The sequence below is a fragment of the Streptomyces sp. WZ-12 genome (assembly GCF_028898845.1).
GTDB lineage: Bacteria > Actinomycetota > Actinomycetes > Streptomycetales > Streptomycetaceae > Streptomyces.
The window spans coordinates 4,346,845-4,402,720 of record NZ_CP118574.1 but is presented as its reverse complement, the minus strand read 5'-3'; the positions used below and the strand labels follow the sequence as shown (position 1 = coordinate 4,402,720).

Sequence of the window (55,876 nt, the reverse complement as noted above, 5' to 3'; positions counted from 1 at the left end):
CGCCGTCCCAGGCGACGGTCTGCGAGGGGTCGAGCCCGATGCGCGCGAAGCCCTCCACGTGGGCCGCGTCGACGGAGAGGTTGGCACGGGTGGTCAGCGCCCACAGCAGGTCCTCGGGCGAGGACGGATCGACGTCCTCGTCGACGAAGACCAGCAGCTTGACGAACGGATGGCGCTCGAAGATCTCCTTGGCCAGGCCGGGCAGTTGCCCGTCGACGGCCGCGGAGTCCTTGCGGACCTGCACCACCAGCAGGAACATCCCGCCGCCCGCGGGCGCGTAGTGCGCGTCGAGGAGCAGCGCGCCGCCGACGCCCGACAGGGCCACGGCCAGTTCGCCGGCCAGCCCGAGGATCAGCGACTGCTCGCGACCGGGGCCGATCACGGCCTGGAAGACGGGGTCCTCACGGGTCGTGACGGCGGTGACCGTGATGACGGGCAGGTCGGCGGCGCCCCGGCCGTCGTTGCCGAGCACCTCGGGCAGCGAGCCCGCCAACTCCCGCCCGGGCAGCGCCTCATCGGCCGTGGTGTCGTCCAGATAGCCCTCCAGGACGATCTCCGAGGCCGCGAAGGCGGAGACCGGCTGGGTGACCGCGGGCGCGAGGACCAGCGGCGCCCCGGCCAGTGCGCCGGCGAGCTGCACCTTGTCCGTGCCGGGCGGGAGGAAGGCGGAGCCGACGGCGGAGGCGAGCATGGCCGCCGGGGGCGCGCCGATGTTGATCGTCACCGGCAGCCGCTCGCCGCGTTCCCGCGCGTCCTGGTGCATGGCCCGCAGCCGCCGGCTCGGCAGCATCCAGATGACCACGTGCCGCTCGTCCCGAATGAGCATGCGGTGCACGGCGGTTGCGGTCCGCCCGGTGGCCGGATCGTGCGCGTGGAGCAGGCCGGTGGTGAGGTACGGACCGGCGTCGCGGGGCGTGGTGTGCAGGGCCGGCAGCGCGCCGAGGCCCACCCGGTCGCCGGTCGTGCGGTGCGCGAAGGGCGAGGAGTCGAGGTGCACGGGGGGCCGGAACGCCTCGGTCAGCGCGGCGGCGGTGCCGGCGTTGGCGCGCCGGGGCAGCCCCGGCAGCCAGCGGCGCAGCCGCTCGGCGTCCCCGTACGCGCCGACCGCGACCGGGACCGAACCGCCCGCGACGCGGGTGTAGACGGCGATGTCCTCGCTCCGGCCGGAGGGGGTGGCGGGCGCCCCCGCGTAGTGGGCGGCGTAGTGCGCCCCGATGGTCGTGGGGTCGTGCGGCTCGTCGTGCTCGTGGTAGGCCCCGGGCTCGTGCCCGCGGGCCTCCCGCAGCGCGGCGCGCAGCGAGAGGCCGGGCAGTTCGTCCGTCATCGGCCGGTCCCGGCCGGGGCGTTGCGGTGCGCGGCGATCTCGCGCTGGGCGGCGTCCGCGTCGTACCACCACGGGTCCAGGGACGGTGGCCGGTTGAAGCCCTCGGCGATGGCGGAGGCGAGCGAGGGCGCGTGCTGGGCGGCGTCGAAGAGGGCCACGACGTGGTCGGGGGCGGGCGGCAGCAGCCCGTTGGTCCAGCGGACCACGTGCCGGGCGTACTCCCAGAACTTCTCGAACGTCGCGTTCATCCAGTCCGCGTCGAAGCGGTCGGCGCCGCGGGCGAGGATCTCCCGCAGGTAGACGTCGGCGCTCTTCGCCGCGTTGTTGGAACCCTGCCCGGTCACCGGGTCGTTGAGGACGACGACGTCGGCCAGGCCGAGCACGGACCGGCCCGAGGGCAGGGTGGCCACCGGCCTGCGGACGGTCGGCGGGATGCGCCCGGCGAGGACGCCGCCCGCGTCGGTGAGGCGCGCCTCGGCGGCCCGCTCGCCCTCCCAGGGCAGGTGTTTGTCGAGCAACTCCTTGGTGAGCGCGAGGTGTTCCTCGGGGGACGAGACGTTCCCGAAGGCGTCGAGCGGCCCGCCGGGCACCGCGTTGAGGAAGATGCAGTCGCAGGGGCCGCTCTTGGTGAGCGCGGGAACGATGAAGTACTCGCCGAGGCCGGGCATCAGGTTGGCGCCGCAGGAGACGAAGGTGTCGCGGGGCCGCAGGCCGTGCACGTAGGAGACGGCGGCGACGCGCTGCGGGCCGTCGAAGGCCGAGCGCTTGGCGTCCCGCTCGAAGAGCTTGCCGAGCTCGCCCTTGCCCGCCGCGACGACGACGAGGTCGTGCGAGGCGGCGAGCGACTCCAGGTCCGCAACGCCCGCCTCGGCGATCCGCAGCGCGCCGCCGGCCGCCTCGAACTCCCGCAGCCAGGCGGCGATCTTGACCCGCTGGTCCACGGACTGGGCGGGTGCGGCCAGCCGCGCCTCGAAGTCGATGTGCTTCGCCGCGTCGAGGGCGATGGTGAACGAGAGCCCCTCGATGGTGGGGGCCTCGTCCTGCCAGCGGTCCAGGCCGAGGTCGCGCTCGATCGCCATCGAGTCGCCGAACATGATCTGGGTCGACATGACCCGACCGTCGAGCACCTGCTGCGGCGTGCGGTTCGACACCAGCGTGACGTCGTAGCCCTGTTGGCGCAGACCGAGCGCGAGTTGGACACCCGCCTGTCCGGCGCCGACGATGGCGATCGACCTCATGGCATGCTCCTTCTGCGAGACGTACGGAAAAGGGGAGAGGCGAAAAAAGGGGGAGAGTGGGGCCCGCCCCCGGCACGAGGGGGCGGGCCGGCCGCCTCAGGCGGAGGGGTGGGAGGCGGGCTCGGCCTCCGGCTCGGAGGAGCCGTCGAGGACGGGTTCGTCCTTGGGCTCCTCGGAGGTGAGGTGGAGGCCGATCACGCCACCGATGATCGCGAGGAAGCAGATCACCTTGCCGAGCGTGATCTGCTCGCCGTACAGCACCGCCGCGAGGAGGACGGAGCCGACGGCACCGATGCCGGTCCAGACCGTGTAGCCGATGCCGACGTCGATGGACTTCAGGGCGAGGCTGAGGAGGTAGACACCGCCGCCGCCCGCGACGATGGTGATGATCGACGGGACCAGCTTGGTGAAGCCGCCGTTGGCGCCGGAGCTGAGGGCGAAGACCACCTCGATCGCCGCGGCGATCAGGAGCAGCGTCCAGGCGGCCGCGGCGCTCTGCTTCTTGGGGGCCGGCTGCTGGGGAGCGCTCATCGTCACACCCCCGACAGGGTCTTGAGGCCGACGACGCCGCCGATGATGGCGAGGAAGCAGACCACCTTGGCCGGGGTGATCTTCTCCTTGAAGATCAGCGCTCCGAAGACCACCGTGCCGACCGCTCCGATGCCGGTCCAGATCGGATAGCCGACCCCCACGTCCAGGGTCTTGAGTGCCAGGCTGATGAAGTAGATGCCGCCGACGACGCCGACCACGGTGATCAGCGACTCCTTGAGCTTGGTGAAGCCCTGGGAGGCGCTCGCGCCGAGCGCGAAGATGATCTCGAAGACGACGGCGAGGGCTAAGTAGAACCAGGCCATGGTGGTGAAGGTGTTCCTCTCAGACGGTTGACGCTCGGGCTGGTGCCTCGTCGGCCAACGACCCGCTGCCCGCGACCACTTCGTGGTCGGTGAACATGCCGGGATGCTTGGCGCGCATCCGCTCCAGCAGCAGGTCGAAGGGGACGTCTGCGTAAGCGCCGTAGTCCTTCAGGAATTCCATCCGGGCGCCGTCGCGTCCGTCGTACGGGTGGTAGAGGCTGTCCGACGTGCCGTCGAACTCCAGCGGTGCCATGCCGTACAGGCGGCACAGCAGCTTGTTGAAGACCGGGGTCACCCGCAGCCACCGGCCGCCGAGGTGGACGGAGACCAGACCGTGGTGGAAGACCTCCCCGCCGACCATCTTCTTCAGCCGCTCCGAGGCCAGGTGGTTGCGGACATCGGCGTACACCAGACGGCTGGGGATGCCGACGGCGCGCACGGCGGCGGCGTACAGGATGGACTTGTGGACGCAGAAGCCCACTCCGGCGCGGGCGATGGAGCTGGCGCGCAGCGCCTCGCGGGAGAGCTTGGTGCCGTAGACCTCGTAGTTCAGGCCGTCGCGCACCGCGTAGTAGAGGCGCACCGCCCGCTCGGTCTCGGTGTCGGCGTCGCCGACGGCCTTGGCGACGAACTCCCGTACGGCGTCGGTCTCGTGGTCGAGGAACTCCGTGGGGCGACGGAGTTCCGCCAGGTTCTCCTCATGGCTCATGGCGGCGTGTCCCCTCTCAAAGGCCCATCATGGCTGCGATGCGGGTGCGCTGGATGTCGCTGGTGCCCGAGTAGATCGTCCCGGCCAGCGCATTGCGTACGTCCTGTTCGAGGCCGTACTCGGTCATGTATCCGTAACCGCCGAAGGTCTGCACGGCCGCGATGGCCGTGGACAGATTGCCCTCCGAGGCCAGGAGTTTGGCGGTGGCGACGTCGACGGTGGCGTCCTCGCCCGCGGCCACCTTCAGCGCCGCCTCGTACAGGGCGCGCCGGGCCGTCTCGACGGTGATCCGCATGTCGACGACGCGGTTCGCCACGGACTGGAAGGAGCCGATGCTCTTGCCGAACTGCTGGCGGGACTTGGCGTATTCGAGGACCCGCTCAAGGCGGTGCTGCATCTCTCCCACGTTGACGATGAAGGAGCACAGCACCTCCCACTTCATCACGTGGTCGAAGACGAGGAAGCCCGAGCCGGTCCGGCCGATGACGTTCTCCAGGGGGACCCGGCAGTCGTCGAAGAACAGCTCCGTCAGCGTCGAGGTGCGCAACCCCATCTTGGACATCGGCTTGCCGACGGTCAGGCCGGGGGTGTCGCGCTCGACCAGCACGGCGGTGACCCCGAAGGGGCTGCCCTGCGCCCCGGTGGAGACGTAGACGACGAAGACGTCGGCCACCGCCCCGTTCGAGACGAAGGACTTGTTGCCGTTCAGGACGAGGTGGCCGTCCTCCACCCGCCCGGTGGTGCGCATGTTGAGCATGTCCGAGCCGGCCTCCGGCTCGGAGATGGCATGCGCCCCGATGACGTCGCCCGCGCACACCGCGGGCAGGAAGCGCCGCTTGAGGGCGTCGGACCCGAAGCGCTGGAGGGGGACGCCGGTGCTGACCATGTGGGTGGTGACGGAGAAGGACAGGCCGCCGTCGCGGCAGGAGTAGCCCAGGCCCTCCAGGACGTACAGGGTGGTCAGCAGGGACTGGCCGAGCCCGCCCCACTTCTCGTCGGTGGGCAACCGCAGCAGGTCGGAGTCCTGGACGAGCTTCCACAGCTCACGGGAGAACTCGCCACGGGCGTCCCGCTCCAGGTGGCCTTCGCTGAGCCGCGCACCCAACGGGAGCACTGCCTCCCGCAGTTCGCGCTGATCATCGGTCCACTGGATCACAGCTCACCACTTCCAAGGTCTCGTCGTACGAGGGGGTATGCAGGAGGGGACGCGAGCCCCTCCCGGGGCGGGCCGGGGGCCGGTCCGCCCCGGGAGGACGGCCGTCAGTAGCAGGAGAAGCCGCTCTCGTCGAGGCTGTGGACCTCGTCGCCGTTCAGCGGGGGGTTGAAGACGCTGATCAGGTGGAGGTCCTCGTCGGGGTCGGCTATGAGGAAGTGGGCGTCGTGCTCGTTGAGCGCGTAGAGCACGCCGGGCTCCAGCCTGACCGTCGTCGAGCCGTCCGCGCTGGCCACCTCGCCCCTGCCGCCGACGCAGTAGCAGGCTTCCAGGTGATTGCGGTACTGCAGGCGGGACTTGGTGCCGGCCCGGACGAGGGTGTCGGCAACCGTGAAACCCATTTCGTCGGACTTCACCACGAGGCGGTGGCTGAGGCCATTGCCCCAATCGACGACCTGGACGTCGGACTTCACTCGGGCGAACATGGGATTACTCCTTTTCTAGGCCGACCGAACCCCCATGGCGAAGTCGCCGGGAATTCGTGGGTAGTTGGTTCAGTGAGCGGAGACCGCACCGCTCGTCGCCGACTCGATGAACTTCTGCATGGTGTTCACCGAGCGGAAGTTGTCCGGCGCGAGCTCCACCTGCTCGATGGGGATGCCGAACCGTTCGGTGAGCCAGGAGATGACCCGGACCAACTGGAGGCTGTCGATGACCCCGGTCTCCAACAGATCAAGATCGGCGTCGAGTTGGTCGGCGGTCACATCGGGCAGGAATTCCTTGATGAGAAACCGCTTGATCTCAGGTACGTTGTCCACTTTCTTGGCCTTGTCCCTTCATCCTCAAGCTCTTGACCGCGGCCCGATCGACCTTTCCGGTCAGGCCCTTGGGTAGGTCTTCGTCGACAATGCGGATGTCGGCGGGGATGGACGTTCTGAGCAGCCTGGTGGCGCAGTGCTGACGCAGCGCCAGACTGTGCAGGCCGGTGTCGGGGGCGCGCCGTACCAACGCGTGCAGCGTGTGGCCCGCCACCTCGTCGGGCAGGGCGACGACCACCGCCTCGGCCACGTCCGGGTGTTCCGAGATGACCTGCTCGACCTCCTGGACGTTGATCCGCACCCCGCGCACCTTGACCTGGAAGTCGGCCCGCCCGGCCAGCGACAGCGTCCCGTCCGCCGCCCGGACGACGACGTCGCCGCTGCGGAAGTAGGTGCGCGGCCCGTCGGCGTCCGCTCTGCGGACGAAGCGGTCCCGCCCGAGCGCCGGGTCGAGGTAGCCACCCGTCTGGAAGGGCGTGTGCACCAACAACTCGCCGCGCCCTGGGCCTTCGAGCTCCCGCCCGTCCTCCCCGATGAGCAGGGCGCGCACCCCGGGCAGGGGGCGCCCCAGGGGGAGCGGCACCGCGACGTCCCAGCGCTCCAGTTGGCCGGGGGCGGCGTCGAAGACGAGGCTGTCGTTGGTCTCGGTGCAGCCGTAGACGTTGTGCAGCGCCGCCTTGGGGAAGAGCCGGGGCAGGGCGGCGGCCAGCTTCGCCGGCATGGCGTCGCCGGTGAAGATGACGTGCCGGGGCCCTTCGAGCGGGCCCGCGCCCGGGTCCGCGTCGTGCAGCAGCCGGTAGAACATGGGCACCGCCTGCACGACCTCCGCCCCGCTCCGTTCGACCAGCGCGCGCAGGTGGCGCCCGTCGGTGGCGTGGTCCCGCTCGACCATGACGACGCAGCCGCCGGCCACCAGCGTGGTCCAGACGTCGAGCAGGCACAGGTCGAAGTTGAGCGGGGCGTAGTTCAGCACACGGGTGCCGGGGCCGATCCCGAAGTGCTCGGACGCCCAGGCGAAGAACGGCGCGAGCCGGTCCGTCGCCAGCGGCACGACCTTCGGCATGCCGGTGGAGCCCGAGGTGGTCAGGAGCAGGCCCGTCCCCTCCGGGACGGCGGGCGCGTCCGGATGCGCCTCGACGGTCTCCACCGTCACGTCGGCGTCGGGCCCGCCGGGCGAGAGGAGGTGACGGATGCCGGCCGCGGCGACGAGTTCGTGGAGCGTCTGCGCGCCGAGCTCCGCCGACGGCAGCAGGACCGGCCGCCGCTCCAACAGGCAGGCCAGGATCAGGGCGACGACCTCGGGCGACTTGTGTGCCCGCACGCACACGGGGGTGCCTGGCGCCGGGCCGTAGTGGGTCAGCCACGCGCGGAACCCGTCGGCGAGGCCGGTCAGTTCCCGGTACGACACCGTCCGCTCCCCGTACAGCAGGGCCGGGGTGCCGGGCCGAGAGCGCGCGTGTTCGTCGAGGGCGGAGAACGCTGGTGAGGGCATGGTGATATCCGTTGTCCCGTCAACTGGTCCGTGTGGTACCGGAGTTAGTGCGCCGGCACGCCCGCTACGGGGGCCGTGGACCGGATCTCGCGGTAGTCGCCGTCGAAGTAGAGCAGCGGCTTCCCGTCGCCGCCCGCCGCGGCCGCCACCCGCCCGATGATGATCGCGTGGTCACCGCCGCCCACCACGTTCTCCAGGCGGCAGTCGAAGTAGCTCAGGCACCCGGAGATCACCGGGGCGCCGGTCACCGCCTTCTCGGTCCCCACGGAGGGGAACGCGCCGAGCGCGCGGCCGTTGCCGCGGGTGGAGAAGTGCCGGGACACCTGCTGTTGGTCATGACGCAGCACGCTGACCGCGAAGACCTCGGCCTTCAGGATCGCGGCGACCAGCGGACTCAGCCGGCCGATCGACACCGACACCATCAGCGGGTCGAGGGACAGCGAGCCGAAGGCGGAAACTGTCTTGCCGTACACCTCGCAACCATTCCGCGTGGTCACCACGGTAACGCCGGAGGCGAACTTGCCTGCCGCGGCGCGAAAATCGCTCTCCTGGCATTCGGGAATGTCATCTCGCCCGCTGGCCAGTAATGCATCCATAATTCGCCGACACCGCCCTTTGCCATATAGTCGCCCGCCGTCGACGCGGACCCTGCGGGTCGTTGCCGGCGGTTCGGGCGCTGCTGCTTGGGTGCGTTTCGACTGTACGGTTGCGGACAATTCCGAGCCACTACTCGTTCAAGTGAGGGAGTCCACTACTCACTTGGGTAGACGGGTGGTGGGAGCGTTTCGGGACGGTGCCGCCCGGCATCGGCAACCGGGATGCGGCGCGCGACCCAAACGTCCGGCGGTCACGTCCACAACTCGCCCCCACCTAACTCCAGTTGGCCGCCCGTCACGAACACCGCTCCCGTCGCGCCATAGGAACCCCCTATACCCCCTGCTGACATTTCGTCTTTGCTCCGCGTCCTTTCCCGGACCTACCGTGAAACGGCTCGATGAGGCGCGCACCGCCCTTCCCCCGAAGGCCCGGCTCCGTGCGCGTCGCCCCTTATGGAGTCGAGCAGGCGCTCATGCGATCGAAAGGACCAGTGACCTCACCATGACCACAAACGAGAACGGCTCGGGAACGCGGGAACTCGCGGGAAAGCGGGCCCTGGTCACGGGCGGCACCCGTGGAATCGGCGCGGCCGTCGTCCGCCAACTCCTGGACGCGGGCGCCCAGGTGCTCACGAGCGCCCGGTCGGCGACGAGCACGGCGCCGGAGGGGGCCGCCTTCGTGGCGGCCGACGTGCGGACGCGGGCCGGCGCACAGGAGCTCGCCGCGGCCGCGCAGGACGTGCTCGGCGGGGTGGACGTCCTGGTCCACAACGCGGGAGGGGCGCAACCGCACGAGAGCGCCGCGGCCATCCCGGACGAGGAGTGGCAGGACGCGCTGGACCTGAACTTCCTGGCGTCGGTGCGGCTGGACTCGCTGCTGGCTCCGGGGATGCGGGAACGGCGTTCGGGGCTGATCGTGCACGTCTCCTCGGCCGCGGTCCGCACCCCTATGGGACAGTTCCTGCACTACACCACGGCGAAGGCCGCGCTGGAGAACTACAGCCGGGGACTGGCCATGGAACTGGCCCCGTTCGGAATCCGGGTCAACACCGTGACTCCCGGCCGGGTCGCCACCCCCGGCGGCGAGGCGACGCGGGAGCAGTGGGCGCGCCTGAACGCGGCGCCGGGCCAGACCAACGCCCACGACACCCCGCCGTTGGGGCGCGAGGGCCAACCCGACGACATCGCCCACGCGGTGCTGTTCCTCGCGTCCGACCGCGCGGGCTGGCTGACCGGGAGCAATCTCGTCGTGGACGGCGGCGAATTCCCCCGGGGCTGACGACGCCCGCATCCCCCAACACCGGCTGCGGGCAGGGGAATTCGCCGACGCCGACGCCCCCGCCCACCTCCCGTCCGCCCCGCCCTCAACGCACCGGTGAGGAGAGCGCGGATTCGGCCCAGGTCTCCTGACGCAGGAGTGCGAGCAGGGCCGTCTCCGCCGGGCCCGCCGCCTGCCGGAGCACGGCGATGACGGGCTGGGAGACGGCCGGGAACACCGGGCGCACGAGGTGCTCGTAGCCGTGCGGCACCGCGGAGGCCGGGACCAGCGTCACCCCCAGCCCGTGGGCGGCCCAGCGCACGGCCGTCGCCGTCTGGGACACCCGGGCGGCCGTGGTCGGGGTCAGCTCGTGGCCCCGCAACACCTCCAACAGCACGCCGTCGAGCGCGCTGTCGCGGTCGAACCGCACCCACGGCTCGCCGGCCAGCTCGCGCAGCGCGACCCGGTCCGCGGCGAGCTGCGGGTGCCCGGCGCCCAGCACCACGACGAACTCCTCGTCGCCGAGGTGGTGGGCGTCGGCGGGGCTCCGCTTGCACGCCGCCATCAGCGCGAGGTCCAGCACGCCCCGGCGGCACAGCCGCTCCAACTCGGCGGAGCTCGGCTCCTCGAAGACGGTGACCTCCAGCCGCGGGAAGCGACGGCGCAGCGCGCCCAGCGCGCCGGGCAACTGCCGCGTGCCGAAGCCCATCTGCACCGCGACCACCACCTCACCCACCAGCTCTTCGGCACCGGCCCGCGCCGTCGCCCTCGCCCGCCGCGCCGCGCTCACCGCGGCCTCCGCGTCCCGCAGGAACGCGCGGCCGACCGCGGTGGGCACCAGCCCGGTCGGCGTGCGGGCGAACAGCTCCACGCCGAGCTCCCGCTCCAGGCCGCGGATCTGCTGCGACACCGACGGCTGAGCGACGCGCAGCCGCTCCGCGGCCGCCGTCACCGACCCCTCCTCGGCAACGGCCAGCGCGTACTCGAACTGACGAAGACTCATCGACTCCCGTCCCCTCCCCACGGCGGCTGCGGCCCCCATGGCCCTCGCCGTCATGGCGGGCAACCCGATTCCGCCGACGGAGATTCCCCCGCCACACCAGGGCGATGCCGGCACCGCCACCCAAGTGCACCGCGCCTCCGCCGAGTTGCCCCAAGGCTTGGCTCTGTTGGAGCCGCTTCTTTTCCCCACAGTGAACGCCGCTGCCATCGCAGGACCGGTGGGCTTCCGGGGGTGGGAGGGAGTGATCTCATCCGTAGTGGACTACGGGAGTCACTTTCGTGGTCAGTCCCCTGAGGGGAGCGGCGACGACGGATCTTGTCGCCGACAGCGTGAACGCCAGCTTCCGGCTTGGTCGCAGGGCCCCTGTGGCCAGTGTTCTCCCGGTCCGGCCGTGCCCGGATAGACCGCCCTGGGCGACAGCGCGCGACGAGGAGGCAGAGGGGTAACCTGAGCCCACCAACCTCAGCCCGCCGAGCGTGATCAGGGAGGTACGCGGTGACCGCCGAGATGGTTGCGCCAGCGTGGATGCACACGCAGATCACCGCGGAGCAGTACGACTCCTGGTCGGAGGAGCAGTGCGCGGGCATCGAGATCGTGGACGGGATGGTCGTTGTGAGCCCCAGCGCGTCCAAGCGCCACAATCGCCTCGCCCGGGTGATGGTGAACGGCCTGGACGCCGCTGCCGGGGCGGACTGGAACGCCGACACGGACTTCGACGTCCGCCTGCAGGACGTACCGCTCACCAACCGTCGCCCCGACGTCGTCGTCTACCGTGCGGACACCATCGACCTCACACCGACCCGGCCGGAGCACGTGCTGCTCGTCGTCGAGGTGGTCTCGCCGGGATCCGAGACCACTGACCGGGTCGTGAAGGTGGACCAGTACGCCAGGGCCGGGATTCCTTTCTACTGGAGGGTCGAGCAGGCGCCCACCGGCGTTCCGCTCGTCTACACCTACCTGCTCGACCCGGCTGCCAAGACCTATCGCGATGGTGAGGTGTTCACCGGCACGGTCAAGGCCGTGGCGCCCTTCACCGTGGAGATCGATCTCTGCGCCCTCTGACCCGCGCTGTGTAGGAGGCGGGCGGAACACGCCCATAGCCGGGACAACCTCCTGCCGTCGTCGGTGACGCGGGAGTTGCCGCGCATCGGGTCGCAGAGCCACAAGACCGGGGAGTCTGTGGCGGCAATCCTCGATCGGCCTCGCAGGACGGCCGGTTCGGGCCGTACCGCAGGTGTCATCGGAGCCTGCCGCCACCGGCGGCCGCGTCCGCTCAGGTGCGCGGTAGGGCGATCCCTCCGTATGCGGCGCCAACTTCCTTGGCTTTCAAGGGAGATGGGGAGGAGGCGCAGTCGCCGTGCGGACCGCGTCCACACGCACAACACCCCCTTGACCTGCGTTTCCGCGGATCAAGGGGGTGTCTCTGGCGGTAGCGGAGGGATTTGAACCCTCGGTGACTTGCGCCACACTCGCTTTCGAGGCGAGCTCCTTCGGCCGCTCGGACACGCTACCGAGAGAGAGCTTAGCCCAAAGGGGCCCGTCTGCCGAAATCGACTCGTGGGTCGGTGGTCCGCCGCGGAACCGACGGGCCCGACGGCGGTCAGCGGTCGCGGAAGAAGGCGGTGAGGAGGGCGGCGCAGTCGTCCTCCAGGACGCCGGCGATGACCTCGGGGCGGTGGTTGAGGCGGCGGTCGCGGACCACGTCCCACAGGGAGCCGACGGCGCCGGCCTTGGCATCGCGGGCGCCGTAGACGACCCGGTCGACGCGGGAGAGGACGATCGCGCCGGCGCACATCGTGCACGGTTCGAGGGTGACCAGGAGCGTGCAGCCGGTCAGCCGCCACTCCCCGATGACCTTGGCCGCGGCCCGCAGGGCGAGGACCTCGGCGTGCGCGGTGGGGTCGCCGGTGGCCTCGCGCTCGTTGTGGCCGGTGCCCAGGACCGTGCCGTCGGCGGACAGCACGACGGCGCCCACCGGGACGTCGCCGGTCCCGGGGGCGCGGGCGGCCTCCGCCAGCGCCCGGCGCATCGGCCCGGTCCAGGGATCGCGCAGCGGGTCGGGCGTGGCGGCGGGTGGGGTGGCGGAGGGCGGCACGGTCATGTCCCCAGTGTCGGGGACGGTGGGGTGGGGTGGTGCCGGGCCCGGTGGAGCGTGGGCCCGGCGGGGGCGGTACTCCCCGGCGGTGGCCGGGGAATCAGCGGACGGCCTCCAGGAGTTCGGAGCAGCCCAGGGCGTCGGCGATCTCGCTGAGGGCGTCGCCTTCGAGGGTGCGCAGCTCCCGTTCGCCGACGCCGATGTCCTCCAGGAGCTTGGCGTCGCCGAGCGGTCCCGCGGCGACCGCGGGGGTCTCCTCGGCCGCAGCCTCGGAGTCCTCCGCCGGATCCGGTTCACCGTCCTCGGTGCCGTCCAGGTCGAGCAGGTCGAGGTCGTCCGCGTCGTCGGCGTCGCGGCCGAGGAGTTCGTCGGTCAGCATCGAGCCGTACGAGCTCCTGGCGGCCGCCGCGGCGTTGGACACATAGACCCTCGGGTCGTCCTCGCCATCGATCCGGATGACGCCGAACCAGGCGTCCTCCTGCTCGATGAGGACCACCACCGTGTCGTCTTCGACCGCTGCCTCTCGGGCCAGGTCGGCCAGATCGGTCAGCGTTTCCACATCGTCGAGCTCTGTATCGCTCGCTTCCCACCCGTCTTCGGTGCGCGCGAGCAGTGCGGCGAAGTACACCGTGACTCTCCCTGGTCAGAGGCGTGCCGGGCCGGGCGGGGCGGCGCTGCACGCCGCTACTCCCCGCCCCTTTCGGAATCGTGGCAGAAACAACGCGTCCGCGCGCCGTCTTCGACACGGCGTCGTGCGGACGTTGTGAGAGATGTCGCTCACGTGCCGGAGTGTGAGCGGTGCACGGCGGGCGCCGGGCTCCCGTGGCTCGGTTACTGTCGATGTCATGCGGATCCACGTCGTCGACCACCCGCTGGTGGCGCACAAACTCACCACTCTGCGCGACAAGCGCACCGACTCCCCGACTTTCCGGCGGCTCGCCGACGAGCTGGTCACCCTGCTCGCCTACGAGGCCACCCGTGATGTGCGCACCGAGCAGGTCGACATCGAGACGCCGGTCACGGCGACCACCGGCGTGCGGCTCTCCCACCCGCGCCCCCTGGTCGTGCCGATCCTGCGGGCCGGGCTGGGCATGCTGGACGGCATGGTCCGGCTGCTGCCCACCGCCGAGGTCGGCTTCATGGGCATGGTCCGCAACGAGGAGACCTACGAGGCCCACACCTACGCGACGCGGATGCCCGACGACCTGTCGGGGCGCCAGGTGTACGTCGTCGACCCGATGTTGGCCACCGGCGGCACCCTGGTCGCGGCGATCAGGGAACTGATCAAGCGCGGGGCGGACGACGTCACCGCGATCTGCCTGCTGGCCGCGCCCGAGGGCGTCGAGGTCATGGAGCGCGAGCTGGCCGGGACGCCGGTGACGGTGGTCACCGCCGCCGTCGACGACCACCTGAACGCGGACCGGTACATCGTGCCGGGCCTGGGCGACGCCGGTGACCGGATGTACGGCACGTCGTGCGGGGCTGCCGGGGGAGGGTCAGCACCTGGCGACGGCCGGTTGCCGGGTCGGGCCGGCCAGTTGGGCCTGGGCCTTGGCGGCCTGCTGCGGGGTGGCCAGGTCCTTGAAGGCGTCGCCGATGACCAGGTCGAGGTCGGCGCCCGTGCGGCCGTCGGTCTTGAGCTGCGCGCCGGCGAGTTGGGTGGCCAGCACCTTCAGCGGTCCGCTGGCGGCGGCCTTGGAGCCGAGCAGTATGCCGGCGCCGGGCACCTTCTTGTCGTAGTCGGCTGGGGCGTTGCCCACCTTGCCGATCTGGAAGCCGCGCTTGTGGAGTTCGTCGGCGGTGCGCTTGGCGAGGCCGGGGCGCGGGGTGGCGTTGTAGACGTTGACGGTCAGGGTCGCCGGGGCGGGCGGCTTCGCGGCGGTCGGTGCGGTGGTGCTGTGGGCCGTCGGGCCGACGTGCGTGCATGGTCTCTTGCCCTGCGCGGCCTGGGCGGTGCTGCCCGGTCCGCCGAAGACGTCGATGAGCTGCAGGGTTCCCCAGCCGATCAGCCCGAGGGCGCAGGCGCCGGCCATGATGCCGAGAACGATGCGGCGACGGTGGCGGGGGCGGCGCATCCGTGGATACCTGCCGCCCGTGATGCGGTACTTACCGCCCATGCCTGGAGGCGTCAGCATGCTCATGGCCGCAGCGTAGTGCCGGGCGCGTGCCGTGCCTACTAGATGATCTGTGCGTTGTCTGCGCGGAACCCGAGTGGGCCAATTCCGGCCAGAGCGGCGGTGGTGGCGCCGGTCAGCCGAGTTCGAGGACGCGGGCGTGCAGCACCTGGCGCTGCTGCAGGGCGGCGCGGACCGCCCGGTGCAGACCGTCCTCCAGGTAGAGGTCGCCCTCCCACTTCACGACGTGGGCGAAGAGGTCGCCGTAGAAGGTGGAGTCCTCGGCGAGCAGCGTTTCGAGGTCGAGCTGCTGCTTGGTGGTCACCAACTGGTCGAGGCGTACCGGGCGCGGGGCGACGTCCGCCCACTGGCGGGTGCTCTCCCGGCCGTGGTCGGGGTACGGTCGCCCATTTCCGATGCGCTTGAAGATCACACGGAAAGCCTACCGGGCTGGGGGCACCGGGCGCAGCCAGGAAGCAGGGGAGCAAAGGCGATCAATCGCGGCAAACTCGGATCATTGGCGGGTGATGAGCTGGCCGATACGGCACGAACGGGCTATCGGGTCGCAGGGGGCCGCGGTGGGGCCGGATCACCACTTGTCGGCATCTGCCCGGCCCGGCTGCCAGTAAGTGACCGCTGCGGTGGTCGGATCCACGTGCAGTGGGGCGGGCCCGTCCACGCCGACCTGGGCGGGGGTGGTGCGGGAGGCCAACGCGACCCCGAATTGGGACACCTTTTCGGCCGTGCTCCCTGGGGCGCTCCGGCCGCCGCCCGGGCCGCCGGGCGGGCCCGCGGTGATCACCGCGGCGTAGGCGGTGCCGTCGGGCGGCAGCGCGACCGGGGCGGGCGGCCTGGTGCGCGGGAGCGGGGGGAGCGGGCCCGGGTGGCGGTCGCCGAAGTGCAGCAGGGGGTAGGGCTGGGCGGCGAAGGTGCAGGTGCGGGCGGAGATGTTGGTGACCGTCAGCAGCATGTGGCGGGCCCGGTGCGGCGCGGCGCCGGCGTGGAAGCGCAGCATGTCGGGCGTGCAGGCGTCCCGGGCGGCGGGGGCGGGCGCGGCGGTGCGGGTGGTGGCCTCGGCGCGGTAGCCGGTGCCGTCCTGACAGCCGGCGAGCGGGAGGGCGGCGGCCAGGGCCAGCGCGACGACGAGGGCGCGGCCGCGGTGGGCGGCGGGGACCGGGGACGGGCGCGGCGGGACGGGCCGGGTGAGCATGGGCACGATTCTCGGGGAAGGGGGCCCGGGGTGGGCAAGGGGGACTCAGCGAACGGTGGGTGTCGCCTTCGGGGTGGGCGGGGGCGGGCTGGACGTGGTCGGGACGGCGGTCGGGGTGGCATGGCGGGTGTCCGGCTGCTGGGTTTGGTGCCGCGGGAGGGTGGTCGGTGGGCGGGCGCGGGGTGGTGCGGACGGGGTCCGGAGACGGGTCGGGGGGAGTCGGCGACGGGCTCGGGGTGGTGGTGGCCAGATGCGCGGCGACGGCGAGCACGGCGGCGGTCGCCGCGGCGGCCAACGGCAGGGCGAGGCGGCGCGGGCGGAGCCAGGTGGGGAGCGCGGGGAGGAGGTTGCGTCGTAGGTGCGGGCCCGGGGGTGCCGCCGGGCGGAGGTCGTGGACGCCGACGGCGTCGGCGCGGGCGGTGAGGGCGCGGCGCAACCGGTCCTCGACGGGCCGTTCCGCGGCCGTGTCCCCGGGGGCGGTGTCGTGGGTGGTCAAGACCGTTCCTCCAGGATCTTCTCCAGGGCGTCCAGGGCGCGGCTGGCCAGGGACTTCACCGTGCCGCGGCTGACGCCCAGGGTCGCGGCGATCTCCGCCTCGGTGAGGTCGCCCCAGTAGCGCAGGACCAGCACCTCGCGGCGGCGCCGGGTGAGCCCGCCGAGCGCGGCGAGCACCTCGCGGTGCTCCTCGCCGAGGACCACCCGCTCCTCGGCGGAGGGCTCGGCGGCCTCGTGCGGCGGGGTGTAGTCGCGGGCGGTGCGGCGGCGGCGCAGCACCGAGCGGGCCGCGTTGATGACCGCGGTCCGCAGGTAGGCCAGGGCGTTGTCGACCTCGCCGAGCCGCTCGCCGTGCCGCTTGTAGAGGGCGGCGAACGCGTCCTGGACGACGTCCTCGGCGGTGGCGCGGTCGTCGACGAGGAGGACGGCCAGCCGGACCATGTTCAGCCGGTGGGCGTGGTAGAGCTCCGTGATGGTGGGGCGGGGCGGTTCCGCGGGCGGCGCCTCGGACCACATCTGGTGCGCGGCGCGCGGCAGTTGGTGGACGGCCGGCGCCTGCCGGGGCGGGGACTCGCGACGGGTGGCGCGCAGCAGGCGGCGCCAGGCGGCGGGCCGGAGCCCCGGCAGGGCGAACCGTGCCGGGGCCGGGTGCGGTGCGAAGTGGGCCATCGTTCCCTCGGGCGTGCCCGGGCGGTCAGGCGCGGTTGCGGCGGACCGCGTAGAGGGCGCCGCCGCCGGCGGCGATCAGGGCGGCCGCGCCGCCGCCGAGGGCGAGGGCGGGGGTGGAGGCACCGGTCTTGGCGAGCTGCTTGTGGTCGTCGCCCTTGGCGGGCGCGGGCGCGGCGCCGGGGCGGCTGGGGACGGGGGTGGGCTGGTGGCCCGGGCCGACGGGGGAGGGGGTGGCGCTCTGCTGCGGCGGCTGGGTGGGCTCGGGGGTGGCGCTCTGCTTCGGGGGCAGCGTCGGGACGGGGCTCGGGGTGGCGGTCTGCTGCGGCGGCTGGGTGGGCTGGGGGGAGGGGCTGCTGCTGTGCGCCGGCGCGGAGGACTCGGCGGCGTGGGCGGTGCCGGTCATCGAGACCGCGGCCAGCGCCACGGCGGCGAGCAGGCCGGCGCCGGCCGAACGGCGCAGGCGGGCGGGGCGAGCGGTACGGGTGGGGTTCACGGTCGGCTGCTCCAGTTCGTCTACGGGCGGCGCCCGGAGGGCGCCCTCACCCGAGACGACGTGCGGCCGGGGCGGGGGTTGCCGCGTGCGCGGAAAAACTTTCGGGCCGCGGCCGGAGCCTACGCGTACCCGCCCCGCCCCGGGCAACGGCGGCCGAAGTCGGCCCGGGGCGGGGCGCCCTGGCCCGCGGCCCGGGCGACTACCGGCCCGCGGCGTCGAGTCGGGCCGCTCGGCCCGCCTCCACCGGTGGGTGCTCGTGTGCGCAGGCGTCGTCCGTGCCGTGCACCGCCCAGGCCGGGAACGGGTCGTCGGCCGCGGTGGGCGCCGGCTCGTCGGGGGTGAGGAGGCAGGCGGTCAGGGCGGCGTGCAACGGCTCCGGGCGCAGGTCGGTGCCGATGAAGACGAGCTCCTGGCCGGTCGGACCGGGCGGCTCGGTCCGGTCGCCGGGCACGTCCTGGGCCCCGGCTCCCTCCCCGTCCACGCCGGACGGTTCGAAGCGGGCGACCGTGCCCGCCTGCGACCACAGGCCGGTGACGCCGGGCCGGGTGGCGAGGCGGAAGAAGCCCTTGGAGCGCAGCACCGTGCCGTAGTCGCCGCTGTCCATCCGTTCGGTGACGAACCGCCAGAGGCGGCCCGGGTGGAAGGGGCGGTCGGCCCGGAAGACCGTGCTGGAGATGCCGTACTCCTCGGTCTCGGGGACGTGGTCGCCGTTGAGCTCCCGGACCCAGCCGGGCGCCTGTTGGGCGCGCTCCAGGTCGAAGCGGCCGGTGCCCAGGACCTCGGCGAGCGGCACCCGGCCGCGCTGCGCGGGGACGATCCGGGCGGCCGGGTTGAGGCGGGTGAGGGCGGCCGCCAGGCGCTGGGCGGCGTCCGCGTCGACCAGGTCGGTCTTGTTCAGGACGAGGATGTCGGCGAACTCGATCTGGTCCATCAACAGGTCGCTGACGGTGCGCTCGTCGTCCTCGTACTGGTCCAGGCCGCGCTCCACCAGGGCGTCGCCGCCGGCGAGTTCGGGCAGGAAGTTGGCCGCGTCGACGACCGTGACCATGGTGTCCAGGCGCGCCAGGTCGCCGAGGGTGGCGCCGTCGTCGCGGGGGAAGGCGAAGGTCGCGGCGACCGGCATCGGTTCGGAGATGCCGCTGGACTCGATCAGCAGGTAGTCGAAGCGGCCGGCGCGGGCCAGGCGGTCGACCTCCTCCAGCAGGTCGTCGCGGAGGGTGCAGCAGATGCACCCGTTGGTCATCTCGACCAGCCGCTCCTCGGTGCGGGAGAGCGCCGCGTCGCCGCCGCGGACCAGCGCGGCGTCGATGTTGACCTCGCTCATGTCGTTGACGATGACCGCGACCCGCAGGCCCTCCCGGTTGCCCAGGACGTGGTTGAGGAGGGTGGTCTTGCCCGCGCCGAGGAAGCCGGAGAGCACGGTGACGGGCAGCCGGGAGTGCGTCATGTCCGGTCAGCCCTTCGGGTCGAGCAGGCCGCGCTGGTACGCCTTCGCCAGGCGCTGCGGCACCTGGTACACGACGCCGTCGATGGTGACCGGCACCAACTGGGGCGTGCTGGCCTTCCATTGGGCGCGGCGGTGGCGGGTGTTGCTGCGGGAGAGCTTGCGCTTGGGTACGGCCATGGTGGTGGGCCTCCGGGGATCGGGACGGGTGAACGATCGAGGGGAGGCTATATGGAAATGGGTACCGTTTCCAAGTAGAGTGGGCGCCGTGCCTGGGGTCACGGCACGCACAACGCCCGGGGCAGCCAGTGGGGGCGGCCCCGGGCGCTTGCCGTGCACAGGGCGCGGCGGTGGGGGCGCCGGCCCGGACGGTGCGTGGGTCAGATGGTGGCGGTGTCGATGACGAAGCGGTAGCGCACGTCGCTGGCGAGCACCCGCTCGTACGCCTCGTTGATCCGGTCCGCCGCGATCACCTCGATGTCCGCGGTCAGGCCGTGCTCGGCGCAGAAGTCGAGCATCTCCTGGGTCTCCGCGATGCCGCCGATCAGCGAGCCGGCGAACGACCGGCGGCCGCCGATCAGCGCGAACGGGACGATGGGCAGCGGCTGTTCGGGGACACCGAGCTGGACCAGGGTGCCGTCGGTGCGCAGCAGGCCGAGGTAGGCGTTGAGGTCCAGGTTGGCCGAGACGGTGTTGACGATCAGGTCGAAGGTGCCGGCCAGCGCCTCGAACGTGGCCGGGTCGCTGGTCGCGTGGTAGTGGTCGGCGCCGAACCGCATGCCGTCGTCCTTCTTGCGGAGCGACTGGCTCAGGACGGTGACCTCGGCGCCCATCGCGTGCGCGATCTTGACGCCCATGTGCCCCAGGCCGCCCAGGCCGACGACGGCGACCTTCTTGCCGGGGCCGGCGCCCCAGTGGGCGAGCGGGGAGTAGAGGGTGATGCCGGCGCAGAGCAGCGGGGCGGCGGCATCCAGCGGGAGCGCGTCGGGGATGCGCAGCACGTAGTTCTCGTCGACGACGACGTGGGTGGCGTAACCACCGTAGGTGGGCTCGCCGTTGCGGTCGGTGTCGTTGTAGGTGTTGACGGTGCCGAGCTCGCCGGTGCAGTACTGCTCCAGACCGGCGCGGCAGTTGTCACAGGTGCGACAGGAGTCGACGAAGCAGCCGACGCCGACCCGGTCGCCCACGGCGTAGCGGGTGACCTCGGAGCCGATCGCGGAGACCACGCCGGCTATCTCGTGGCCGGGCACGATCGGGAAGTTGCCGTCGTCGCCCCACTCGGCGCGGACGGTGTGGATGTCGGAGTGGCAGATGCCGGCGAACTTGATGTCGATCAGGACGTCGTGGGCACCCAGCTCGCGGCGCGGGATGGTGATCCGCTCCAGCGGGGCCTTCGGTGCGGGGGCGGCGTACGCGGCGACAGAGGTGTGGGTCATGCCACCGAGCATGCGGTGTCACCTGGGCCGTAACCAGTGCACCCTTGAACATATGAACCCCGTGCCTACTACTGACGGAACCACCCAGCCGGGCCCCGCGGTGGTCGACCGGCGCACCGAGCTGAGCGCGTTCCTGCGCTCGCGGCGGGCCCGGCTGCGGCCCGCGGACGTCGGGCTGCCGGAGCACGGGCGGCGGCGGGTGCCCGGGCTGCGCCGCGAGGAGCTGGCGCAGCTCGCCGGGGTCAGCGTGGCGTATTACATCCGGCTGGAACAGGGCCGGGGCGCGGGCGTCTCGGACGCGGTGCTGGACGCGATCGGCACCGCGCTGCGGCTCACCCCGACCGAGCGCGACCACCTGCGGCACCTCGCCCGCCCGGCCTCCCGGCGGGTGCGTGCCGCCGCCCGCCCGCAGCGGGTCGGGCCGGCCTGCCGGCAGGTACTGGACGCGCTGGAGCTGGTCCCCGCGTTCGTGGTGGGCCGGGGCCTGGACGTCATCGGCTGGAACCGGCTCGGCAGCGCCCTGTTCGGGGACTTCCCCGCGATGCCCCGCGAGCGGCGCAACCTCGCCCGGCAGGTCTTCCTGGACCCGGCGACCCGCGCGCTGTACGTGAACTGGGAGGGCAAGGCGGAGGTGGTGGTCGGGCTGCTCCGGCGCGAGCTGGGGCGGGCGCCGGACGACCCCGCGCTGGCCGGGCTGGTCGCCGAACTGAGCGGGGTGAGTGGGGAGTTCCGCCGACTGTGGGCCCGGCACGACGTACAGGACAAGGGGTTCGGCGTGAAGCAGCTCAACCACCCGGTGGTGGGCCCGCTGACCCTGACCTACGAGACGCTGAGCGTGGCGGCCGACCCGGAGCAACTGCTGGTCACCCACCACGCGGCCGCCGGCTCGCGGTCCGAGGAAGCGCTGCGCGCGCTGGCCGCGGGACTGGCGTAGGGCGGACGGGCGCGCCCCGGTCCCGCCGGGAAGTGCGGGGCCGGGGCGCGCGCCCGTCGGTCGGTGGCCGGTCAGTCGGTCACCGTGATCGCGGCGGCCGGGCAGATGGCCGCCGCCTCGCGGACCGCGTCGTGCAGCGCGGCCGGCGGCGCCGGGTCGAGGACGACCACGATGCCGTCCTCCTCGCGCTGGTCGAAGACGTCCGGGGCGGCGAGCACGCAGGAGCCGGCGCCGCAGCACTTCTCCTGGTCGGCGTGGATGCGCATGGTCGGTGCTCCCAAGTGGTGGGTGGTGGAAGGTGGTTGGGGTGCGGGCGCCGCGACTACCAGGCGACCGGCAGCGAGTGGACCCCGTAGATCTGCATGTCGCCGCGGAACGGGACCTCCTCGTACGGGATGGCCAGGCGCAGGTCCGGCAGCCGGCGCAGCAGCGTCGTCAGGGCGATCTGCAGCTCCACCCGGGCCAGCGGCTGGCCCAGGCACTGGTGGACGCCGAAGCCGAAGGCGACGTGCCGGCGGGCGTCCCGGGCCACGTCGAGGGCGTCGGCCTCGGGGAAGACCGTCGCGTCCCGGTTGGCGGAGTTGATCATGCACAGCACGCCCTCGCCGGCGCGGATGGTGCTCCCGCCCAGGACGACGTCCTCGGTGGCGACCCGGGGGACGCCGTTGTGCACGATCGTCAGATAGCGCAGCAGCTCCTCGACGGCCCCCTTGATGAGCGCGGGTTCGGCGCGCAGTCGGGCGAGTTGGTCGGGGTTGCGGAGCAGGGCCAGGGTGCCCAGCGAGGTCATGTTGGCGGTGGTCTCGTGCCCGGCGACCAGCAACAGCCGCCCCATGGAGGCGATCTCGCCGTCGGAGAGCTCGCCGCGGGCGACCAGCCGGCTGATGATGCCGTCGTCCGGCCGCTCCCGCTTGGCCTGCGCGAGCCGGGTCAGGTACTCCACCAACTCGTCGAGGGCGGCCTTGGCTTCGGCGGGTGTGGAGCGCAGGGCGAGCAGGATGCCGCTGCGCTCCTGGAAGAACTCGTGGTCCTCGTAGGGGACGCCGAGCAGCAGGCAGATCACCAGGGACGGCAGCGGCAGCGCGAACTCCCGTACCAGGTCGGCGGAGTTGCGCCCGGCGGTCATCCTGTCCAGCAGGTCGTCGGCGAGGTGCTGCACCTCGGGGCGCATCGCCTCGACCTTCTTGACCATGAACTCGGCGGTGAGCATCCGGCGCAGCTTGGCGTGGCCCGGGTCGTCCATGCGGATGAACGTCGGCTTCTGGCCGATGACTTCGCGGGCGCCGGCGGTGAGGAAGGGGAAGCCGGGGCGCAGGCCGTCGGCGCTGAAGCGCGGGTCGCCGAGCACCGTGCGGACGTCCTGATGGCCCGTCACCAGCCAGCAGGGGGTGCCGTCCCAGAGGGTCGCCCGGGTGATCGGCTCGGTGCGGGCCGCGTCGGCGACGGCGGGGGCGGGGTCGAACGGGCAGCCCGGGGCGCGGCTGGCGGGGACGGTGAGGGTGTCGGGGGGAGCGGTGCGTTCTGCGGTCGTCATGCGGCCGGTCCTTCCGCGTGGATTTAATTACCTAACTTAGGTAACTAAGTTGTGACCACGTTAACCCGGGCACGGCGGGAGAGGGAAGGACGGATCGCGGCATGACCGAAGTTGGCTCGAACCGTACGGGCGGGGGTGGGCGGACCCTGGTACGGACCGCGGCGGATCCGGGGACCGGGGGCGGCTACAGTTCCCCCATGTCGGACCCCGCACCCGCCCAGGACTCCACCGCCGCCCTGCAGAAGGTGCTGGCCACGCTGTCCTATCTGCTCACCCGCTCGCGGGCGCACGAGCGGTTCGCGAGCGAGGCGGGCATCTCGGCCGGTCGGTCCGGCCTCTACCTGCTGATGGCGCTGGCGGACAGCGGGGGCGTCAGCCGGGTCGGCGACCTGGCGGCGCAGTTGATGGTCGAGCCCCCGCACGTCACCCGGCAGATCGGTGAGTTGGAGGCGCAGGACCTGGTCGAGCGCACCACGGACGAGCAGGACCGGCGGGCCCGCCGGGTGGCGATCACACCGCACGGCAAGGCCGTCCTGGAGAGCTTCCAGGCGGCCCGGTTGGCCGGATTGCGTCAGGCGCTCAGCGACTTCGACGACGCCGATCTCGGCACCACGAAGGCGGTGTTGGAGCGGCTGGTGGCCTACGTCCGCGACAAGCACGCGGAGGAGCCGCGGCCGCGGGGGACGTGAGGCTGCCGGGGGCGGGCGCCACGGCGGCCCGCCCCCGGGAGTGGTGGCACGGTGGTGCCGGTGGCGCTATTCGATCTCGACGCGGCCGCCGTGCGCGGAGCCGTTCCCGCCGCCGTTCGCCGCGGCGTTGTCGGACGCGCCCGCGGTGCCGAGGTTGCGGCGGACCGAGTCGAGGATGGTCAGGCCCTGGCCGACCAGGCCGGCGGCGATCTCGCCGAGGCCGTCGGTGCCGTTGAGGACGTTGACGTTGGCGTTGGCCAGGCCCGCGGACGCCTCCTTGACGATCTGCGGGAGCTGGTCGATCAGCATCCGGTCCAGCGCCACCCGGTCGTGCGAGGCGGCGGCCTCGGCCTGGATCTTCATCCGCTCCGCCTCGGCCGTGGCCAGCAACTTGATCCGCTCGGCCTCCGCCTCGGCCGGCTTGACCACCTCGGCGACCAGCTCCTGCTGGCGCAACTGGGCCCGGCGCTCGGCCAGTTCGGTCTGCGCGGCCAGCACCTCCTGCTGGGCGTGGGCCTGGGCGAGCGGGCCGGCCTGGGAGGCGCGGGCCTGCGCGCGGTCCACCTCGGCGGAGTACTCGGCCTGGACCACCGCGGTCTGCCGGGAGTACTCGGCCTGATTGCGCGCCGCCTCCTGCTGCGCCTCGACGGACGCCTGGGTGGCCTGCGCCTGGGCGATCTGCGCCTGGCGCTGGATGGCCGCCTTGTGCGGCGCGGACATCGCCTCGATGTAGCCGGTGTCGCCGTCGTCGATCGACTGGATCTGCAACGAGTCCACGATCAGGCCGATCTTGGCCATCTCGGTCTTGGAGGTCTCCAGGACCTCGGTGGCCAGCTTCTGCCGCTCGGTGACGATCTCCTCGACCGTCATCGAGCCGATGATGGACCGCAGGTGACCGGCGAAGATCCGGCCGGTCAGGATCGACATCTGCTCCTGGTCGGACAGGAAGCGCTGGCCGGCGTTGACGATGCTCTCGGTGTCGTTGCCGACCTTGAACGCGATCACGGCGCGCACCGTCAGGGCGATGCCCTGCCGCGTCACGCACTTCTCGGCCACCTCGGACTCGCACATCGCCAGCGTCAGGAACCGGACCTTGCGGAACACCGGCAGCACGAACTTGCCGTGGCCGGTCACCACCCGGAAGGGCGCCCCGCCCTGTCCCCGCCTGCCACCGGAGATCAACATGGCTTGATCGGGGGAAGGAACGCGGTAACCGAACATCACTCGTCTCCTCAACCAGCGTCGCCGGCGTCGCCGGCCGACGCGTCCAACGGATCAGCCCACTCGATGACGTTGACCTGGCGGTTGCCACGGGACTCGATCACGAGCACGGTCGCCCCCACTGGCAGGGGCTCGGGGGACCAGGCGAGGAACGTCTCGGAGCCACCCCGGATCCTTACCAGAACCTCACCGGGTCCGGCAGCCCCGCGCGTGCCGATCAGCAGCACTCCGGTACAGCCGACCACGGCTTCATCCCGGGCCATCGATCGCTGCCCTCCCCCGTTACGTTCTCTGGAATCTGACCATAGCGCTCCGGGGGGCGGCGGCCTATGGCGGGAGGGCGGCGAGTTGGGGTGCGGGTGGGAGCGCGGTTCCCGCGGCGCCCTAGCCGCGCCGGGTCGCCGGGTCGGGGAGCAGCGGCAGGAGGAGGGCGACCAGCGCGGCGAGGGCGGCGTTGGCGGTCAGGGCGCAGGTCAGCGCGTGGCCGTAGGCGGCGACGTCCTGGTGTGCGGCGGGGCCGAGGGCGCCGTAGAAGAGGACGCCGAGGACGGCCACCCCGACCGCGCCGCCGATCTGCTGGCCGGTGGAGAGGACGCCCGAGGCCAGCCCGGTCTCCTCGGGGCGGACGCCGGTGAGGACCGCGCCGAGCAGCGGCGTCACCAACAGGCCGTTGCCCGCGCCGACCAGGGCCAGCGGCGCGACCAACTGCCCCGCGCTCAGGCCGGGCCCGGCGGCCGTGGCCAGTGCGACGGTCGAGCCGAAGCCGAGGACGACGAGCAGCGCGCCGGCCTGGAGGACCCGTCGCCCCAGGTGGGCCAGCCGGCCGGCGAGCAGGCTGGCGGCGAAGAAGACCACCGCGAACGGCGTGTAGTACAGGCCGGCGCCGAGCGCGTCCTGCCCCAGCCCGTCCTGGAGGGTCAGCGAGAAGACCAGGAAGAAGGAGTTGATGCCGGCGTAGGTGAGCAGCACCAGGAGCATGCCGACCGCGAAGGGCCGCTCCCGGAACAGCCGCAGCCGCACCAGCGGCTCCCCGCCGGACGCCGCCACCCGCCGCTCCACCCGTACGAACGCCGCGAACGCCAGGGCACTGGCGGCCAGGCTGAGCCACGTCCACAGGGGCCAGCCGGCCGGCCGCCCCTCGACCAACGGGACGACCAGCAGCCCCAGCGCCACCGTGAGCACTCCGGCGCCCGGCAGGTCGAGCCGGCGGGCACGGGGCGCGCGCGACTCCGGCACGTAGCGCGCGGTGAGCGCCACCGTCACCACCCCGACCGGCACATTGACCCAGAAGACCGGCCGCCAGGAGGAGCCGAGGAGGTCGGCGGAGACCAGCACGCCGCCGAGCACCTGCCCGACGGCGCCGGCCAGGCCGATCACCGCGCCCAGCGCCCCGAACGCCCGGGCCCGCCGCTCGGCCGGCACCAGCACCTGGAGCAGCGCGAAGACCTGCGGGAACATCGCGGCCGCGGACAGCCCCTGGACCAGCCGGGCGGCGATCAGGAACCCCGCCCCGGGCGCCAGCGCGCAGCCCACCGACGCGACGGTGAACAGCGCCATCCCGGTCTGGAACAGCCGCTTGCGGCCGAACCGGTCGCCGAGCCGGGCGCCGGTGATCAGGGCGACAGCGTAAGTGAGTTGGTAGCCGGCGAGGATCAACTGGACGTCGGCGTCGGACGCGTGCAGGTCCGCCTGGATGGCGGGCGCCGCGACCAGCACGATGAAGGTGTCGAGGACGGCCATGAAGGCGCCGGTGAGCACGAGCGGGAGGGCGCCGCGAGGCGCGGGCGCGAGGTGGTCGGGACGCGGGTCCGGGGCGGTGCGCGCGGCCCCGGCCGGAGGTGATGTCTGAGCCATGCGGCCACGCTCGCGCAGCCCCCAACGGCCGTACAGAGAGCGCTTATGCTGGTGTTTTTCCCACCACCGTCGTTCCCACCACCGTCCTGCCGGCGCTCTCTTCCCCGCACCGCCCGTCCCACACGGGCCGCGTGCGGACCCGGTCCTGACGTCCGCCCACACGAACCCCGAGGAGGGCCGAGGAGCCCATGTCCGACCAGGAACGGCGGCGCGCCCTCGCGGAGTTCCTGCGGGCGCGCCGGGAGCGGATCACCCCGCGCGAGGCGGGCATCCTGGCCGGACCGCGCCGCCGCACCCCCGGGCTGCGCCGGGAGGAGGTCGCCCAACTCTCCGGCGTCAGCGTCACGTGGTACACCTGGCTGGAGCAGGCGAGGGACATCGGCGTCAGCCGTCAGGTCCTCGCCAGCCTGGCGCGCGCCCTGATGCTCAGCTCGGTCGAGCGGCGCCATCTGTACGCGCTGGCCGGCGAACTCCCCCCGGAGCAGCCACCCGGAGCCGGCCCGGGGCCCGCCCTGCAACGCCTGGTGGACGCCCTGGACCCGCACCCGGCCTATCTGCTCGACGCCAACTGGGACCTGGTCGCCTGGAACCGCGCCGAGGCCGGCCTGATCGGCGACCCGGGCCAACTCGCCCCCGACGAACGCAACCTGCTCTGGCTGGTCTTCACCGATCCGGCGATGCGGACGCTGCTGGCCGACTGGGAGGGGCAGGCGCGGGACCTGGTCGCGCAGTTCCGGGCCGATGCCGGCGAGCGGTTCGGTGATCCGCGCGTGGCACGGCTCACCAGGGAACTCGCCGCGCGCAGCGCGGAGTTCGACGGGTGGTGGGGAGCCCACCACCTGGCGGACCTCGACAGCAGCCGCCGCACCTTCCACCACCCCCGGGCCGGCGACCTCACCTTCGACTACGTGAAGTTGGCGGCCCTCGATGCGCCCGGCGTCAAGCTGTTCGTGTGCATGCCCGGCGACGAGCGGACCCGACGGAGCCTTCCGCTGCTGCGGGGCGCGCGAGACGAGCGGGGCGAACGGGACGCGTGAGGGCGCCGGCGGTCAGCAGCCGCCCGCGCCAGCGGAGGAGGCCGCCGCCCCCGCTATGGCGGCGTTGGTGTTGCCCCGCGCCGCCCGGTCTCCCGCGCGCTTGGCCTCCTCAAGGCCGGCGCCCCGCATGCCCGCCGCCATGGTGGCTTCCATCCGGCGCCGCTCAACCAACTCGGCGCGCTGACGCTTCAGTTTGCTCAGGAACGACATCATGGACCTCGCATTTCCCCTGTGAAGACGCTCAAACTTCCTGCCCAACCCACCTTACGGCCGAGGTACGACAATCCCCCTCGCCGCCCTCGCGCGCCGCCCCAACTCCCGCTCACCGCAGCGGAATCAGGGCATCGCGCTCCCCGTCTCCCCGCGCCCCGAAGATCCGCCGCTCCCGCTCCCCGATCCGCACGTCATGGATCCCCGCCTCCCGCCGCCGCATCAGCCCCAACTCGTCGAACTCCCACAGCTCGTTGCCGTAACTCCGCCACCACCGCCCCTCCGCATCCCGGCACTCGTACTGGAACCGCACCGCGATCCGGTTCCCCGCGTACGACCACAACTCCTTCCGCAGCGCGTACTCCAGCTCCCGCGCCCACTTCTGCCGCAGGAACGCGACGATCTCGGCGCGCCCACGGAGGAAGGTGTCCCGATTCCGCCAGACCGAGTGCTCGCTGTAGGCGAGCGCCACCCGCTCCGGATCCCGGCTGTTCCAGGCGTCCTCGGCCGCCCGCACCTTCTGCCGGGCACTCGCCTCGTCGAACGGGGGCAACGGTGGCCGTGGCGCGGACGCACCCGAGCCGGTGGGCATGGCAAACACCTCGGACATGGCAAGACTCCCTCTGGGCCGCTGGGCAAGTGAGGCCGAACGCAAGGGAGAACGAGCGTTCTCCCCGCCTCCGCTATCCTAGAGAACGATCGTTCTCCCGGGAAGGCAGGCCCTGTGTCGGACCACGACGCCATACGGACGCGCATCCTCGATGCCGCCGAGCAACTCTTCTACGCGCGCGGCATCCAGGCCGTCGGCATGGACCAACTCCGCACCGCCGCCGGCGTCTCCCTCAAGCGCCTCTACGGCACCTTCCCCGCCAAGCACGACCTCGTCGAGGCGTATCTGCGCCGCCGCGACGAGCGTTGGCGGGCCGCCCTCGCCGCCTTCGTGGACGCGCACGCCGCCACCCCGGCCGCCCGCGTCCTCGCCGTCTTCGACTGGCTGGCGACCTGGTTCGCCGCCCCGGACTTCCGCGGCTGCGCCTTCCTCAACGCGCACGGCGAGTTGGCCCCCACCTCGGACGCCGTCGCCCGCATCACCCGCGACCACAAACAGGCCCTCCACGCCTACCTCACCGACCTCGTCCGCCCCCTGTCCCACCCCACCCCCGCCACCCTGGCCGACCAACTGGCCCTCCTCATCGACGGCGCCCTCACCACCGCCGCCCTCACCCACACCCCAACCCCGGCCCACACGGCCCGCGGGGTGGCGGGGGTGTTGGTGGGGGTGGGGGCGAACGCCTGACGGCGCGCCAGTGGGGGTGAGTACGACAACTCCCGCGCGTGGGACGAGGCCAGGGGTTGGCTGGCGTCATGGAAGACACGTCGTTGCCGTTGAGTGAGGAGCGGGATCCCGCGGCCTGGGTGGGGCCGTTGGTCTCGACCGTGGTCACCGTGGCAGGGGGCCTCGCGCTGGTTTTCGTGGGGTTCTCGGCGATGGCGTGGGGGAGTGGCCGAACGCCTGACGGCGGGTGAGGTGCGCGTGGGCGGCGGCGCTGTCGGTCGTCGGGGCGTTGGTGGCCTCGATGGCGGTGGTGGAGTGGCCGTGAGGGCGCGGCAACCGGCCGAGGCCCTCGCGACGGCACCCCCGGCCCTGTACGGGGAGCGGGGGTGCCGTGGGGGATGCGCGGGTCAGCTCAGGGTGCGGCCCAACTTCTCCAGAGCCGAGCTCAGTTCGTCCTCCGTGATCGTCAGGGGTGGGGCGAGGCGGATGGTGGAGCCGTGGGTGTCCTTGACGAGGATGCCTTCTTGGAGGAGGCGTTCGCTGAGGGTGCGGCCGGTGCCGAGGGCGGGGTCGATGTCGACGCCTGCCCAGAGGCCGCGGGCGCGGAAGGCGGTGACGCCGTGGCCGAGGAGGTCGGTGAGGCCGGAGTGCAGGACCTTGCCCAACTCGGCGGCGCGGTCCTGGAACGCGCCGGTTGACAGGAGGTCGACGACGGCGGTGCCGACGGCGGCGGCCAGGGGGTTGCCGCCGAACGTCGAGCCGTGTTGGCCGGGGCCGAGGACGGACATCACCTCGCGGCGGGCGACGACGGCGGAGACCGGGACGATGCCGCCGCCGAGGGCCTTGCCGAGCAGGACCACGTCGGGGCGGACCCCTTCGTGGTCCACCGCCAGCGTGGTGCCCGTGCGGCCGAGGCCGGACTGGATCTCGTCGGCGATCATCAAGCAGCCGGCGCGGGTGGTGAGTTCGCGGACGCCGGCGAGGTAGCCGTCGTCGGGGATGAGGACGCCGGCCTCGCCCTGGATGGGCTCGATGAGGACGGCGGCGGTGGTGTCGTCGAGGGCGGCTTCGAGGGCGCCGAGGTCGTTGTAGGGGATGGTGCGGAAGCCGGGGGTGTAGGGGCCGAAGCCGGCGCGGGCGTCCTCGTCGTCGGAGAAGCTGACGATGGTGGTCGTGCGGCCGTGGAAGTTGCCGCTGGCGACGACGATGGTGGCCCGGTCGGCGGGCACGCCCTTGACGTCGTAGGCCCATTTCCGGGCGACCTTGATGGCGCTCTCGACGGCCTCGGCGCCGGTGTTCATCGGCAGCACCATGTCCAGGCCGGTGAGCTCGGCGAGGCCCTCGGCGAAGCCGGCGAGGCGGTCGTGGTGGAAGGCGCGGGAGGTGAGGGTGAGGGCGTCCAACTGGCGGTGGGCGGCCTCGATGAGCGTCGGGTGGCGGTGGCCGAAGTTCAGGGCCGAGTAGCCGGCCAGCATGTCGAGGTAGCGGCGGCCCTCGACGTCCTCGACCCAGGCGCCCTCGGCGCGGGCGATGACGACGGGGAGGGGGTGGTAGTTGTGGGCCAGTACGGGGGACTCCGCCTCGATGAGCTCGGCGGAGGACCGGTCTGCGGTGCGGGTGGGTGCGGTCGTCATGGGCGCAGCTCCTGAGTGCAGCACTTGATGCCGCCGCCGGCCTTGTGGAACTCGGAGAGGTCGACGGGGACGGGGACATAACCACGGGCGGTGAGCCGGTCGATCAGGCCGATGGCCTGGGGGGCGATGAAGACGTGGCGGCCGTCGGAGACGGAGTTGAGGCCGAAGGTCAGGGCGTCGTCGCGGGTGGCGAGGACGGCGTCGGGGAAGAGGCGGCGGAGCACCTCGCGGCTGCCGGGGGAGAAGGCGCCGGGGTAGTAGGCGAGGGTGGCGGCGCGGGGGCCGTCCGCCGGTCCGGCCCCGTCGCCGCTGGTCGCGCCGCCGTCGTCGAGGACGAAGAGGGCCGTGTCCAGGTGGTAGAAGTACGGGTCGGTGAGGTGGAGGCTGATCACCGGGAGGCCGAAGTGCTCCTGGAGTTCGGCGTGTGCCTCGCGGGTGGTGCGGAAGCCGGTGCCGGCGAGGAGGTAGCCGCCGGCCGGGACGAGGTCGCCCTCGCCCTCGCACGGGGACTCGGGCCGGTAGAGGTCGTAGCCGGCGGCCTTGAACCAGATCTCGTACTCGCGGGACTCCGGGCGGCGCTGCGGGGCGTGGAAGAGCGAACCGAAGGCGCGGCCGCCGACGACGAGGGCGGAGTTCGCGGCGAAGACCATGTCGGGGAGGCCGGGGGACGGCTCCATGATCTCGACGGTGTGGCCGTGCTCCCGGTAGGTGCGCACCAGCTCCGCCCACTGCCGGCCGGCCAGCGCGGTGTCGACCTCGGCGGCCTCCTGCATCCAGGGGTTGATGGCGTACTGGACGTCGAAGTGGGTGGGCCGGCAGACCAGGTAGCGCCGGGGACGGGCGGTGTGGCGCGCGCCGGGGCGCGCGTCGGCGGGACGGATCGTGGACACGGAATGGGCCTCCGCTTCCTGTTGTGACGTTCCGTGGGAGGTCGTCACCTGGGGCAATCCACGGTAAGGAGCGGTCGATTCCGGTCACAAGAAAAGAGTGCTGCGTAAGGGCGCAGGAATGCTGCGTATGGGTGGCGGTCACCGCTGGTTTGCGGCGTGCTGGGGCGGCTGAGGGCGGTCTCGGGCGCGGTCGGGGGCGGCGGCCCGGTCGCCGGGGCGGCGGCGGGCACCCGCCTCGGGGCTGTCCGGGATCAGGTGGGAGAGGACCATGTAGCTGATCGTCTTCCGGATGAACGGCTCGGTGCGGATGCGTTCGAGGACCTCCTCGAAGTGCTCGACGTCGGTGGCCCGGACGTGCAGCAGGGCGTCGGCGCCGCCGGTGACGGTCATCGCGGCGGCGATCTCCGGGTGGTTGCGGACCACCTCCGCCAGGCGCCGGGGCGGGGCCGCGCTGTCGCAGTACACCTCCACGTACGCCTCGGTGAGCCAGCCCAGGGCGGCGGGGCGGACGGTGGCGGAGAAGCCGGTGATCACGTTGTTCTGGCGGAGCCGGTCCACCCGGCGTTTGACGGCGGTGGGGGAGAGGCCGATGGCCGAGCCGATCTCCGCGAAGCTGGCCCGGCCGTTGTCGATCAGCGCGGCGACGATCTTGCGGTCCAGCTCGTCGAACGGCGCGGACTTGGTGCTCATGGGGTGGTCTTCCTTCCTCTCCTCCTCCCGTTCCCGCGGGGCTTGGGAGTGCTTGTCACGGTAACGGTGGCCGGCGGCGGGTGGCGCAGCGCCCGGAGCCTTCCCCGAACCCGCAGGTCAGGAATCCGTGCAGGTCACCGTGGGTGGCGTAACGCGGCCGTAACGGGGCTTGCCTAGCGTCGGGGGCGTTGGGAGCCGGTGGGAGGAGGGCGGCGATGGCGGACGACGCCGGGGCCGGGGAGGGGCTGACGCGCGCGGACCGGGCGCGGCGGGTGGCGCACGTGCTGCGCGGGCAGGTGCTGCGGGGCGCGTTCCCCGGGGGCGTGCTGCCCGACGAACGGGCGCTGATCGCGGAGTTCGGGACCTCGCGGAACACCGTCCGGGAGGCGCTGGGGCTGCTGCGCGACGAGGGGCTGGTGGAGCGGCGGCGCGGGGTGGGGACGGTGGTGGTCGGCCGGACCTACGAGCACCCGTTGGGCGAACTGTCCGGTCTGGCCGAGGTGTTGCAGCGGCACGGGACGGTGGTCAACGAGGTGCGGGCGGCGCGGACCGTGCGGGCGCCGGCCTCGGTGGCCCGACGGTTGGGGCTCCCGGAGGGGAGCGAGGCGGTCTATCTGGAGCGGCTGCGCCGGGTGGACGGCACCCCGCTGTCGTTGGACTGCACGTACCTCATCCCCGAAGTGGGCGGCCCGCTGCTGGCGTTGGGGCGGGCGCGGCTGGAGAGCCGGGACGTCTTCGACCTGATCGAGCGGGCGGCCGGGCGGCCGTTGGGGTCGGCGGAGGTGGCCGTGCGGGCGGTGGTCGGTGACCCGGCGACGTGCGAGGTGCTGGGGATGCCGGCGGGGGGCGCGGTGCTGGCCGTGGACCGGCTGACGCGGCTGGCGGACGGGCGGCCGGCCGACCTGGAGTTCATCCATCTGCGCGGGGACCGACTGACGTTGCGGGCCCGGCTGGACCGGGTGCGGGAGGGGTGAGCCGGGTGCTCCAGGCGTTGCGACCGCGGCCGTCGACGGCGACGCCACGGCGGGCGGTGACGGTCGCGATGTGCCTGTGCGTGACGCTGGTGGTGGGGATGGTCTCCGCGGTCAACCTGGCCATCCCGGACCTGTCCGCCGGGCCGCTGCACCCGTCCGCCGAGGCGGTGGTGTGGGTGGTGGACGGCTATGTGGTGGTCTTCGCCTGCCTGTTGGTGCCGGCCGGGGCGCTGGCCGACCGGCGCGGCCGCAAGGGCGTGCTGCTGTGCGGGATGGCGGTCTTCGTCGTCGGCTCGGTGGTGTGCGCGGCGGCGCCGCACGTCGGTGCGCTGATCGCCGGGCGGATGCTCAGCGGGGTGGGCGCCGCGGCCGTCCTGCCGAACACCCTGGCGCTGCTGGTGGACGGGCTGGCGGACGGGCCGCGGCGCCGGGCGATCGCGGTCTGGGCGGCGATGACGGGGCTGGCCGCGGTGCTGGGCAACGTGGGCGGCGGCGCGGCCATCCAGTACGGGAGTTGGCGGACGCTGTTCGTCTGCGTGGTGCCGATCGCGGTGGGCGCCTGGCTGCTGGTCGCCGCGGTCGCACCGGTGCCGGCGCGGCATCCGGGGCCGGTCGCGCCGCTGACCGCGGCGCTGTTCACCGGCGGGTTCCTGGCGCTGCTCAACGGCATCGTGAGCGGGCCGCAGGCGGGCTGGCTGAGCCCGTGGGTGCTCGGCTCGCTCGCGCTGGCCGGGCTGCTGCTGACCGGCTGGGTGCGGCGCGAGATGCGTTCCCCGGAGCCCCTGTTGGACCCCCGGGTGCTGGCCCGCCCCGCCGTCCGGGCCGGGGCGGTCGGGATGGCGGTGCTCTTCGTCGGCGTGTTCGGGCTGTTCTACCTCAACGGGCAGTACCTCCAATACGCCAAGGGTTACGGCCCGTTGGGCGCCGGGGTGCGGCTGCTGCCGATGGCGGCGGCGCTGCTGGTGGGGCCGCGCTGCGGGTTGCTGCTGGAGCGGTGGTGCGGGCGGCGGGGCGCGGTCGCCGCCGGGATGCTCGTACTGGCCGGCGGGCTGGCCACGGTGTCGGCGGCCGACGCCGGCACCCCGTACGCGCTGTACGCCCTCGGGGCCGGGCTGACCGCGCTGGGCTGCGGCACCGCGACCCCGCTGCTCTCGCACGCGATGATGGCCGCGCTGCCGCCGGAGCGGGCCGGGGTGGGCTCCGGACTCCAGAGCCTGACCCGGGAGTTGGGGAGCGCACTGGGGATCGCGGTGACCGGCACGCTCACCACCGCGGCCTTCACCGCCCACCTGCCGGCGCCGCTGGCCGGTCCCGGCGGCCCGACGACGGTCGCGGCGGCGGAGGCCGCCGTCGGCGGCCGGGGCGCCGACCTGCGGGCCGCGGTGGTGGCGGCGTTCACGGGGGGATTGCACGTGGCGACATTGGTGTTGGCGGCGGGGGTCGCGGTGGCGGCGGTCGCCGTCTTCCGCTGGATGCCGAAGGGGTAGTGGGCGGGGGCGCGTTCCGCCTCGTTGTGGTGACGGGGGTGGGCCGGAGGGGTGGGTGTTCGGACGTAGAGCGAAGCAGTCCGAACACCCGCCCCGGAGGCCCCGCACCCACCACCCACCGACGGCCCCACCCCAACAACCCCCTCCGCTACCGCGGATCCACCCGCCGCAGGGCGGCCCGCTTCACCACCGCCGGCCCCACTTCGGCCGCCCGCGCGACCAGCGCCTGAGCGTCCCAGTCGGGCGGCCAGCCCTCCCACAGCCGGAGCCGGCCGGCCACCACCACGGCGCGGATCTGGTCCCGGTTGGCGAGCCGGACGAGTTCCCAGCGCAGGTCGTAGGAGGGCGTGAGTTCGGGGACGGCCAGGTCCACCAGGAGGTAGTCGGCGGCCCTGCCGACGGCTATCCGGCCGGTGACGCGGCCCAGGCCGAGGGCGTCGGCGCCGCCCGCGGTGGCGTGCTCCAGCCACAGGTGCCCGGCGCCGCACACCGAGTCGCCCGCGGCCAGCCCGTAGGCCAGTCGCTGGGCCGTCTCCGCGGCGTCCACCAGGCGGAAGCCGTCGCCGCGGGTGCCGTCGGTGCCGGTGCCGAAGCGGACGCCGAGCGCGGCCAGCATGGTGGCGTGCGCGACCGCGTTGCCCTTCCAGGCGCTGGCCACCGGGTTGTAGCTGATCGCCGCGCCGGTGTCGGCCAGTTGCCGCATCTCGGCGGGGGTCAGGAGGGTGGCGTGCGCGCCCAGGGTGTGCGGGCCGAGGGCGCCGAGGTGGTGCAGGTAGTCCACCGGGCGGCGCCCTACGCTCTTCAACGAGCGCTCCACGGACGCCAGATGCTCGTTGACGTGGATCTGGAAGACCGCCCCGGCCTCGGCGCAGAGGTCCGCGGTCCGCTTCAGGACCGCGCCGGTGGCGTCCTCGGGGACGGCGATGGCCAGGGAGGGGTGGACCAGCGGGTGGCCGCTCCAGCGCCCCAAGTGAGCCGGCCCACCGGTCCCGTTGGAGACGATCTTGCCCAGGACGCAGCGGAGGCCGGCCTCCTCGGTGCCCCTGGCCACCGCCGCGACGTCGACCGGCGCCCGGGTTCCGGCGTCGGCGACGGTGGTGAAGCCGCCGCGCAGCGCCTCCAGGGCGGCCAACTTCGCGGACAGATAGGCGGTCTCGTCGTCCAGCGCGTGCTCCAGCGGCTCCCAGATGGTCGTGAAGATCTCCGACGGCTGCCCGAACGACTGGGCCTTGCCGAAGCTCTGGGTGAGGTGGTGGTGCGCGTCGACGAAGCCCGGCATCAGGAGGTGGCCGTCGAGCCGGACCGGCGCCGGCCCGTCGCGGTGCGCGGCGAGCAGCCGGGCGGCCGGGCCGACCGCGCGGAAGGTGCCGCCCTCGACGAGGACGGCGTGGTCGCGCACCGGTCCGTCCGGCAGCAGCACCACCTCCGGGACGAGCAGTTGCCGGTCGCCGGCGAACTGGTCGGGGCGGAGCGGCGGTTGTCCCTTGGGGCTCGCGCGCACGGCCGACTCCCGGGCGTACGCGGTGCCGGCGCCCGCCCCGCCGAGCAGCCCGCCCGCGCCGGCGCCGGCCACCCCGGCGAGGAAGCCCCGCCGCCCGAAGCCGGCGGGCGGCCCGCCCTCCTCCCGCTCCGACTCCTGCGCCGCTGCCTGGCCCTGCTGCTCGTTCGCCGACCCGTTCGCCAACCCGCTCGCCTGCTTCCGTCGCCGCATACGTGGGCGCGGCCGGGCCCGGGAACCGGGTCGGCCGCGCCGGGTGGCCCGACCCTAGGACCCGCCGCAAAGCGGAACAAGGCTTTCGACATGCGAGATGAGGCGAGGTCGAAGGGCGGGTGGCGGAACCCCGTGGGGGCCGCCCGGCGCCCCAGTTCAGGGCGGTTGTCGAGAGCCCGTCCGGTGGCGTAACCCCGCCGAAACACGGTATGCGGGGCGGCCGTTGGGCCGGGTGTCACCGCATCTCACGATGCGTCAGATCGGCCCCACATATCTCACGCGCCCTGCGCATCACCCGCTCTCCCCGGCAACTCAACCCGAAAGAGTGCGAGTTCGGTGCGAGTGCGACCGGATGCGCCTACGGAGCCGCCCCCCTGGGTAGGGCAGCGGCCGACAGAGGGGGTGCTTCGGCACGCCCTCCTTCCGTACGTGCCGTCCGTGCGGAGGGAGATCGGGATCGGGAGAGGCCACCAACGGTGACGCAGCCACAGCCCACGTCGCAGCCATTCGCCTTGCCGCACTTCTACATGCCGCATCCGGCCCGGCTCAACCCGCACCTGGAGGCCGCGCGGGCGCACTCCAAGGCATGGGCCCGGGAGATGAACATGCTGGAGGGTTCCGGCATTTGGGACGAGCACGACCTCGATTCCCACGACTACGCGCTGCTGTGCGCCTACACCCACCCGGAGTGCTCCGAGGAGGCGCTCAACCTCGTCACCGACTGGTACGTCTGGGTCTTCTTCTTCGACGACCACTTCCTGGAGGAGTTCAAGCGCACCCTGGACCGGGAGGGCGGGAAGGCGTACCTGGACCGGTTGCCGGCGTTCATGCCGATGGACCTCAACGTGCCGACGGAGCTGCGCGCGCCCGTGCCGGAGCCGACCAACCCGGTCGAGGCGGGGCTGGCGGACCTGTGGCGGCGCACCGTGCCCTCGATGTCGCTGGACTGGCGCCGCCGGTTCGCCGAGAGCACCGAGAACCTGCTGAACGAGTCCCTCTGGGAACTCTCCAACATCAACATCAACCGGATCGCCAACCCCGTCGAGTACATCGAGATGCGCCGGAAGGTGGGCGGCGCCCCCTGGTCGGCGGGGCTGGTGGAGTACGCGACCGGCGCCGAGATCCCGGCCGCGGTCGCCGACTCCCGCCCGCTGAGGGTCCTGAAGGACACCTTCTCCGACGCCGTCCACCTGCGCAACGACCTCTTCTCGTACCAGCGCGAGATCGAGGACGAGGGCGAACTCAGCAACGGCGTCCTGGTGTTGGAGACGTTCCTGGACTGCACCACCCAGGAGGCCGCGGACGCGGTCAACGAGCTGATCACCTCCCGCCTCCAACAGTTCGAGGACACCGTCCTCACCGAGCTGCCGCCGCTCTTCGTCGACCGCGGCCTGGACCCGGCCGGTGCCGCCGCCGTGCTCGCGTACGCCAAGGGCCTCCAGGACTGGCAGTCCGGCGGCCACGAGTGGCACCTGCGCTCCAGCCGCTACATGAACGGCGGCGGCGCCGGCGCCCCCGGCAGCACCGCGGCCCCCTGGTCGCCGCTGGTCTTCGGCGGCCTGGGTACCGAGGGACTCGGCGCGCTCGCCGCCGGCGCCCTGGGCCTGGGCGCCGCCGGCGCCGAACTGCGCACCGCCCTGGCCACCGCCGGCACCCAGCGGCTGCGCCGGCGCACCCACGCCCCCCACCAGAAGGTCGGCCCCTCCCAACTCCCCGACTTCGCCATGCCGTTCACCACCACCCTCAGCCCCCACCTCGACACCGCCCGGCGCAACGTCGTCACCTGGGCGCACGCGATGGGGATGCTCCGACCGCAGCCGGGCGTGCCGCTCTCCGACGTCTGGGACGAGGACGCGCTGGTCCGCTTCGACTTCGCGCTGTGCGCCGCCGGCCTGCACCCCGACGCCACGTCGGACCAACTCGACCTCAGCACCCAGTGGTTGACCTGGGGCACCTACGCGGACGACTACTACCCCGCGGTCTTCGGCCGCACCCGCGACGTCGCCACCGCGCACGCCACCACCAAGCGCCTTTCCGGCCTGATGCCCCTCGACGCGTCCGAGCGGGCCCCCGAGCCGGTCAACGCCCTCGAACGCGCCCTGGCCGACCTGTGGTCACGCACCGCGGCCCCGCTGGCCCCGGAGGCCCGCCGCGCTTTCAAGGAAACCGTCGACACGATGACCGCGAGCTGGCTCTGGGAGCTCGACAACCAGGTCCAGCACCGCATCCCGGACCCGGTCGACTACATCGAGATGCGCCGCGCCACCTTCGGCTCCGACCTCACCATGAGCCTGAGCCGGCTCGGCCACGGCCGCCGGGTCCCGCCGGAGGTCTACCGCAGCGGCCCGATGCGCTCCCTGGAGAACGCCGCCGCCGACTACGCCTGCCTGCTCAACGACGTCTTCTCGTACCAGAAGGAGATCGAGTACGAGGGCGAGGTGCACAACGGCGTCCTCGTCGTCCAGAACTTCTTCGACTGCGACTACCCGACCGCGCTGGCCATCGTCCACGACCTGATGGCCTCCCGCCTGCGCGAGTTCCAACACGTCGCCGCCCACCAACTACCCGTCCTCTACGACGACTTCAAGCTCTCCGACGAGGCCCGCGCCACCCTCGGCGGCTACGTCCGCGAACTGGAGAACTGGCTCGCCGGCATCCTCACGTGGCACCGGGAGTGCCGCCGCTACCGCCCCGAGTACCTCCGCCGCCGGCCCGGTGCCCCCGGCTGGCTCCCGGGCCCGACGGGGCTGGGGACGTCGGGGGCGCGGGTGGCGGCGGGGGTGCTCGGGTAGCGGCCGAACGCCCCTCGGGTGGATCGCCGACAACCCTCGGCGATCCCGTTCCCACCCACGGTGACCTGCCCGTTTTGCCTGAATTTTCACATATGGACCTTGTTGGGGTCGGTGGCCCGTCGTAGTGTCGGGAGTGTCGCGGACGATGTGTTCCGCCGGACGAACTCCCCCAGGGAAATGCCCCGACGGGCACGCCGAATCGCCGACAGACTACGGTCCGGACAGGCCGCGGCGACGTTCCAACACTGGAGGAGAAGATGACCTTCAAGGCATTCTTCCCCCGCAGCCGCAGTAACGACCGCGACCGCCACGGTGGCGGTGGCTGGGGCGACGGCGGACGCGGAGGCGGATACGGCGGCGGATACGGCGGCGGGTACGGCCGTGGCTACGGTGGTGGCTATGGCGGACGTGGCGGCCGCGGTGGATTCTTCATCGTCAGGTTCTGACCTGCTCCGCTGTCATACGCAACCAGCGAACCGCTGATCTTAGACAACCCATGAGATGTGACGTGGGCCTAAGGGTCTAAGACACACCCCGAGGCGGGCACGCGCGCCACGCGCGAGCCGGCCTCGCGGGCTGTCGCCGGCGGACCCGGTGGCCCACCCCCGTGACCACCATGCACCTGCGCAGCGCCCGCAGCACGCGCCGCGGCCGCCGGCCGAGGACGGCCGACGGCCGGGAGTCGGCGACGGTCCAAACAGCGCAGCAGGTCACGGCGGTTGGGGCGGACACGACGGAGAAGACGCAGCCGGTCAGGAAGGTCAACGGCCGGAAACCCAGAACGGCCGAGGACGAGGACCGTACGCTGACGGGACCCCAAGCCCCTCCGCCGACGGAACCCGAACCCCCCGCCCCCCGCGCGTCCCCCACCACCCAACTCCCCACCGAGACCCCCATTCTGACCCGGCACGTCGGCCCCGTGGAGGCGTTCCGCCGCTTCTGGCCGCTGACCCGGGGGGACCGCCGCTGGATGCTGATGGTCGGCGGGTGCGCGGTCATCGCGGCCCTCGCCGAGACCGTCACGATCCTGCTCTTCGCCCAACTCACCGACAACGCCCTCAAAGAGGGCTCGGTCAGCGCCTTCTGGACCCCCGCCGGCACCTGGCTCACGGTGGCGGTCATCGGCGCCATCGTCGGCTACCTCGGCAACTCCCTGGCCGCCTGGACCGCGGAACGCTTCCTGCTGCGCCTGCGCGCCCGCGTCTTCACCCACCTCCAGACGCTGCCGCCGCACTTCTTCCAACGCAACCGCCGCGGCGACCTGGTGGAACGGCTCACCGGCGACGTCGACGCCATCGAACGACTCGTGGTCAGCGGCCTGGTGGGCGCCTGCGCGGCCCTCTTCTCCACCCTCTTCTACGGCGCCGCGGCCCTCTGGCTGCGCTGGGAACTGGCCCTGGCCACCTTCGTCGCCGCCCCCCTCTTCTACTTCGCCACCCGCGGCTTCACCCACCGGCTGCGCGAGGTCTCCCGCCGTCAGCGCGCGGCCGACGGCGCCCTCACCTCCGTCGTCGAGGAGACCCTGGTCAACGTCGTCCTCACCCAGGCGTACAACCGACAGCGCGACGAGGAGGAGCGCCTGGGACGGGAGGCCCGCCGCTGGCTGCGCGCCTCGGTCGCCAGCGCCCGCCTCAACGCCCTCTACGACCAACTCGTCGAGATCCTGGAGACCCTCTGCGTGCTGGCCATCATCGGCCTGGGCGCCTGGGAGATCTCCCAGCGCCGGATGACGCTCGGCCAACTCCTCGCCTTCGCCGCCTTCATCGGCTACCTCTACCCGCCCATCCGCTCCCTCGGCCGGCTCGGCCTGACCGCCACCGCCGCCACCGCCGCCGCCGACCGGCTGCTGGAGATCCTCGACGCCCGCCCCGCCGTCACCGACCCGCCCCCGTCCCGCGCCCTCCCCCTCCCGCACCGCGCCCGAGGTGAACTGCGCGTCGACAACGTCACCTTCCGCTACCCCAACTCCCCCCACCACAACGCCCTCAGCTCCCTAACCTTCACCGCACATCCCGGCGCGTTCCTGGTCGTCACCGGCCCCAGCGGCGCCGGCAAGTCCACCCTCGCCGCCCTCCTGCTGCGCTTCTACGACCCGGACTCCGGCACCGTCCGCCTCGACGGCATCCCGGTCGACCGCCTCCCCCTGGCCGACCTCCGCCGCAACATCACCCTGCTCCCACAGGAGACCCTGGTCCTCCACGACACCATCGAGCACAACATCGCCTCCGGTCGCGAGGGCCCCACCCCCACCCGCGAGGAGGTCGTCCGGGCCGCCCGAGCCGCCGACGCCCACGCCTTCATCACCGCCCTCCCGGACGGCTACGACACGGTCATCGCCCCCGGCACCGCCGCCCTCTCCGGCGGCCAGCTACAGCGCGTCGCCATCGCCCGCGCCATGCTCCGCGACGCCCCCGTCCTCATCCTCGACGAGCCCACCACCGGCCTCGACACCCTCGCCGCCCAACGCATCCTCGCCCCCCTCCACCGCCTCGCCGCCGGCCGCACCACCCTCGTCATCACCCACGACCTCGACCTGGCCGCCACCGCCGACCACATCCTCGTCCTCGACGACGGCCACCTCACCGAGTCCGGCACCCACCCCCAACTCCTCACCCACGCCGGCCTATACGCCGACCTCTTCGAGGGACGGGCGTAGCGACAGTCGAGGCACGTGACGGAAAGTAGCCGTTCCCCCGCAAGGTAGTTGCGCCTGCTGTTCACAACAAGAAAAGGCTGACTATGTAGTCCCGTATGCCAGGAGGAACTGTCAAACTATAAAGACGCATGTCAATGCGACTCTCGGAGGGAGAGGCAGCTTCCGTGCGGCAGAGTGCGACAGGTTTGCGCAAGGAGCGTGCTGTAGTACGCAGTTGAGCCGCTGACGCCTACGCTCTACGTTTCCCTCGCATGTCCGTTCCGAGGAGAGCAAAGGAGAAGAGCTGTGGGCGAGAAGTACTACACCTAAGGCCGTCTGGTCTCGCGGGCCGAGATCGCGGGCTTAAGCCGGTGTGGGGAGGTCTGCCGTCACCAACTGGGTACGGTGCCATGAGGACTTCCCGGTTGCCGTTTGCTCGTGCGGAGGAGAGTACTTCAGGCTCTCCGATGTCATCCGTTGGCTGGACACCCGGACTGTGTCGCGAGGCGGAGGTGTCCCCATCGAGACACTCCCCACCACCTATGGCAATCGGGTTCGTGCGGCGTTGGATCAGATATCGCATGGCACAGCGGAGGTCACCGGTCGGCCACCGGCAGCAGGGCTGGACCGTGGTGAGCGGGCAGAGGACCGGACTCGCCAGGCGTTAGCCGAACTTCTGGAAGAGTCGATGCTGCGGCAGTGGGGAGCGTCCTCGCTCGCCGAAGACTTGCCGCTTCCCGTGTGCCTTGTCTTCCTACGGTGAGCGGTCCCCGTTGAGTGGGAGCGTGTACGGCAGTCCGCATATCTCCCGAGCGCGCGGGTCACCTACCGCTTCCTGGCTGCGTGATCGCCGCAGCGGACTCAGCTCTTCGTCCCCGCGGAGTGCTACCTGCCACGGTGGCGGCACTGGGCCAGCTCCGCCCGAGCGCGAGGCCGACCCCGCTCGCCTCGTAGACCTGGTCCAGGCACTCGATCGCGAAGCGTTCCGCATGCTGCTTGACGCATACGCCGAGGCGTATGCACTCGACAGTCGGACGGCCTTCACCACACAGGCCATCGCGGACCTACTGGGCGGGCTCCCCGCCGTTGATGGGCCACTCCACCGAATCCTAGATCCTTGTATCTGAGCACCAGCAGGCTCACCACGGCCTCAGGTGACGACGCCGCTGGAGCACTCAAAGCCCTACGCACCAGCCTTTCGAGGGGCAGCAACGAATCGGCGTGCTCCTCCATTCCCTAGACCAGCAGCTCTCCGCCCTCCGTGAGGCCGCAGCCGGCCCTTATGCCGCTCGACTGCACGGAGAATGACCTATGAGCGCTCTGCCTCCTGCTGCCTGCGTCCCTTGGCTTCTCACAGCAGCCCTGCTCTCCGTTGTTGTCGCCCTTGTTGCCTTCATGCTGAAGCGCAACGCGGGAAAGCCGCCCACCCGAAGCTGTCATGGGCGCCGGTGTCGCCTTCGCTGGTTGCCTGACTCTTGACAGCGGACAGCGCAAGATCCAGGTAGACGGTCATTCCGGGTCTTGGCTGGCGGACAGCTCATCTCCCTGGTGATTGGGCTATTCGAGGCAGTCCGAACATCCATTCCGAACAGATGAATCCCTCCGGGGGTTTGCTCGTGATTGCCCGATCACATATGAGCGACTCCTCCCGGAGGGATCGTGAAGAAGAATGCCAGGGAAGTGATGGAGATCTTCGAGGCGTTGGATGCCACCGAGTGCGTGTACTCGGCGGCTCAGCTGGCGGGGGTTGATCCCAAGACCGTGCGCCGGTACGCACGGATGAGGGACAGGGGGATGCCCGTCGACGGACCGATCGTCCGCCCGAAGCTGATCGACCCGTTCATGCCGAAGATCGAGGAGTGGGTCGAACGTTCGCAGGGCAAGGTCCGTGCCGACAAGCTCCACGAACGCCTGCAACTACTGGGTTTCACCGGTGATGAGCGCACGACCCGCCGGGCGGTGGCGAAGGCGAAGGAACGGTGGAAGGCCGGCCACCGCAGAACGTATCGCCCATGGATCGCTGAACCTGCGCTCTGGTGCCAATTCGACTGGGGTTGGGGACCGAAAGTGCCTGGCCCAGGCGGTGGCGAGCCCCGCCAAACGCTGTTGTTCTGCGCGTGGTTGGCGTGGTCCCGTTACCGGGTGGTGGTCCCGGCCTGGGACCGGTCGCTGGGCACGCTGATCTCGTGCATCGACTCCATGCTGCGGCAGTTCGGTGGGGTCCCGACCTATGCGCTGACCGACAACGAGAAGACCGTCACCATCGACCGCGTCGCCGGTGTCGCCGTCCGCCACCCTCAGGTGGTGGGCACGGGCCGCCACTACGGCGTGCAAGTGCACACATGCGTCCCCTTCGATCCGGAATCCAAGGGCGGTTCGGAGGCCACGGTCCGCATCGCGAAGGCCGACCTGGTGCCCACTGATGCCAATCTGCTGGGCGAGTACGACAGTTTCACCGAACTCCGCGGGGCCTGCGCGGTGTTCTGCCAGCAGGTCAACCAGCGCATCCACCGCGAGACCGGCAAGACGCCGGCGGCCATGCTCGACATCGAAAAGAAGCGGCTTCATCCGTTGCCCGAGGCCCCCCACACCCTCGCGTTGGGCGAGTCGAGGCAGGTCCTCAAGGACCAGACGGTCCGCTTCGGATCGGTCCGCTACTCGACCCCGCCGGGCCTGGTCGGTTCCGAAGCCTGGGTTCGTGCCGACGGCGACGAGTTGGTCATCGTCGTCGACCTGTCCCGCCTTGCCCACCGGCCCGAGTGGATGCACGGCCCCGCCGGCTTGGTGGAAGTCGCCCGGCACCAACTCTCCCTGCCCGGACGGCCGGTGATCGACCTGACCCACTACCCCAACCACCCCCAGGACATGGACGGTGGTCCCCGCCAGCCCAAACCCAAGCCCAGCACGGACGCGGAGAAAGCATTCCTCGACCTCGGCCCGGGGGCCAAGTCGTGGCTGATCGAAGCCGCCGCGGCCGGCACCAGCAGGATGCGGGTCAAGATGGCCGCCGCCGTCGAACTGGCCGCTCTGGTCGGTGTCGGCGAGGTCGACATCGCCCTCGGGCTCGCGGCGACCGCCGGACGGTTCGCCGAAGAGGACCTCATGTCCATCGTCCAACACCGCCGCCACGGTTCCCGCCCCGCCGACCTGGTCGTCGCCGATGAGGCCCACTCCGTCCAACCCGGCACCTCCGCCTGGGCCGACTTCGGCCGCGTCAAACCCGCCTGATCTTCCGTTCCCGGGCCGCTTTGCGGCCCGGGAACGGGGACCCTCCCAACCCGGCACCATGGAAAGGAAGTTGACATGACAGCCCCCGTGATGGATCCCGTCGAGGTCGTCACCCAGACGCCCCCGACACCGCTTCCCCCGCCGCCGACGGCCCCGCCGATCCCGCCCGAGCTGGAGTCCGTCCTTCGGCGCATGCGTTTTCCCTACCTCCGCAGGGCCGCCCCCGAAGTCCTCGCGACCGCGAGATCACAACGGTGGGACCCCGCTGAAGTGGTCCGCATCCTGCTGGAGGAAGAGATCAAGGGCCGCGACGCGGCCACCAGACGCAACCACCGCAAGCAGGCTCAACTCCCCTCGGGCAAGACCTTCGAGTCGTGGAAGGAGGACATCTCCTCCATCCCCGTCCCAACCCAGCACGCGTTGATGACGCTGGAGTGGATCGGCCGGGCGGAGAACTTGGCGGCCGCCGGCCCCAGCGGCACGGGCAAAAGCCACCTGGCCGAAGCACTCGCCAACAAGGCCATCGACGAAGGGATGAAAGTCGCCTGGTTCACCCTCGAATCCCTCACCGCCCACCTCGGCCGGGCCGTCGTCGACAACACCGTCTCCAAGGCCGTCGCGAAGATCACCCGATGTGATCTGATCGTCGTGGATGACATTGGCATGCTGCCCTGCGGCCAGGCCGCCGCCGAAGCCTTCTACCGCGTCATCGACGCCGCCTACGAACGCCGTTCGGTCATCGTGACCTCGAACCTTCATCCCTCAGGATTCGATTCGATCATGCCCAAGACACTGGCCACCGCCGCTGTCGATCGCCTCCTGCACCACGCTCACATCGTGCTGACCGAAGGCTCCTCACTCCGCCTCACCCAGGCCACCACCGGCCAGGGAGTCCAACCTCTCATCACCGCCAACTGACCGCCAACCGAGGGACGAAAAGTCATACCGCGACGGGAGATGAGCTGTCCGCCCAGCAAGACCCGAACTGACCGCTCACCCAGACGGGCCGATGTCCGTGGACAACTCTGTGCGTAGGCGTGCTGACGGCGGCGGTGATCTCGTGAGAACGGCGTGCTCTGTCCTTGGCGGAGAGCTAAGAGAGCTGCAAGAGGAGTGCTCTGCCCAGCGAACGGTGAGTTTGCGACGGACCAGTGGTAGACGGAGGCAGCGCCTCGGGGCCGGTACGTTGCTGCGGACCGGCCCCGAGGGTTATCAGGAGGTGAGATGCGAACCTGTAGGGCGATCCCACGGTTGTTTCCCGCAAGCTGCCGTTGCAGTATTGGCGCTTAGCCAACACGCCAACAAGAACGTGTCACCCCTCCGCCATTTCGAGTATGATTCGACCTATTCGTCCGAATCCACGACATTTTCCTTCAGCCACCTGTCACTCAAGTTGATAGCAGGCTGAATGACCTCGGGATAGCGGTCAGCAAGGTATTCTTGCTGAATCTCCTCGCCTGTTCGGCGGTCCTTGATGGTTTTCACTCCGGACGCCTTCATTTTCTTCAGCGTGCCGATTGAGTCACCCGACACGAGGGCATTGAATGCCTTGATCGCTTGCGCAGATTGTTGAACACTGTCCCTGCTAACCACTCCGCGGTTTACGTTGAGCATGGTATTCGTGTAAATGGCCCGAGGGTCTCGCCCGACAAATTCTTTGCTGGCCTCGCCGATCCCTTTGAAGAACAGTTCGGAGGTTTGCTCTGGCCATACCTCTGTGATAATTTCGTGCGCGACAATCAGCCCCGTGGCGCTAGCTTGGCATTGCCTTCCTTTGCTGATCAGGCTAACGATGCGTTCCTCGCTGACCGGCCATTTCGGTACCAGGTCTCGCACTTGCTCGGCTGTCAGTCGTCCACTCGTCCACCTCGTCCAGTGGAGGCCTGCTGCTCGGTTGGCGAGGATCTTCAAAGCGGCCGCATATACGTTGGAGTTGTTCTGTTTCATCTGCGTGGCCTGCGCGACGAAGTCACCTGCTGTGCGGACGCGGCCGCCATCAATTGCGGAAAAGGTGTCTGGGTTGAGGTTGTACGTAACCTGGGCGACCACTGAAATACCGGTATCAATGATGGCGGCAGCACGGTGTTGCCCGTCGATGAGGCAGCCGTGCCAGTCCAGGGCGAAACCTTGATGCGTGGTGAGGAATTGCTTATTTCGCAGAATGCTCTTGAACTTGTCGATATTGGCGCGCCTCAGGGGGACGCGATTGCATGTCCTCTTCTCCATCCAGGTTGAGCACCTAGTGGGCGTCACCTCAATGGTTTCGGACCATACGTGCAATTTGCTGCACTCTTCCTCGTTCACGGTTTGCCCTTTGTTGCTGCCACGTCAATTTCCGGTCGACTCGAGAGTGACATCGAGGTGTTCCTCTTTGTCGTGCCTAGGCAGGATAGGGGGTGAGGGGGTTGAAGCCGGCCTCATGTCTGCATTTCAGGTGAAGTTGAATGTTTATTTTGCGATTAAGGCTTTTGGTGTGCATTTCTGATCGTTTTCATTCCAAAGGTGTCAATCTTGGGATGGCTGGTGTCGCTTTGCGTGTGCCTCGCCACTCGGACTCCGCCTACGCGTGGTGTGCCTGCTGTCGCGTAACGAATGTGGCGTCTTTGCGTTGCCGCCGATGGAGAGTCGTCGTCCTTGACGTTGGCTCGCGTGGCGGAGGGGCTCTTGCCCTGAACCGGCGCTGTGGATGGTGGCCCAGATGGCCTCCGCGTGCGGCGCCCGGCAGGGGATCGAGCCGCGGAGGTTTCGCATGGCGCTAGATGGTTGAGCTGGCCCTTGAAGGTCTCGTTGAGCGACTCGATGACCTGCCGCAACGGCTTGAACAGTGGGGTCCCGGGCCGTTCCGGCTCACCCTTGCGGGCCGGCCGCAGCAGCCGGATGTCCTGCTCGGCCAACTGGTGCTCGAAGTCGCGGCCGAAGTAGTTCTTGTCGCCGATCAGCGTCTGTCCAGGCCGGGCGGCGACGAGGTGCAATTCGGAGGCGAGCAGGTCCAGCAAGGTCTCGCGTTCGTCGGCCTTGGCTCCGGTCAGGGCGAAGGCGATCGGCAGGCCCTGCAGGTACACACCAGGTGCAGGCGCAGGCCCAGAAGAAGCGGCTGTGGCTGGCGCAGTATCCGTACTCGGCCCATCCGGCCAGGTCGGAGCGTTTGACGGTCTCGCGGGAGCGTCCGCACTCCACCGGCGTGGAATCCACGATCCACACGTCGTCGCTCCATACGGAGGTGTCGGTGGCGAGCAGCCGTGTCACCCGCCGCAGCAACTCGGCGGCCTTGCGCAGGCGCTTGTTGTAGCCGGGCTGCTGCGGTAGGTAGGGGAAGAGATGCCGCAGGTGGGAGCGGGCATGGCGAAGCCACTTGGTCTCGGAGGTGAAGCCCAACATCGCCTGCACCATGGCGAGCGTGACCAGCTCGGCATCGGTCAGTCGCGGAGCGATCCCGACCGCCGGACGCCAGGGCGCCAGATGCGGTGATGCCTTCAGCAGGTTGTCGGTCTTCACATAGAGTGCGGTGGCGAGGGAGTCCAACTCTGTCTTCACACACTGACGTTGGGCTCCCTCCCCTTGTGCGCGCAGCCGATTCCTTGGAATCGATCATCTAGGCAAGGTTCCGAAGGTTCGCGCCCCATGGGCTCTCTCGAGCGGCTCTTCTGGCTCATGCCGTACTCCAGGCTTCAAGAGTCTGCGGTGGCGCGGTCTAGCTGTATTGCCCCGCAGCGTTGTTGACGCGGTTGATGGGTGGCTTACCGCCGAGCGCGGTGTGGCAGCGGTGATGGTTGTAGGTGTGGAGGAAGTCCACGAGGGCCGCAGTGCGTTCGGCGTTGTTGGAGTACGGGCGTACGTAGGCCCATTCGTCGAGGAGCGTGCGGTTCAGGCGTTCGACCTTGCCATTTGTCTGGGGGCGGTGCGGGCGGGTGCGCTTGTGGATGCTGCCAGCGGCTTTCAGAGCCTGGCCGAAGAGCTTGGATCTGTAGCAGGAGCCGTTGTCGGTCAGGACCCGCTCGACGGTGATGCCGCGTTCGGTGAAGAAGGCGTTCGCCCGCTGCCAGAATGCGGCGGCGGTCTCCTTGCGCTCGTTGGCCAGGACTTCGCTGTAGACGAGGCGGGAGTGGTCATCGATGGCGGTGTGGACGAAGCTGTAGCCGATGACGGGACTGCCGCCCTTGCGCGCGTCGGTCGTGGCCTGTCTGTTGGTACCGGCTTGCTGGCGAGACATGATGCGATGTCCGCCGCCGTCGGGGATGTTTCCGAGCTTCTTGATGTCGACGTGGATCAGCTCGCCGGGGCGTGCGCGTTCGTAGCGGCGGATGAGTTGGCCGGTGGGCCGGTCCATCCAGCGCAGCCGGTTCAGGCCATGCCGGACCAAGACTCGATGGACGGTCGAGGTAGGTATTCCCAGGATCGGACCAATCCGGGCTGGGTCAAGCTTCCGCTCACGGCGCAGCGCACAGATCTGGCTTTCCGTGCTGGCCGGAGTGCGATGCGGTGTGGCCCGGGGCCGGCTCGTTCGGTCGTACAGTCCCGCGTCGCCTTCGGCTCGCCAGCGTCGAATCCACTTGTGGGCGGTGGTGCGGGAGATCCCCATTTCGTCAGCCACGTGAGCGACGGGCCTGCCGGCGCGGACCCGGTCGACAAGGAGCCGTCTGCCGTGGATGGTCAGCCGGGCATTGGAGTGGGGCACGAGCACCTCGGTGAGTGATCAGACGCAACGGGGGAGAATACGAGCGCAGGAGGGCGCCAGCCGAGGCTGGTTCACTGCAGGCGTGCGGCTCGCAGGATGCTGTTGATCAGCACATTCCAGGTGGGGCCGATCAGTAGGGCGATGTCGGCGGCCTGGTAGTAGTCGTCGGGGTTGAAGTCTTCGGTTGGGGTGAGGTCGGCGCGGTCGTGGGTGGTGAACAAGAGGGTGCCGCCAGGGGCGACAGCGTCGAACAGCCGGTAGAGCGTGGTGTGGTCGGCCTGGCGGCGGGGGCGTCGTGTTCAGGTCGGCCCGTGCCCAGGCGATGCGCTCCTGGATGTCGATTGCTGAGCGGGTGCCGCAGGGCGGTGGGGGAAACGTCGATCGCGGTGACCTGCCAGCCGTGTCGGGCGAGCCAGAGTGCGTCGGCACCTTCGCCGCATCTGACGTCGAGGGCCTGTCCCGGAGGAAGTTCGGTGGCCTCGGAGACGAGTACGGGGTTGGGGTTGCCGCTGGAGACCTGGTCGCGGCTGCGGTACATGTCGTCCCAGTGCTGCGCGTCCATGGCGGGTGCTCCTGTTCGTGAAGGGGTTGTGGTCGGCGGCCGGGGCTTCACACCGCTGGTGTCCACGTCGTACCGGATGCCCCTATAGAGCTGCGTGTTTTGGGTCACCGTGACCACCTCCGACCGTCACGGTGCACCCGCTTCGATAATCGGGCAAAGCTCTTTGGGGAAAGTGAAAACCCCATGCAGGGTGAGATGCATGAGCGACGACTTTGAGGCGGTACTGGCCGCCGTCGGCCCCGGCTGCGCGAGCTGCGCCGCCGCGGCGGCACCCTCACCGCCCTGTCGGAGACCACCGGCATTTCGATCAGCATCTTGTCCCGGCTCGAATCCGTGCAGCGCAAACCGGGCCTGGAGCTCCTGCTGCCACTCGCCCGCGCCTACCAGATGCCGGTCGAGGAGCTGATCGGCGCACCCACCGACCTCGACCCACGGGTGTACCCGCAGCCCTTCACCCGCAACGGCATGACCGTCGTCCCGCTCTCGCGCACCCCCGGCGGACTACAGGCGTATAAACACATCCTGACCGGCGGCCGCGAGCCCGACCCCCGCTCCCACGAGGGCTACCACTGGCTCTACGTCCTGCGCGGACACCTGCGTGTCGTGCTCGGCGACAAAGACTTCATTCTCGCCGAGGGCGAGGTCGCCGAATTCGACACCCACATCCCGCACTGGTTCGGCAACGCCGACGAACACCCCGTGGAGTTCCTCAGCATCCTCGGCCCACAAGGCGAACGCGTCCACATCAAAGCCAGCTACCGCCCCGACGAAACCCACACCCACTGAACAGCCAGACCATCGGCACGAACCACGAAGCGTAGGCCATCTTCTGTTCCAACATCCCGCTCGCTCGCGTTAACAACGATTGTGGTCAATACATCTAGCCGAGGCACCAACATCGATATTCGTGTGCGGAGTCACATTCTGGCGGGGGGCTGAAGTGCTAGATCTTCTGAAGTGCACACGTCCTGATCCTCGGTCGTGAGGGCCGGTAGGTTCGTCCGGCACGGAACAGGGGGGGCGGGTGGAGCCGCTCGGCAGGTGCACGCTTGGTCGAGGGCTGCAGCTAGCCGTCCTGTGCGCCGTGGAACCGGCCTCGGAGGTCACGGGTTTGCTTGAAGAGGCGCTGGCTGGCGTGTCATGCACGTTGACTGAAGATTGCGAAGGGTCCCATCAGTAGCTGGTGGGGCCCTTCGACAACGTGCCCGGTGAAGGCACTGGCGGAGGATACGAGATTCGAACTCGTGAGGGGTTGCCCCCAACACGCTTTCCAAATGTTCGTCCGGGGGCCGGCGAGGGCCGTGTGCGTCCTGACCTGTGGCGGAGCGTTCGGGGCGGCCCCATCCGGATGAACCGGACGGAGGCGAATGAGACCAGAACTGAGACCACCTGTCCTGGCCGCCTGTGAGCACTGTGCAGCCGGAATCGGTCAGGCGAGTGAGGGATCCGCACTTTGGAGCGCTTGCGCTTGCCCCGCGATGGCTGCGATGCGTTCGACATGCTCGCGCAGCCGGGCGAGCTCCATGGCCCGCTGCTGGCTTGTCACGACCTCGGACAGGGCAGCGACAACGATCTCCTGGGGGTCGCTGATGCCCAGCGCTTGGGCGGCGCGGCGGAGCAGAACAGCATCCACGTCGACCGAGCAGGTCCGCTCAGGCGTGGGCTGGACAGAAGGCTCAGCCCTGTCTCTGGCCCTTCGGCGCGGTGCGGATGGCGCCGGAGAAGGCGAGGGTGAGGTGGGCGGCGGGGCTTCCAGTGCGACGGTGCCGGGGCTGCCGAGTACGGTGACCACCGGCCTTCGATAGCAGACGCTTCTGCCCGCCTTGGTGGTGAAGACGACCAGCTCCATCGTGAGGTCACAGACGGCTGGGCCGCCGACACGTTCCAGCGCATCTGTCAGGTCAGGGAGCTGTGCAGCCAGCTCCCAGGAGCCCGTCATGAAGTGGAAGCCGCCGAGCGCGGGTTCAGCTGCGATCCGGAAGGTGAGATTGATCGATGGCATTGGGCCACGGCCGTCTCTAGCGGCCGTCTTTCGGTCCTTGAGCCGCGAAGGGCAGCCGCATGGCTGACCCATCTTCTCTTCTGGCGACAGGAATTCGAAGCCGTCACATTCGTGGATGATCCCCTCGCAGCCCCAGAGGACCATGCGAGCCGCCGCAGCGTCGGGCCCATCCATGAGTACGCGTACTCGCTCACGGTTCGTCAGGACCTCGTGGGCGAGTGCTCCTCCCCCTTCGTTCGGTTGAGGCTGGCCTCCAAGGAGGGCGGCGACGCGGGCGGCCACCTCTGGGTCGTCGGTGGTGAAACGCCAGGCGTTCAGAGCCTGAGGGCGTCCCTCGGCTAAACGGCCTGTGTGGAAGCGACCCACTTGGACGGTCGTGCTCTGCGTCATTCGGGATCCTCGGTAGAGCGGAGTGTGGACAAGGCGTCAACCCGTACCTGAAGAGAGCTCATGTTGCGTGGTGCGACGGATACGGCGGCGCGGCGTTCACCGTTGCCGCCGGGGCCTTCGACTTCGATGTGCTGGTTTTGGGCAATCGCCGGGAGCGGGATCAACAGACCTGGCTCAATGGACACATGGAGATGGGTGAACACTGGGCCTACCGAGCGAGGCCGAAGGAGCTGGGCGGCGCGGTTCGTCGGGTCGAGGTCGTACGGGTAGGCGGTCGCGGCCGGGCTGATTGGCTCCACGTGCGGTTCCTTGACGGTGACGACGCCGGACTGCAGGAGTGGGTTGACGCGGCTTCCCTCGTGGCGCGCTGGGAGGACGTCGAGGCGTTCCGCGCGGACGACGTGAGTGAGCTCTCCCTGGCCGAGGCGTCGCGGCACGTGCGGGGAAGTGCCGACTTCGAGGCCGCGAGGCTGGTCCTCGGCTTCGTCCGCCCGAAGAGTAAGTTGCGTCTGCGGCGCAGTGTTGGAGACGCCGGGATCCTGGAGATGGGCCGTGTCGACGACAGCGCCCCTCTTGTCGGGATGGACCCCGCGGAGCTGCGACGCGATCCGATGGTCTACGAGAAGCGTGACGGCATGAGTCTGGCCGGGTGGCCGACCACTGAACGTATCGCACGTTTCGTGGCCGGCCGTCTCGCCGACGACATCCTTCCGGAGGTGGACCGCAGGCAGCAGGCCATCGATCAGGAGCGCACGCAGTCCTCCTGGTACTCCTACAGCCGCCGGGACGACCGCAAGCTGGACGCGGAAGCGGCCGTCCTGCGGACCGTTCGGGAGTGGTGTGGCCAGGACAAGGCCGAGCGTTACGACGAGCTGGTCGCCCTGCGGGACGAGGTCGTCCGGCTCGGGAAACTCGTGGAGAAATCGGTGAAGGCCCTACGTGACCGCGGGCACGGTGTCATCGCCTCCACCATTGAGCGCGACCTCGGGGTCCATATCTCCAGCCTTGGTTCAGACGTTCGTCGGTGAAGCCGTGCCACCGCTCGGGCTCCGGCTCGGGTGGTTCGGCTTCCGCCTTGGGTTCTTCCTTCTTCGGGGACTTCTCCTTCTCCGGCCACTGCGGATGCCATCCGTCGAGGAATGGCCGTAGCTGGTCGCCTGAGGGCTCCGCGTGGAGGCTGTGGGCGGTCAGGCCCCTGCCGGCCACGGTCGGGTCGAGCCGGTCGGCCTCGGCCTTCCCCCACGCCGACCACTCGCGCAGTCGCCCGGCTTCGTGGGCGTTGTCCGAGGCGGAGGCGGCCTCATCGAGCGCGGCGCAGAAGGCCCGCATCTCCCCTGCGGCCCGCCACTGCGCCAGGGCGGTGCCGAACCGGTCGACCCGCACGGCGTCCACTGCCTTGATCGTCGCGACGCTAACCGCCGCTTCCCACTCCCGCCGCGTACGCTCCTTCTCCTCTGCCTCCTTCCGGCGGCGCTCCTCCTGCTCCTTGGCCTCTCGCAGGCAGCGTTCCTCCTGCTGCTGCTCCCACTCCTCCCGCTGACGCTGCTGTTCCGCCTCCCGCGCCAGCCGAGCCTGCTCCTCTTCCTCCGCGCGAGCCTTCAGCGCCCGGAAGATCGAGCCGATCTGGTCCTCCAACTGTTTCTTGGCTGTGTCGCCCCAGTCCTTCTTCCATCCGTAGTGGTAGCCGCTGCTGTAGCCCGAGCCCTGGCTCACGACCAGTTCCAGTTCGCCGGATGGTTCGAACCGGTGCGCCGGGGTGACCCGCTGCCAGTCGTACGTTCGTTTACCCGGCTGCTTGGGTACGTACCGGACCTGTTTCTGCCGCTCGCTGAAACTGATCTCGTACGTCCTGCCATGGACCGTGAGCAGTGGCCTCGGCTGCCTGCGCTTCTTCGACACCGTGATCTCGCCATGCCGTGCGAGGGCTTGCTCGGCAAGGAGCCGAAGAAGGGAGATCACCCGTGGGAGTACCTCGTCCGAGATCTCGAAGGCGCTGTGGTCCGCGGTGACCGCCGCGATCACGTCCTCGACGTCGGTGATCACTCGGCTGCGTGCCAGGCGGATCCGGTTCCATTCGGTGTCATCCTCGCCCGTCACCCGGAGCAGGCCGAGGAAGAAGTCTCCCTTCGCCCGCCCGCTGTACTTCAGGTGGTAGCCCTCCGGGGCACACTGCCGCGCTGCGTCGAACGCCCGGCGATAGCGGGCCCGCTCCTCGGGGCTCGGGTCCGGGATCCGAAGGAACGGACCGGCCTTCTGCACCTGAGCGATTAAGGCCGCGCCGACCTCCGCCGGGGACTGACGTGGCGGCTTCGCGGTAAGCGTTGGTGCCAGCTTCGGCTCAGGTGGGGGTGCCGCCCGCCGACGTGGAGGTGCCGCAACCTTCTGCTTCGGCTCGGCGGCTACCGGTCGTTGCTTGCGCGGGGCCGGCTCGGGCCGGTCCGGGTGGTGGCCGTGTTCCAGGTAGAAGCGACCGTCGTCGGTGATCTCCGCCTGCCACTTCCCACCACGCTTGGGCATGGTGATGAGGCCACGGCTCTTGAGGGCACGGGCGGTGACGGCGAGTTCCGGGCTCTCCGAGGTAACAGGATCCGTTCCCTCTCCGATGCGGGTGAGCAAGGCCAGCTGTCGATCGTTGAGCGGCGACCATCGGTACATGGTGACCGTCGTACCGGTCTCGCCGAGCGCCTACAAGCAGAATGGTGATGTTCCCGCATTCTGCTGCTTGAGCGTCTCCACGACCGGGCGGGCAGGTCCTCGCTCCCCGCGCTCGCGACAACACCGCAGGGGCTTGCCCCGCGCCTCCCAGGTCAGCTCGGTCGGCAGAGCACACATCCAAGTGTGCTGAGAAGCTCGATCGCCGCCTTTGCCTTCCCCCTCTCTGCGGTGGCAAGTGGCTACGGTGACCTTGTTCAGTCACGCCAGCGGCCTTCGCGCTGCGTCAACAACCAGCGACGACGCACGCACATCGGCAGGGCCCGATGATGTGGTTCATCGCGTAGCCGAACGCGAGGCCGTGCTCCCGGTCGGCAAATTCGAGTGATCCGCCGCGG

At 71.0% G+C, this 55,876-nt stretch carries 52 protein-coding genes, 1 tRNA gene and 3 pseudogenes (1 of these 56 cut by a window edge); 16 read left to right on the top strand and 40 right to left on the bottom strand.

Translation table 11 applies throughout. The annotated features are described in order from the left end of the window. The 10 genes from PV796_RS18810 to PV796_RS18765 form a co-directional block, all read right to left on the bottom strand. Positions 1–1,324: the 5' portion of a UbiD family decarboxylase gene (locus PV796_RS18810; RefSeq protein WP_274914458.1), read on the bottom strand. Its footprint begins 107 nt before the window's first position; the window shows 1,324 of its 1,431 coding nt (coding positions 1–1,324); the start codon lies at positions 1,322–1,324; its stop codon lies beyond the left edge, outside the window. Beyond that, the gene (locus PV796_RS18805) at positions 1,321–2,562 is read right to left on the bottom strand and encodes a styrene monooxygenase/indole monooxygenase family protein (protein WP_274914457.1); all 1,242 of its coding nucleotides are present in this window, start codon (positions 2,560–2,562) and stop codon (positions 1,321–1,323) included. The genes PV796_RS18810 and PV796_RS18805 overlap by 4 nt, the downstream gene beginning before the upstream one ends. A gap of 96 nt (positions 2,563–2,658) precedes the next feature. Next, positions 2,659–3,093: a DMT family transporter gene (locus tag PV796_RS18800; RefSeq protein WP_274914456.1), complete on the bottom strand. Its 435-nt coding sequence runs from the start codon at positions 3,091–3,093 to the stop codon at positions 2,659–2,661. Positions 3,094–3,095: 2 nt separating this feature from the next. Next, complete coding sequence (locus tag PV796_RS18795; RefSeq protein WP_274914455.1) at positions 3,096–3,416, bottom strand: DMT family transporter; 321 nt, start codon at positions 3,414–3,416, stop codon at positions 3,096–3,098. A gap of 19 nt (positions 3,417–3,435) precedes the next feature. Continuing rightward, on the bottom strand, positions 3,436–4,125 hold the full coding sequence (locus tag PV796_RS18790) for a transglutaminase-like domain-containing protein (RefSeq protein WP_274914454.1): 690 nt from the start codon (positions 4,123–4,125) through the stop codon (positions 3,436–3,438). A gap of 16 nt (positions 4,126–4,141) precedes the next feature. Continuing rightward, positions 4,142–5,281: an acyl-CoA dehydrogenase family protein gene (locus PV796_RS18785; RefSeq protein ID WP_274914453.1), complete on the bottom strand. Its 1,140-nt coding sequence runs from the start codon at positions 5,279–5,281 to the stop codon at positions 4,142–4,144. Between the two features lie 104 nt (positions 5,282–5,385). Further along, positions 5,386–5,763: an ectoine synthase gene (locus tag PV796_RS18780; protein ID WP_274914452.1), complete on the bottom strand. Its 378-nt coding sequence runs from the start codon at positions 5,761–5,763 to the stop codon at positions 5,386–5,388. 69 nt (positions 5,764–5,832) lie between these two features. Continuing rightward, positions 5,833–6,096, bottom strand: coding sequence for a phosphopantetheine-binding protein (locus PV796_RS18775; RefSeq protein ID WP_274914451.1), 264 nt, complete (start codon positions 6,094–6,096; stop codon positions 5,833–5,835). Next, entirely contained in the window at positions 6,080–7,588 is a 1,509-nt protein-coding gene (locus PV796_RS18770) for an AMP-binding protein (RefSeq protein WP_274914450.1), read from the bottom strand. Before PV796_RS18770 ends, PV796_RS18775 begins: the two co-directional genes overlap by 17 nt. A 44-nt stretch (positions 7,589–7,632) precedes the next feature. After that, positions 7,633–8,184, bottom strand: coding sequence for a flavin reductase family protein (locus PV796_RS18765; RefSeq protein WP_274914449.1), 552 nt, complete (start codon positions 8,182–8,184; stop codon positions 7,633–7,635). Positions 8,185–8,686: 502 nt separating this feature from the next. Between PV796_RS18765 and PV796_RS18760 the strand changes: the two genes are divergently transcribed. Next, entirely contained in the window at positions 8,687–9,463 is a 777-nt protein-coding gene (locus PV796_RS18760; protein ID WP_274914448.1) for an SDR family oxidoreductase, read from the top strand. 85 nt (positions 9,464–9,548) lie between these two features. Here the strand turns inward: PV796_RS18760 and PV796_RS18755 are convergent, their stop codons facing one another. Further along, positions 9,549–10,445 (bottom strand): LysR family transcriptional regulator, encoded by an 897-nt coding sequence (locus PV796_RS18755; protein WP_274914447.1) that lies wholly within the window; start codon positions 10,443–10,445, stop codon positions 9,549–9,551. Positions 10,446–10,940: 495 nt separating this feature from the next. Between PV796_RS18755 and PV796_RS18750 the strand changes: the two genes are divergently transcribed. Then, positions 10,941–11,507 (top strand): Uma2 family endonuclease, encoded by a 567-nt coding sequence (locus PV796_RS18750; RefSeq protein WP_274914446.1) that lies wholly within the window; start codon positions 10,941–10,943, stop codon positions 11,505–11,507. A gap of 362 nt (positions 11,508–11,869) precedes the next feature. Here PV796_RS18750 and PV796_RS18745 read toward each other — a convergent pair. The 3 genes from PV796_RS18745 to PV796_RS18735 all read right to left on the bottom strand — a co-directional run bounded on the left by PV796_RS18745 (position 11,870) and on the right by PV796_RS18735 (position 13,168). Next, positions 11,870–11,957 (bottom strand) — tRNA-Ser (locus tag PV796_RS18745). A gap of 88 nt (positions 11,958–12,045) precedes the next feature. Further along, positions 12,046–12,546 carry a tRNA adenosine(34) deaminase TadA gene (gene tadA, locus PV796_RS18740; protein WP_274914445.1) on the bottom strand — a complete coding sequence of 167 codons (501 nt, stop codon included), beginning with the start codon at positions 12,544–12,546 and terminating at the stop codon, positions 12,046–12,048. 94 nt (positions 12,547–12,640) lie between these two features. Then, complete coding sequence (locus tag PV796_RS18735; protein ID WP_274914444.1) at positions 12,641–13,168, bottom strand: tRNA adenosine deaminase-associated protein; 528 nt, start codon at positions 13,166–13,168, stop codon at positions 12,641–12,643. Positions 13,169–13,385: 217 nt separating this feature from the next. On the opposite strand from PV796_RS18735, the pseudogene upp reads away from it, so the two are divergent. After that, positions 13,386–14,015 (top strand): annotated as a pseudogene (gene upp, locus PV796_RS18730) (uracil phosphoribosyltransferase); the annotation flags it as partial. Positions 14,016–14,036: 21 nt separating this feature from the next. Here the strand turns inward: upp and PV796_RS18725 are convergent. The 8 genes from PV796_RS18725 to PV796_RS18690 form a co-directional block, all read right to left on the bottom strand. Further along, positions 14,037–14,657 carry a LytR C-terminal domain-containing protein gene (locus PV796_RS18725; RefSeq protein ID WP_274919119.1) on the bottom strand — a complete coding sequence of 207 codons (621 nt, stop codon included), beginning with the start codon at positions 14,655–14,657 and terminating at the stop codon, positions 14,037–14,039. Positions 14,658–14,790: 133 nt separating this feature from the next. Then, positions 14,791–15,087 carry a type II toxin-antitoxin system VapB family antitoxin gene (locus PV796_RS18720; RefSeq protein WP_030084955.1) on the bottom strand — a complete coding sequence of 99 codons (297 nt, stop codon included), beginning with the start codon at positions 15,085–15,087 and terminating at the stop codon, positions 14,791–14,793. 156 nt (positions 15,088–15,243) lie between these two features. Further along, positions 15,244–15,864, bottom strand: a complete 621-nt coding sequence (locus PV796_RS18715) for a DUF4232 domain-containing protein (protein ID WP_274914443.1) — start codon at positions 15,862–15,864, stop codon at positions 15,244–15,246. Between the two features lie 492 nt (positions 15,865–16,356). Beyond that, complete coding sequence (locus PV796_RS18710) at positions 16,357–17,028, bottom strand: RNA polymerase sigma factor (protein WP_274914442.1); 672 nt, start codon at positions 17,026–17,028, stop codon at positions 16,357–16,359. A gap of 25 nt (positions 17,029–17,053) precedes the next feature. Further along, complete coding sequence (locus tag PV796_RS18705) at positions 17,054–17,521, bottom strand: LPXTG cell wall anchor domain-containing protein (RefSeq protein ID WP_274914441.1); 468 nt, start codon at positions 17,519–17,521, stop codon at positions 17,054–17,056. 199 nt (positions 17,522–17,720) lie between these two features. Next, on the bottom strand, positions 17,721–18,968 hold the full coding sequence (locus tag PV796_RS18700) for a GTP-binding protein (RefSeq protein WP_274914440.1): 1,248 nt from the start codon (positions 18,966–18,968) through the stop codon (positions 17,721–17,723). 6 nt (positions 18,969–18,974) lie between these two features. Next, a complete protein-coding gene (gene rpmF, locus PV796_RS18695) occupies positions 18,975–19,145 on the bottom strand; it encodes a 50S ribosomal protein L32 (protein WP_274914439.1) in 171 nt (56 codons plus the stop codon). A 200-nt stretch (positions 19,146–19,345) separates the two neighbouring features. After that, positions 19,346–20,401 (bottom strand): NAD(P)-dependent alcohol dehydrogenase, encoded by a 1,056-nt coding sequence (locus tag PV796_RS18690; RefSeq protein ID WP_274914438.1) that lies wholly within the window; start codon positions 20,399–20,401, stop codon positions 19,346–19,348. A 52-nt stretch (positions 20,402–20,453) separates the two neighbouring features. Here PV796_RS18690 and PV796_RS18685 point away from each other — a divergent pair, with 52 nt between their 5' ends. Further along, the gene (locus tag PV796_RS18685; RefSeq protein ID WP_446750606.1) at positions 20,454–21,335 is read left to right on the top strand and encodes a helix-turn-helix transcriptional regulator; all 882 of its coding nucleotides are present in this window, start codon (positions 20,454–20,456) and stop codon (positions 21,333–21,335) included. A gap of 71 nt (positions 21,336–21,406) precedes the next feature. Here PV796_RS18685 and PV796_RS18680 read toward each other — a convergent pair whose 3' ends face one another. Then, a complete protein-coding gene (locus PV796_RS18680) occupies positions 21,407–21,601 on the bottom strand; it encodes a ferredoxin (protein ID WP_039634416.1) in 195 nt (64 codons plus the stop codon). Positions 21,602–21,657: 56 nt separating this feature from the next. After that, entirely contained in the window at positions 21,658–22,869 is a 1,212-nt protein-coding gene (locus PV796_RS18675; protein ID WP_274914436.1) for a cytochrome P450, read from the bottom strand. 197 nt (positions 22,870–23,066) lie between these two features. On the opposite strand from PV796_RS18675, the gene PV796_RS18670 reads away from it, so the two are divergent. Continuing rightward, on the top strand, positions 23,067–23,558 hold the full coding sequence (locus PV796_RS18670; RefSeq protein WP_274914435.1) for a MarR family winged helix-turn-helix transcriptional regulator: 492 nt from the start codon (positions 23,067–23,069) through the stop codon (positions 23,556–23,558). A gap of 66 nt (positions 23,559–23,624) precedes the next feature. Here the strand turns inward: PV796_RS18670 and PV796_RS18665 are convergent, their stop codons facing one another. The 3 genes from PV796_RS18665 to PV796_RS18655 all read right to left on the bottom strand — a co-directional run bounded on the left by PV796_RS18665 (position 23,625) and on the right by PV796_RS18655 (position 26,633). After that, positions 23,625–24,779 carry a flotillin family protein gene (locus PV796_RS18665; protein WP_274914434.1) on the bottom strand — a complete coding sequence of 385 codons (1,155 nt, stop codon included), beginning with the start codon at positions 24,777–24,779 and terminating at the stop codon, positions 23,625–23,627. Positions 24,780–24,790: 11 nt separating this feature from the next. Next, positions 24,791–25,042 (bottom strand): hypothetical protein, encoded by a 252-nt coding sequence (locus tag PV796_RS18660; RefSeq protein ID WP_274914433.1) that lies wholly within the window; start codon positions 25,040–25,042, stop codon positions 24,791–24,793. Positions 25,043–25,163: 121 nt separating this feature from the next. Then, entirely contained in the window at positions 25,164–26,633 is a 1,470-nt protein-coding gene (locus PV796_RS18655) for an MFS transporter (protein WP_274914432.1), read from the bottom strand. Positions 26,634–26,821: 188 nt separating this feature from the next. Between PV796_RS18655 and PV796_RS18650 the strand changes: the two genes are divergently transcribed. Then, positions 26,822–27,670 carry a helix-turn-helix transcriptional regulator gene (locus tag PV796_RS18650; protein WP_274914431.1) on the top strand — a complete coding sequence of 283 codons (849 nt, stop codon included), beginning with the start codon at positions 26,822–26,824 and terminating at the stop codon, positions 27,668–27,670. A 12-nt stretch (positions 27,671–27,682) separates the two neighbouring features. Here PV796_RS18650 and PV796_RS18645 read toward each other — a convergent pair whose 3' ends face one another. Together PV796_RS18645 and PV796_RS18640 are read right to left on the bottom strand one after the other, a co-directional pair. Then, positions 27,683–27,883 carry a hypothetical protein gene (locus PV796_RS18645; RefSeq protein ID WP_274914430.1) on the bottom strand — a complete coding sequence of 67 codons (201 nt, stop codon included), beginning with the start codon at positions 27,881–27,883 and terminating at the stop codon, positions 27,683–27,685. Between the two features lie 109 nt (positions 27,884–27,992). Continuing rightward, the gene (locus PV796_RS18640) at positions 27,993–28,490 is read right to left on the bottom strand and encodes a nuclear transport factor 2 family protein (RefSeq protein ID WP_274914429.1); all 498 of its coding nucleotides are present in this window, start codon (positions 28,488–28,490) and stop codon (positions 27,993–27,995) included. A 114-nt stretch (positions 28,491–28,604) separates the two neighbouring features. Here PV796_RS18640 and PV796_RS18635 point away from each other — a divergent pair, with 114 nt between their 5' ends. Continuing rightward, on the top strand, positions 28,605–29,177 hold the full coding sequence (locus PV796_RS18635; protein ID WP_274914428.1) for a TetR/AcrR family transcriptional regulator: 573 nt from the start codon (positions 28,605–28,607) through the stop codon (positions 29,175–29,177). A 386-nt stretch (positions 29,178–29,563) separates the two neighbouring features. Here the strand turns inward: PV796_RS18635 and rocD are convergent, their stop codons facing one another. From rocD to PV796_RS18620, 3 genes are all read right to left on the bottom strand, one after another. After that, complete coding sequence (gene rocD / locus PV796_RS18630) at positions 29,564–30,790, bottom strand: ornithine--oxo-acid transaminase (RefSeq protein WP_274914427.1); 1,227 nt, start codon at positions 30,788–30,790, stop codon at positions 29,564–29,566. Beyond that, positions 30,787–31,680: a dimethylargininase gene (gene ddaH, locus PV796_RS18625; RefSeq protein ID WP_274914426.1), complete on the bottom strand. Its 894-nt coding sequence runs from the start codon at positions 31,678–31,680 to the stop codon at positions 30,787–30,789. The genes rocD and ddaH overlap by 4 nt, the downstream gene beginning before the upstream one ends. Positions 31,681–31,818: 138 nt before the next feature. Then, positions 31,819–32,370 (bottom strand): Lrp/AsnC family transcriptional regulator, encoded by a 552-nt coding sequence (locus PV796_RS18620; protein WP_274914425.1) that lies wholly within the window; start codon positions 32,368–32,370, stop codon positions 31,819–31,821. 215 nt (positions 32,371–32,585) lie between these two features. Here PV796_RS18620 and PV796_RS18615 point away from each other — a divergent pair, with 215 nt between their 5' ends. Then, positions 32,586–33,344, top strand: a complete 759-nt coding sequence (locus PV796_RS18615) for a GntR family transcriptional regulator (RefSeq protein ID WP_274914424.1) — start codon at positions 32,586–32,588, stop codon at positions 33,342–33,344. Continuing rightward, positions 33,341–34,831, top strand: coding sequence for an MFS transporter (locus PV796_RS18610; RefSeq protein WP_274914423.1), 1,491 nt, complete (start codon positions 33,341–33,343; stop codon positions 34,829–34,831). The genes PV796_RS18615 and PV796_RS18610 overlap by 4 nt, the downstream gene beginning before the upstream one ends. A gap of 148 nt (positions 34,832–34,979) precedes the next feature. Here PV796_RS18610 and PV796_RS18605 read toward each other — a convergent pair whose 3' ends face one another. Then, positions 34,980–36,515: an amidohydrolase family protein gene (locus PV796_RS18605; RefSeq protein WP_446750605.1), complete on the bottom strand. Its 1,536-nt coding sequence runs from the start codon at positions 36,513–36,515 to the stop codon at positions 34,980–34,982. 554 nt (positions 36,516–37,069) lie between these two features. Between PV796_RS18605 and PV796_RS18600 the strand changes: the two genes are divergently transcribed. From PV796_RS18600 to istB, 5 genes are all read left to right on the top strand, one after another. Continuing rightward, positions 37,070–39,334, top strand: coding sequence for a terpene synthase family protein (locus tag PV796_RS18600; protein ID WP_274919117.1), 2,265 nt, complete (start codon positions 37,070–37,072; stop codon positions 39,332–39,334). Positions 39,335–39,591: 257 nt separating this feature from the next. Further along, positions 39,592–39,780, top strand: a complete 189-nt coding sequence (locus tag PV796_RS18595) for a hypothetical protein (protein ID WP_274914422.1) — start codon at positions 39,592–39,594, stop codon at positions 39,778–39,780. A gap of 170 nt (positions 39,781–39,950) precedes the next feature. Then, the gene (locus PV796_RS18590; protein ID WP_446750690.1) at positions 39,951–41,990 is read left to right on the top strand and encodes an ABC transporter ATP-binding protein; all 2,040 of its coding nucleotides are present in this window, start codon (positions 39,951–39,953) and stop codon (positions 41,988–41,990) included. Positions 41,991–43,652: 1,662 nt separating this feature from the next. Then, positions 43,653–45,197, top strand: coding sequence for an IS21 family transposase (istA, locus tag PV796_RS18585; RefSeq protein ID WP_274919657.1), 1,545 nt, complete (start codon positions 43,653–43,655; stop codon positions 45,195–45,197). Positions 45,198–45,272: 75 nt separating this feature from the next. Beyond that, a complete protein-coding gene (istB, locus tag PV796_RS18580; RefSeq protein ID WP_274911130.1) occupies positions 45,273–46,115 on the top strand; it encodes an IS21-like element helper ATPase IstB in 843 nt (280 codons plus the stop codon). A 426-nt stretch (positions 46,116–46,541) separates the two neighbouring features. On the opposite strand, the gene PV796_RS18575 is transcribed toward istB, so the two are convergent. The 5 genes and pseudogenes from PV796_RS18575 to PV796_RS18555 all read right to left on the bottom strand — a co-directional run. Further along, positions 46,542–47,423 (bottom strand): hypothetical protein, encoded by an 882-nt coding sequence (locus PV796_RS18575; RefSeq protein ID WP_274914421.1) that lies wholly within the window; start codon positions 47,421–47,423, stop codon positions 46,542–46,544. A 491-nt stretch (positions 47,424–47,914) separates the two neighbouring features. Then, positions 47,915–48,731 (bottom strand): annotated as a pseudogene (locus tag PV796_RS18570) (IS982 family transposase); the annotation flags it as partial. A 157-nt stretch (positions 48,732–48,888) separates the two neighbouring features. Beyond that, the gene (locus tag PV796_RS18565) at positions 48,889–49,872 is read right to left on the bottom strand and encodes an IS481 family transposase (protein WP_274919114.1); all 984 of its coding nucleotides are present in this window, start codon (positions 49,870–49,872) and stop codon (positions 48,889–48,891) included. Positions 49,873–49,943: 71 nt separating this feature from the next. Next, a complete protein-coding gene (locus PV796_RS18560) occupies positions 49,944–50,093 on the bottom strand; it encodes a hypothetical protein (protein WP_274919407.1) in 150 nt (49 codons plus the stop codon). 179 nt (positions 50,094–50,272) lie between these two features. Continuing rightward, positions 50,273–50,410: pseudogene (locus PV796_RS18555) on the bottom strand (SAM-dependent methyltransferase); the annotation flags it as partial. Positions 50,411–50,677: 267 nt separating this feature from the next. On the opposite strand from PV796_RS18555, the gene PV796_RS18550 reads away from it, so the two are divergent. Continuing rightward, positions 50,678–51,220, top strand: coding sequence for a helix-turn-helix domain-containing protein (locus PV796_RS18550; RefSeq protein WP_274919113.1), 543 nt, complete (start codon positions 50,678–50,680; stop codon positions 51,218–51,220). A gap of 643 nt (positions 51,221–51,863) precedes the next feature. On the opposite strand, the gene PV796_RS18545 is transcribed toward PV796_RS18550, so the two are convergent. Further along, complete coding sequence (locus tag PV796_RS18545; protein WP_274914420.1) at positions 51,864–52,826, bottom strand: recombination directionality factor; 963 nt, start codon at positions 52,824–52,826, stop codon at positions 51,864–51,866. Between the two features lie 185 nt (positions 52,827–53,011). Between PV796_RS18545 and PV796_RS18540 the strand changes: the two genes are divergently transcribed. Continuing rightward, on the top strand, positions 53,012–53,854 hold the full coding sequence (locus tag PV796_RS18540) for a PE-PGRS family protein (protein WP_274914419.1): 843 nt from the start codon (positions 53,012–53,014) through the stop codon (positions 53,852–53,854). Here PV796_RS18540 and PV796_RS18535 read toward each other — a convergent pair. Then, positions 53,784–55,481 (bottom strand): PE-PGRS family protein, encoded by a 1,698-nt coding sequence (locus PV796_RS18535; RefSeq protein ID WP_274914418.1) that lies wholly within the window; start codon positions 55,479–55,481, stop codon positions 53,784–53,786. The two genes, PV796_RS18540 and PV796_RS18535, sit on opposite strands and share 71 nt — an antisense overlap. Between the last annotated feature and the right edge of the window lie 395 nt (positions 55,482–55,876).

Bases quoted from the DNA above. Each gene is read 5' to 3' on its own strand.
- PV796_RS18805 (WP_274914457.1), bottom strand. From the start codon at position 2,562: ATGAGGTCGATCGCCATCGTCGGCGCCGGACAGGCGGGTGTCCAACTC.
- PV796_RS18800 (WP_274914456.1), bottom strand. From the start codon at position 3,093: ATGAGCGCTCCCCAGCAGCCGGCCCCCAAGAAGCAGAGCGCCGCGGCC.
- PV796_RS18795 (WP_274914455.1), bottom strand. From the start codon at position 3,416: ATGGCCTGGTTCTACTTAGCCCTCGCCGTCGTCTTCGAGATCATCTTC.
- PV796_RS18790 (WP_274914454.1), bottom strand. From the start codon at position 4,125: ATGAGCCATGAGGAGAACCTGGCGGAACTCCGTCGCCCCACGGAGTTC.
- PV796_RS18780 (WP_274914452.1), bottom strand. From the start codon at position 5,763: ATGTTCGCCCGAGTGAAGTCCGACGTCCAGGTCGTCGATTGGGGCAAT.
- PV796_RS18770 (WP_274914450.1), bottom strand. From the start codon at position 7,588: ATGCCCTCACCAGCGTTCTCCGCCCTCGACGAACACGCGCGCTCTCGG.
- PV796_RS18765 (WP_274914449.1), bottom strand. From the start codon at position 8,184: ATGGATGCATTACTGGCCAGCGGGCGAGATGACATTCCCGAATGCCAG.
- PV796_RS18760 (WP_274914448.1), top strand. From the start codon at position 8,687: ATGACCACAAACGAGAACGGCTCGGGAACGCGGGAACTCGCGGGAAAG.
- PV796_RS18755 (WP_274914447.1), bottom strand. From the start codon at position 10,445: ATGAGTCTTCGTCAGTTCGAGTACGCGCTGGCCGTTGCCGAGGAGGGG.
- tadA (WP_274914445.1), bottom strand. From the start codon at position 12,546: ATGACCGTGCCGCCCTCCGCCACCCCACCCGCCGCCACGCCCGACCCG.
- PV796_RS18725 (WP_274919119.1), bottom strand. From the start codon at position 14,657: ATGGGCGGTAAGTACCGCATCACGGGCGGCAGGTATCCACGGATGCGC.
- PV796_RS18715 (WP_274914443.1), bottom strand. From the start codon at position 15,864: ATGCTCACCCGGCCCGTCCCGCCGCGCCCGTCCCCGGTCCCCGCCGCC.
- PV796_RS18710 (WP_274914442.1), bottom strand. From the start codon at position 17,028: ATGGCCCACTTCGCACCGCACCCGGCCCCGGCACGGTTCGCCCTGCCG.
- PV796_RS18700 (WP_274914440.1), bottom strand. From the start codon at position 18,968: ATGACGCACTCCCGGCTGCCCGTCACCGTGCTCTCCGGCTTCCTCGGC.
- rpmF (WP_274914439.1), bottom strand. From the start codon at position 19,145: ATGGCCGTACCCAAGCGCAAGCTCTCCCGCAGCAACACCCGCCACCGC.
- PV796_RS18690 (WP_274914438.1), bottom strand. From the start codon at position 20,401: ATGACCCACACCTCTGTCGCCGCGTACGCCGCCCCCGCACCGAAGGCC.
- PV796_RS18685 (WP_446750606.1), top strand. From the start codon at position 20,454: ATGAACCCCGTGCCTACTACTGACGGAACCACCCAGCCGGGCCCCGCG.
- PV796_RS18680 (WP_039634416.1), bottom strand. From the start codon at position 21,601: ATGCGCATCCACGCCGACCAGGAGAAGTGCTGCGGCGCCGGCTCCTGC.
- PV796_RS18675 (WP_274914436.1), bottom strand. From the start codon at position 22,869: ATGACGACCGCAGAACGCACCGCTCCCCCCGACACCCTCACCGTCCCC.
- PV796_RS18670 (WP_274914435.1), top strand. From the start codon at position 23,067: ATGTCGGACCCCGCACCCGCCCAGGACTCCACCGCCGCCCTGCAGAAG.
- PV796_RS18665 (WP_274914434.1), bottom strand. From the start codon at position 24,779: ATGTTCGGTTACCGCGTTCCTTCCCCCGATCAAGCCATGTTGATCTCC.
- PV796_RS18660 (WP_274914433.1), bottom strand. From the start codon at position 25,042: ATGGCCCGGGATGAAGCCGTGGTCGGCTGTACCGGAGTGCTGCTGATC.
- PV796_RS18655 (WP_274914432.1), bottom strand. From the start codon at position 26,633: ATGGCTCAGACATCACCTCCGGCCGGGGCCGCGCGCACCGCCCCGGAC.
- PV796_RS18650 (WP_274914431.1), top strand. From the start codon at position 26,822: ATGTCCGACCAGGAACGGCGGCGCGCCCTCGCGGAGTTCCTGCGGGCG.
- PV796_RS18645 (WP_274914430.1), bottom strand. From the start codon at position 27,883: ATGATGTCGTTCCTGAGCAAACTGAAGCGTCAGCGCGCCGAGTTGGTT.
- PV796_RS18640 (WP_274914429.1), bottom strand. From the start codon at position 28,490: ATGTCCGAGGTGTTTGCCATGCCCACCGGCTCGGGTGCGTCCGCGCCA.
- rocD (WP_274914427.1), bottom strand. From the start codon at position 30,790: ATGACGACCGCACCCACCCGCACCGCAGACCGGTCCTCCGCCGAGCTC.
- PV796_RS18620 (WP_274914425.1), bottom strand. From the start codon at position 32,370: ATGAGCACCAAGTCCGCGCCGTTCGACGAGCTGGACCGCAAGATCGTC.
- PV796_RS18615 (WP_274914424.1), top strand. From the start codon at position 32,586: ATGGCGGACGACGCCGGGGCCGGGGAGGGGCTGACGCGCGCGGACCGG.
- PV796_RS18600 (WP_274919117.1), top strand. From the start codon at position 37,070: ATGCCGCATCCGGCCCGGCTCAACCCGCACCTGGAGGCCGCGCGGGCG.
- PV796_RS18595 (WP_274914422.1), top strand. From the start codon at position 39,592: ATGACCTTCAAGGCATTCTTCCCCCGCAGCCGCAGTAACGACCGCGAC.
- PV796_RS18590 (WP_446750690.1), top strand. From the start codon at position 39,951: ATGCACCTGCGCAGCGCCCGCAGCACGCGCCGCGGCCGCCGGCCGAGG.
- istA (WP_274919657.1), top strand. From the start codon at position 43,653: ATGGAGATCTTCGAGGCGTTGGATGCCACCGAGTGCGTGTACTCGGCG.
- istB (WP_274911130.1), top strand. From the start codon at position 45,273: ATGACAGCCCCCGTGATGGATCCCGTCGAGGTCGTCACCCAGACGCCC.
- PV796_RS18575 (WP_274914421.1), bottom strand. From the start codon at position 47,423: ATGGAGAAGAGGACATGCAATCGCGTCCCCCTGAGGCGCGCCAATATC.
- PV796_RS18545 (WP_274914420.1), bottom strand. From the start codon at position 52,826: ATGACGCAGAGCACGACCGTCCAAGTGGGTCGCTTCCACACAGGCCGT.
- PV796_RS18540 (WP_274914419.1), top strand. From the start codon at position 53,012: ATGGAGATGGGTGAACACTGGGCCTACCGAGCGAGGCCGAAGGAGCTG.
- PV796_RS18535 (WP_274914418.1), bottom strand. From the start codon at position 55,481: ATGTACCGATGGTCGCCGCTCAACGATCGACAGCTGGCCTTGCTCACC.